Origin of the sequence: Aliigemmobacter aestuarii (assembly GCF_004799285.1) — a bacterium.
Classification (GTDB): Bacteria; Pseudomonadota; Alphaproteobacteria; order Rhodobacterales; family Rhodobacteraceae; genus Aliigemmobacter; species Aliigemmobacter aestuarii.
Map to the genome: position 1 here is coordinate 282,171 of NZ_SSND01000002.1, position 56,351 is coordinate 338,521.

Sequence of the window (56,351 nt, forward strand, 5' to 3'; positions counted from 1 at the left end):
CCTTGTCATCCTGACAGGAATCCTTGCATGAAATGCTAATTCCGCCAGTGCCATTTCGGGCTATTGGCCAATCAGGGCGAAATCATGGCGCGATATGGTCGCTTTCGCGGCCTTTATGCCACGGTCAGCGTGCAACCGGGCGTCAGCCCAGGGCGGCAAGCGCGCCCGCGTTCCACCACAGTGCAACCGACGCAAGCACGGCCACGGCCAGAAAACCGCCCAGATCATGCCGGGCGTCCCACGCGCCATGCCGCCGGGCCAGCCAGACGATCAACGGATGGACGACCAGCAGGGCAATCCCCTGCCCGGTCAGCGCGCCCTGAAGCCCCGCGATTTCCGCCCCGATCAGGAAGGCCAGCGTCTGCACGGCCGCACGCGCCGCGATGACAAGAAAATAGCTGCGGGAATCCCCCGCCGCCAATGCCGACTGGTCATAGGTCATGCCGATCACCGCAGGCATCTGCACGCAGGCGATTGCAACGACGATCGCCCCCGCCGCCGCGTAACGATCATCGTATAGCAGCCCCACCAGCGGAACCCCGGCAAGGGCCATCACCGCCAGAAGCGCCAGAATGAACGTCGTCACCCCGTTCCGCATCCGCCGCAGACGGGCGAAGTTGGCCGCGGACCCGGCGGGCGGATGATCGCGGTAAAGCGGGATCAGGATGCGCCCCGTCACAGCGCCCCCCAGAAGGATCGGAAACGACGCAAGGAAATAGCCGATGTTGTAGACGCCAAGCTGATCCAGCGGCAGGTAGGCGCCCAGAATGGCCTTGTCGCCCTGCGACAGCAGAAACCCGCAGGCGGTGGACAGGAAGATCCACTTGCCGAACCCGATCAGCTCGGTCGCGGCGGGCTTTTCCCAGCGGAAGCGGTTCGCCCGCCCCGGCAGGCCGACATGCATCAGCACGAGCTTTGCCGCCGATCCGATGATCGCGCCGATCACCAGCGCCCAGACCGACCGCATCGCCAGGGCAAGAAGGATCATCGCCACGATCCCGATCACCTGCGCGATCAGGTCCAGCGCCGTCACCCGCCCCAACAGAAGGTGGCGGTTCGCCGTGTCGATCCGGGTCGGGTTGAAGCCCGCAACCAGCAGTGTCAGACCCGCGGCCGGCAACAGCAGCGCCAATTCCGGCGCGCCATAAAGCGCCGCGGCGGGAAGTGCCAGCGCACAGGTCGCCAGCCACAGGAAAACCCCGCGCCCCACGTTAATCGTCCAGGCGGTGTCCAAAAAATCGGGATCGTCCCCGCGCCGGTTCTGCGCGATCGCCGGGCCGATACCCACATCGGAAAACATCGCCAATCCGACCAGAACGACCGAAACCAGCGCCATCAGGCCAAAGGCCTCGGGAAACAAGAGCCGCGTAAGGATCAGGTTCGATGCCAGCCGCAGGACCTGCGTGATCGCGTAGGACCCGGCCGTCAGCGCACCGCCGCGCAGGGCGCGGGCAAAAAGATTGGGACGGGCGGCGGCGGGTTCCATGGGCGCGACCCTAGGGGGGCGCCCGCCCCCGGTCAATCGCCCGCCATCTTGGCGCCTTATCTCTATGCAATCCGCAGCCTTGGGCCTATTCAGGGCCCTGACCCGAACGGATTGCCATCGGACCCCGTGCCAGTGAAGATCGCCTATCTTGTCAACACCTACCCGCGCGCCTCGCACAGTTTCATCCGGCGCGAGATCCGCGCGCTGGAACGTCGCGGGCTGTCCGTGCACCGGCTGGCGATGCGGTCTGACCGCGCGGCGCTGGTCGATACCGAGGATCTGGACGAGGACGCGCGCACCGAACATGTCCTGAAACTGGGGGCAGCGCGCCTTGCCGTTTCGGCGCTCGGCTGGATGAGTGCGCGCCCGGCAAAGGCTTGGACGGCCGCGCGGCTGGCCTGGCGGATGGGGGTACGGGCAAACCACCGCCTGCGCCACCTCATCTATCTGGCCGAGGCCGCCCATGTCGCAAAGCGCTGCGCCGATCTGGGGATCGACCATCTGCACGCGCATTTCGGCACCAATTCCGCGACCGTCGCGGCGCTTGCCCATGCGCTTGGCGGGTCGCAATTCAGCTTTACCGTCCATGGGCCCGAAGAATTCGACGCCCCCCTGGCCCTGTCCCTGGGCGACAAGATCGAACGCGCGGCCTTTGTCGTGGCGATTTCCTCGTTCGGGCGCAGCCAGCTTTGCCGCTGGGTGGCCTCGTCCCACTGGCCGCGGATCAGGGTTGTTCACTGCGGCATCGAACCGGCCCGGTTTCCGGAACCGGCCCAGATGCCGCAGACGCCGCGCCTTGTGGCGATCGGGCGGTTTTCCGAACAGAAGGGGTTTCCGCTGCTGGTGGCCGCGATGGCCGAGGCCGCGCCACGCCTGCCGGGCCTGCACCTGACATTGGTGGGCGACGGCCCTCTGCGCGAAACCATCGGGCGGGCGATCGCCGATCAGGGCCTGACCGACCGGATCACCCTGACCGGCTGGCTGGACGAGGCGGGCGTGCGCGATCAGCTTGCGCGCGCGCAGGCGCTGATCCTGCCCTCTTTCGCCGAAGGCCTGCCCGTGGTGGTGATGGAGGCGCTGGCCGCCGGTCGTCCCGTGATCGCGACCGCCATCGCCGGTGTGCCCGAGCTGGTCACGCCCGGCTGTGGCTGGCTGGTCCCGGCGGGGGATGCCCATGCGCTGGCCACGGCGATCCGCGAATTTGCCGCCACACCGGCGGCGCGACTGGCGGAGATGGGCCGCCACGGGCGCGAACGCGTCTTTGCCCGCCACGACATCGACCACGAGGCCGCCCGGCTTGCCCGGCTGTTCGAGGGGACAGAATGACCCGTATCGCCATCGCCGCCGCCAGCCACAACCCGGCCATCCTGAAGGCCAACCTTGCGCTGTCGCCCTGCATCGCCTCCGGTGCGGTGCCGCTGCATGTGGTGGAAAACGCCCCGTCGGCCGCCATCGCCTACAACCGGGCGCTGGATGCCGCCGGGCCGGACGCGGCGGATGTGGTGGTCCTTGCCCATCACGACGTCTTTCTGCCGCAGGGTTGGGAAAGGCTTCTGGCGGCGCGCATCGCCGAGGTCGGCGCGACCCATCCCAACTGGGCGCTGATCGGCGCCTTCGGAATCGGGCTGGACGGGGCGCATCTGGGCCCGGTCTGGTCATCCTCGCTGGGGATGATCGTGGGGCGGGTGCCGATGCATCCCGTGCCGGTGCAGGGGTTCGACGAACTTCTGATCGTCCTGCGCCGCAGCAGCGGTCTGAGGTTCGACGAGGCGCTGCCGGGCTGGCACCTTTACGGCACCGACATCGTCCAGACCGCCCGCGCCGCCGGGCGCGGTGCCTTCGCCGTGGGCCTTCCCTGCATCCACAACGACGCCTATCACGAGGCCTTGGGGGCGGACTTTGCCGAATGCTACCGCTTCATGCAGCGGAAATGGTCTGCCGTGCTGCCGATCCGGACGCCGATCACCAAGATCAGCCGTTCGGGGCTGCACCTTCTGCGCGACAACTGGCGCAACCGCAAGACGGCCGCCTTCCGCGCCGGTGTGGCCATCGGCACCGCCGAAGACCCCCGGATGCTGGCGGCGCGCTGTGGCTGGGCGGACCTGACCGCAAGCGCCTAGCGGCCCCGCGTCCAGCCGCCGTCGCCGCCCCCGGCACGCACGGCCAGCGATACGGCGGCATAGACCGCAAAGCCCACCGGATCGGCCAGCGCCAGCCGCACCAGACCTGCCGCGCCAAGGGGCGCCTTTGCCTCGCGGTCCGGAAGGCCGGGATAGAGGGCGGCAATCTCCGCCACACCGCGATCCTGCCTGCGCCGCACCCGGACCAGCGCGGCAAAGCCCTCGATCATCGGCCAGTCATAGCTGGCCCTGCATTGCACCCGTTCTTCCGGGGTGAACTGCAGCCGCACGAATGTGTCGTCCGAAATCAGCCGCGGAAAGCAGCCCCATCGCGCCCGGCCCGACGCATTGACCGCGAAAAGCCCGTAACCGGGCGCCACGGAGCGTGCGAAAGGAAGGCGCTGCCAGAACCGCGCATAGGCCCGCGTGACCCGCGACCGGGCGGGCGGAATGTGTGCCGTTCCGGTGGCATAGCGCGGGGGGTCTTCCCCAAGGGCCGCGGCGAGTTCCGCCATCAGCGGGGCCGACACGATGACATCGGCATCCAGATAGGCGCGCAAGTTTCCCCCGGCGGCGGCATCGCCCGCATCCAGCGCGGCGGGCTTGCCCCCTTCGGCCCGTTCGATCACCGTCAGGCCCCAGCCTGCCGCGGCGGCCTGGTCGGACATCGCGCGCGCCCGATCGGCCGTCCGGTCGCGGCAACCGTTGGCCACCACCACCGCCTCGGCCCCGCCCGGCACCGGGTATGACGCGAAAAGCGCCGCCAGACAGGGGCCGATATAGGCCTCTTCGTTCGAGGCCGGGATGATCACGCTCAGCACGCGCCGCAACCTTCGGCGAGCGCCCGCCAGCGCGGATTGTCATCGGTCAGATGGCGCAGCGCCCCCCAGCTTCCCCATTTCGTCGGTGCATAGACATCGACAAAGGCGTTGAACGGCGTGTCCGACACTTTCGCCCATTCGGCCATCAGATCGCGGTAAAGGTCGCCCATGGCCTCGCTGTAATTCAGGTGATGGAAGAAGGCGGTCAGTTCGGCATCATCCACCGCCGCACCATAGCCCACGACATGGGTTCCGCCTTCATACATCATCAGTTTCAGCCCGAATTCCTGCGCCACGGCGGCGTGATAGGGCCAGACCCGGCCAGACAGCGCGGCCAGCGTGTCGGCGTCCGATCCGCTGACCGACCCGTCGCGCAGTTCGCGCGCCGCGATCTCGACCGCGTGGTCGAAACGGTGGCGCGCGACGTATTCGGCATGTGCCGCGCCTTCCAGCCCTTCGGCGGTGGCGGCGGCTTCGGCCGTCAGGCGGCTTTCGTCCAGCCATGCGGTGACCAGGGCGCGCTTTTCCTCGGCCCCGAGCAGAGCGGCGACATAGCCCGTGACCGCCAGCACATCGAAGCTGTCATGCGGGGGCGGCAAGCCCTCTTCGATCACAAGCGGGGCGGTCAGGATCGTGCGGTCAAGCCCTTCGATGCTGGTCTGGGTACCCACGATTCGCACCAGCCGCGCCTCGGCCTGATCGCCGAAGGCCTCGGACCAGATCGCCATCACCTCGGCCGCACGCATCGCGTAGAACTGCACCCAGGTCGCCTCGCGCCCCCAGAAGGCCTTGCCCTGCGTCTCGGCCCATTTCGCCTGCGCGAACTGCCAGTTCCAGACCTCGTTGGACAACTCCACATGCGCGACCAGCCCTTCGGCAAGACCATCCCGCACCGTTTCGGCGTAGAGGCGGACAAGGTCATCCTCGGCCAGATGCGGCAGGGTGAACCAGGGATCGGCGCGCAACTCGTTCGCAAGGGCGACCATCACCTCAACCGGCACGCCATGCACAGCCCACGAAAAGTCATCGGGCCGGGGCCGGTCCTCGACAGCGGCAAGACGGGAATCGTTGGTGGCCATCCAGTCCATGAACCGGATCAGCCGCACGCCCCGGATGCGTGCCAGCCAGTCGGGGTTGAAAATCGCACCGCCCTGCAACGCGGCCTGCCGGTCCTCGCGCACGACGCGGATGTTGCGGATCGGATCACCGGCATCGGTTTCCTCGATGGTCAGGACGACACCGCCGGGGCCGGGGGCGAAATCGAATACCCGGCGCCGTTCCGCGTCATCCACGACCGTCGCGCGGCCTTCCAGCTTCAGCCTGCCCCTGCCCTCCCATTCCACCACATAGCGGCCCGCGATCCCGCCTGCGTCCTGGGGCAGTTCGGTCAGGATCAGGGTGGAAAGCCCGGTCACCTCGGGCGGAACGCCGATAGGCCAGCCCTGATCGTCCAGCCAGCCTTCGGCGCGCAGGCGATCATGTTCGAACCCGCCCCACTGGCCCGGCAGATGACCGACCCAGGGCCGGGCCGTTTTTATCACGTCCAGAAACGGCTGCTGCACGGCCCAGTCATGCACGCCGGCCAGGCCAAGGCCAAGGTTCGGGTTCCGCACGCCGGGGCCGTCGGCCCCGACAGCGGGCACATCGCCCCCGGCCGAAGCCGCCGATGCATCATCGGTCGATGCCGGGGGCATCACGGGGCCTGCGGCCTCGCGCGCCGTCTGGGCCTGAACGGCGGCCCAGGCGATGCGCTGCAAGGCCAGCGCCTGTTCGTCGGTCAGGATCGAGGCGCGATCCTGCCAGACACGGGTCAGCTTTGCGGGAAGACCTTCGGGCGATGTTCCGGTGATCGTCGCCAGATGCGTCATCGCGACAAGGTAGAAGCCCCGCCCGTTGGGATGGATGTCATCGCTGAACAGATCGCGGATGTCGGCCAGGCCCGGCACCTCGCCCCGCGCGATGGCATCGGCGGCCAGCCCCATCGCCTGCCCCGCCGGGATCAGCCGCACCGCATCCGCCGCACCAAGCCGCGCGTTGACCTGATCCACCACGCCCTGCCACAGCGCCAGATCCGAATCGATCCGTTCCCGCCATGGCACGCCGCCGCCCGGATCATCCGGGATCACCGCGCCGGGCGCCGAGGCCAGCGAATGCCATGTTTCATAAAGATAGATGCGGGTATCGGGCCGGGCCTCGCGCGCCAGGCCGGCGAAGGCCGCCACCTGGCCTGCGGTGTCATTCCATTCGATGTGCCCGGCCAGCGGGATCGCCTCGGTCAGGATCAGGATATCGGTGCCACCGCGCCGCAGATGGGCACGGGCATCCAGCGTGTCGTTGCTGGCCGAGTTGTCCCAGTTGTATTTCAGCGGCGCGCCGTTGATGATCTGCGCCTCGACGGTCACGGGTTCCCCCATCGCGCGGAACCCGCCATCGACAAGCGGCGGCAGGCCCGTGCCGATCAGCGAATGGCCGACAAAGACGATTTCGGTCAGAAGGGCGAACAGCGACATGGGCACACCGGAACAACCGCCCCCTAAGGGGCCACACCGGTGGCAGCATAGCCCGACACGGTCTGCCACGCCACCTGCGCCATGATCCGGGCCGCCTCGGGCGAAGGCGCGTCCGCCGGCCTTCCATCGGCCCGGATGAGGGCGTGCGGCATCCCTTCGGGCGACCGGTGATAGAGCGTGGCGTAATGCACAAGCGCCACGAAATAGGCGCCCAGATCATTCGGGTGGATCATGTCCTGCGTGCCATCAGGGTTCTTGCCGAACAGGTCCTCGCGCCGGGCCAGGCCCGGCACCTCGCCCGCCTCGATCCGCGCGACAAGCGCCGCCATCGCCGTGCCCGCCGGGATCAGGTGGATCGTCCCGGTGCCCTCCTGCGCCATCGCCTTGCGCATGATGGCCTCCCATTGCCCCGGCAGATCGTCGCGGATGCGATCTGTCCAGCCTGCGGGATCGTCCAGACGGTGCCAGGTTTCGTAAAGATAGATCCGCACATCCGGGTTTGCGGCCCGCGCCGCGCGCGCCCATTCGGCCAGGCAGCGACCGGAATCGTGATAGCGGATCGCGTCGCGGATCTCGACCATCTCGGTCAGGATAACGGCATCATACCCGCCCGAGGCAATGGCCTCGCGCGCCGGTCGGTGGGCGGGATGGGCATTCTCGGTATCGAAGCCGGGCACGGGTTCGTCCGGTTCCCAATGCTGTTTCAGCGAGGCGCCCCAGCCAAGCTGGCTGTGATGGGTGTGACCGGCCAGTTGCGCCAGCATCGCGGGCATGTCGCGCCCGACCAGCGAATGACCAAGGTGATAGACCGTCATCGGCCCCGCAGGCGGCGGCAGGGGTTCGGCATGACGGGCGCTGAATTCCTCGGCCGACAGAAAGGCCGAAAGCTCTGCCCGTCTGCGCCACCACAGCAAACCACCGCCAAGGGCCGCCAGCGCCGCAGCCCCGGCCAACAGCATCCGTCGATCCATTCGCGATCCTCCTTCCGGCCAATCTGGTATCTCGCTCGCAAATTCGCCAGACTGGATTGCGAAACGAACCGGTGACAGGGCGGAACCATGGTGCATCTCTGGGTCAGGGCGGAACAGCGCGCGAACGAGGAACGGGTGGGCCTGACGCCCGAGGGCGCGGCGCGCCTGATCGCGGCGGGTGTTCGCGTGACCGTGGAAGACAGCCACTGCCGCGCGATCGGGATCGACGGCTATCGCGCGGCGGGCTGCACCATCGCGCCGGAAAACAGCTGGCCGGACGCTCCCGCCGAGGCGATCATCTTTGGCCTTAAGGAACTGCCCGAGGATGGCACGCCGCTCACCCATCGTCACATCCTGTTCGGCCATGCCTACAAGGGCCAGCCTGCGGGGCAGGTTCTGCTGCGCCGCTTCAAGGCGGGCGGGGGCGTGCTTTACGATCTGGAATCGCTTGTCGACGACAGCGGGCGCAGGGTCGCGGCCTTCGGCTATTGGGCGGGCTATGCGGGCGCGGCGGTGGCCGTGAAATGCCTTGCCGCGCAGATGCGGGGGGGCATCTGCGGCCCCCTGACCAGATATGCCGACCGCGACGCGCTGCTGGCCGACCTGCGCGCCGACCTGGACGGCTTTGCCCCGCCAAGCGCCCTGATCATCGGCGCACTCGGTCGGGTGGGCACCGGCGCGGGAGACCTGATGGAAGCGGTGGGATCGAAGGTGACACGCTGGGACATGGCCGAAACCGCGCATGGCGGCCCCTTCCCCGAGGTTCTGGCGCATCAGATCTTTCTGAACTGCATCCTCGCCCGGCCGGGCTGCCCGGTCTTTGTCCCGGCCGATGCAGGCGAACGGCCACGCGCGCTGCGGGTGATCGGCGACATCGCCTGCGATCCGACATCGGATTTCTCGCCCATCAAGGTCTATGACCGGGCGACAGACTGGCAGGCCCCGGCCCTGCGCGTCTGGGACGATCCGCCGCTGGACGTCACCGCGATCGACAACCTTCCCTCGCTTCTGCCGGTCGAGGCCAGCGAGGATTACGCGGCACAGCTTTTGCCGTCGCTGCTGGCGCTTGGCGATCTGGAACGGGGTGTCTGGGGGCGCGCGCGGGCGGAATTCGACACCCATCTTGCGCGGGTCTGATCGCTTGTCCGGCGCGGCGCGGGGCCTGCCGCCCCGCCCGCGTCACTTTGCGCCGAAGAGGCGGAAGTAAAGCCGGTCGGGCATCAGGTTGCCCAGCCGGAACACCCAGGCGAAAGGGACCGGGAAGGACCGGGAAAAGCGGTTCCCCTCCATCAGGGTCATCACCTCGGCCGCGGCCTGATCCGGTTCCATCAGTTGCGGCATGGAAAAGTCGTTCTTGTCGGTCAGGCGTGTGCGGATGAACCCCGGATTGGCCAGTTGCACGCGAACCCCGGTGCGGTGCAGATCGGCCTGAAGGCTTTCGGCCAGAACCATCGTTCCCGCCTTTGAGGCGGCATAGCCGATCGCGCCGGGCAGGCCCCGGAACGCCGCCAGCGACCCCACGATCACCACATGGCCCGATCCACGCGCCGCCATTCCCGGCACCACCCGGCCCAGAACGCGGGCGCAACCTGTCAGGTTGATGTCGCACATCGCCTCGGCCTTGTCCGGGTCCCAGTCGGCCGCGGACATCGGCCAATAGACGCCGGCCAGCCAGACCACGCCATCCACCGGGCCGATCGCATCCGCCGCCGCCTGAACAGACGCCGCGCTGGCCACGTCGCAAGCCTGCACCTCATGCGTGCCGGGCAGCGACGCGGCCAGATCGGCCAGACGGTCGGCATTGCGGGCAGACAGGACCAGCCGCGCGCCGCGTTCGGCCATCGCCTGCGCCAGCGCCCGGCCAAGCCCTTCGCTTGCGCCCACAAGCCAGTAACGTTTGCCCGCGACGCGGCTCATGCCTCGATCCGGCGCATGGTGGCGACCAGTTCGGCCACCTTGATGCCGAACTTGCGGAACTGGCTGCGGTTCATCACCGTGCCGTTCTCGCAAAGATACATCCAGTCGGTCACATCCAGAACATGCCCGCCCGCGTCAGGCGTCAGGCGGATGCGATAGCACATCTGCACCGCCGACCCTTCCATCCGGCCGGTCCCCACGCCGACCACGTCATCGGCCTCGGCCCGGATCATGCCGTCATTTCCCAGGCTCAGCCGCCATTCGCGCAACTGTTCGGTGCCGCTGTCATAGCGGAAGCGTTCGCGGAGGATGCCGCGATTTCCGGTCCAGATGCCCTCCATCCGGGCAACGAAGCGCGAGGTGACGCGCCCCGTCGGCCCGTAGATCACCCCTTCACAGAGGATCGGGCCGGACAGGTGTTCGCGCAGGTCGAAGTGGGGGCCGCCCGTGGCATAGTCGGCGGGCCGCTGTGCCCGAAAGCCGGTCGCGCGGGCAATGGCCGCGAACAGCGCAAGGGTCAGGGCGACACCGGCCAGAAGGAACAGGATTTCGGACATCGTCATTCTCCGGGTAAGGGCATGGTCGCCAGCAGACCGATCGCCAGCAGCTTCAGGCCGCAGGGCAGGACGGCATAGGCCAGCGTCAGCGCCGACAGCGCCTGGGGCGTATTTTCGGTGCCAGGGGTGAAACCCTGCGCCTGAAGCGCGGGCAGAAGCAGGCCGGCCGCCAGTGCCAGCGAAAGTTTCGTCATGAAGGACCACAGGCCGAAGGCCACCGCCTCGCCCGCCGCACCCTCGGACCGCGCCAGATGGCGCGAGAAAAGCGCGGGCAAAAGCGTCATGTCCGCGCCGACCGCGGCGCCAGAGACAAGGCAGATCAACGCGAAGGCCCACAGATCGCCCGCGCCCAGTGTGGCGGCAAAGGCAAAGGACACCACCGCCAGCACCATCGCCACCAGAAGCACGCGCCGCAGCCCGAAGGCGGCAGCGAGGCGGCTCCAGACCGGCGCGGAAACGGCCGCCGCGAGGAAGAACAGCACCAGAAGCGGTCCCTCGCTGCCGGGGGCGGCAAGGCGGCTTTCGACGAAGAACAGAAACAGGGTCGAGGTCACGGCAACAGGCGCGGAATTTACCAGCGCCAGGATCAGAAGGCGGCGCGTGTCGCGATCGGCCAGCACCTGCCGCAGCGGGGTTGCAGGCATCGGCGCCGCAGCGCCCCGCCATTCGCGTCCCATCGCCCAGGCGACCACCAGTGCCAGCGCGCAAAAGCCCGCCGCGAAGGCCGCGAAGGGTCGGTCGGTCATGCCCGCCAGCGCCACGGGCGCCACCGCCGCCACCGTCACGCCCAGAAGCGCGCCGCTTTCGCGCCAGCCCGCAAGGCGTAGGTGGCCGGTGGGCCCAAGGCGCGCGCCCTTGGCGAGGCCCTCGGCATAGAAGGCGATGGTCAGGAAGGAAAACGCGCTGAACAAAAGCGCCAGCGACAGCGCGAACCACAACAGGGCCGGCCCCAGGGGCGGCAGGGCGAACAGCATGACCATCGCCCCCGCCATCACCGCCACCGCCATCGCCACCATCGCCCGGCGATGATCCCGCCCGCGTTCCGCAAGCCAGCCAAGCACCGGGTCCTGCACTACGTCCAGAAGCCTGAGCCCGAACAGCACGACACCCATCGTGGCCAGCGACACGCCGTAGCTGTCGACATAGAACTTGGGAGCATGGATGTAGATCGGCAGGCCCGCCGCCGCGATCAGCGCCGCAAACCCTGCCCAGGCGGGCAGTCGGTCACCCGCGACGGGCGACAGGGACTTGCGGCCAAGGGCCATCACCGCGACACCTCGTCGGCGGGGGCCTCGGGCCGGGGACGATAGCGCACGCCCTTCCACCACAGGCGCAGCGCCTGCCAGTGGATCAACGCCAGCACCCGGCGCGACCCGAACGGGCGCCGCAGGCAGGCGCGCAAGAGGCCAAGGTTCGTCAGCGGCCGGCGCGGGCCGATCAGGTTGGTGTAGATCCCGCCCTCGGCGTTGGAATGGTCGATCCAGATCCCGATCCGGTCGGGCCGGATGTCGAAACGGAAACGGTATTCCCCGCCGATCGGCTGGAACGGCGAGACGTGGAAGATCTTTTGCGCCACCAGCGTATCCTCGCGCCCGATCGGCGCCAGGTCGCCACGGTTGGCGATATAGGAATGGCGGTCGCCGAAGGTGTTCGTGACCTCGGCGATCACCGCACGCAGGCCGCCCTCACGGTCATGGGCCAGCCAGAAGCTGACCGGGTTGAACACATGGCCAAGGATGCGCGGCTGCGCCAGAAGCAGGATCTCGCCATCGGCCGGGATGCCCCATTCGGCCAGCACCTCGCGCGCCCAGTCCAGGCCCCGGCCCTGCCCCGGCGCGCCGCCGTGATCGCGATCATGGACCGAGGCAAGCGCCCCCCGGTTGCGGCCGAACAGGGCAGGCCCACGCGCCGTTTCCGGGTTCAGCAGGACGTAATCCACCCCGTAGCGAAAGCTGTTGGCCACGGCCCCCTTCCGCCCGTGAAAGGTTTCCCCGGCGATATGTTCGACCAGGCTCATTCCGCCGCCACCTGCACAAGCGGCCGCGCGCGGATGCCGTCGACCACATCGACCGCGCTGGCGAAGCCGTCCTCGTGAAAGCCGTTCTTCATCCAGGCGCCGCAGAACCAGGTGTTGCGCGCGCCGTTCCGCGCCCGGATCACCTGCCGCCCCTGTTCGGCGGCCAGATCATAGACGGGATGATGAAACGTCACGACATCGTGGATCAGGTCATCGCGGATCGGACGGTTGGAATTCAGCGTGACGAACAGCGGGTCGTCCTGCGGGATCGGTTGCAGGCTGTTCATCCAGTAGGTCAGGTCGATACGCTCCGGGCGCGGGCAATCGGCGGGCTCCACATAGACCCAGCTCGACCAGACCTTGCGGCGCTTCGGCATCAGCGAGACATCGGCATGCAGCACCGCTTCGTTCGGCTGATAGCGGATCTTCGACAGCGCGCCCTGTTCCTCGGCGTCGGCATCTTCCAGCATACGAAGCGCCTGATCGGAATGGGTGGCAAAGACGACCTCGTCGAACAGCTCCCACTCGCCGCCGACCGGGCGCACCATGACACCGGCACCAAGGCGGCGCACCGCAGCCACGGGGGCCGACAGGCGGATATCGACGCCCGCGCGATCCATCGCCGCGTGAAGCCTGCGCACATATTCGACCGAACCGCCCTTGACCGTGTACCATTGGTGCTGGCCCGAAAGGCTCATCAAGGCGTGGTTCTGGAAGAAATCGACCATAGCTTTGGCCGGGAAATCAAGGATGCCCTGCACCGGGGTGGACCAGATCGCACCCGAAAGCGGTGTGATGTAATAGTCGCGGAACCAGTCGCCTGTCCGCAGTTCGGCCAGCATATCGCCGATGGTCATCGACGGGTCGCGCGACACGGCAACGCCCTTGGCGTTGAAATGCAGGATGTCGCGCAGCATCCGCAGGTAACGCGGGTTCAGCATCATGCTGCGCGTGGCAAAGACCGAATCCAGCGTCTTCAGCGCGTATTCGAACCGCCCGCCACCGATCGAGGCGCCAAAGCTCATGTCGCTTTCCGTCACCGGCACATCCAGATCGTCGAACAGACGCACCAGATTGGGATAGTTCACCTTGTTGAACACGATGAAGCCGGTATCGACCGGCTGATCCTTCCGCTTCCCCGCGATCACGGTGCGCGCGTGGCCACCCAGCCGCCCTTCAGCCTCGAACAGGACAACCGCGTGATCGGATGACAAAAGATGCGCCGCGGCCATGCCAGAGATACCGCCGCCGATGACGGCAATGCGGCGGGGCGGAAGTTCGGGTCGTTCAAAGGGCATTCACTGTCACCTTGTTGCAGGGTTTTGACGACGATACGCGGTCTGAGCCTTTGCGGATCACAATCCGCCGCCAGTGCACCCGAAAGGACGCCGAAAAAACTGTCTGCGGGAAGGTGATCCGTTTGCGGAAGGCTTGCGTATCCCTTGCATGATGTTCGATGCACGGACCACGGAAAAACCGGGTGCAGAGGCGGCGGCGACCGCCTATGCTGCGCCTGCGCCATGGCGAGCGCAGCGGACGGATGGTGGCAAGGTGACGGCAGAAGACTCCGAGGGAAACTGGGTTCCGGCGATGCTGGCGATCCGGGACCGTCAGGACCGCGCGGCATTCGCCGATCTGTTTCGCCACTTTGCGCCAAGGGTCAAGGCGTTCCTGATCAAATCGGGAATGTCCCCGGCCCTAGCCGAGGAGTGCGCGCAGGACGTGATGGCCACGCTCTGGCAAAAGGCGCATCTCTTCGATCCCGAGCGGGCTTCGGTGGCGACCTGGGTCTTCACCATCGCCCGCAACAGACGCATCGACGCGCTGCGCCGCGCCAAACGGCCAGAGCCCGAAGATCTGCCCTGGGGTCCGGAACCGGAACCCGATCAGGCCGACGCCTTCGAGATGCAGCAGGAAACAGACAGGCTGGGCAAGGCATTGGCCCAGCTGCCCGAAAAGCAGCGCGCGCTGATCGAAAGGGCCTATTTCGGCGATCTTTCCCACACGGAGATCGCCGAGGAAACGGGCCTGCCGCTTGGCACGATCAAGTCGCGCATCCGGCTGGCGCTGGAAAAACTGCGCCACCATATGAGTTGATGACTGAAGGCAAGACGAAGATGACGATCCGCCACCATGTTTCCGATCAGCTGCTGATGGCCTATTCGGCCGGTCAGTTGCCCGAGGCCTTCGGGCTGGTCGTCGCGACACATCTGTCGATGTGCGACGAGTGCCGTGCCAGGGCCGGGGCGTTCGATGCCGTGGGCGGGTCGATGATCGAACGCTGCGGCACCATCGCGATGGACGATGGCAGCCTTGACGCGGTTCTGGCCCGTCTGTCGGGCGCACCCGAGCCGCGCCCGGAACCGCGCCGCCGCAAGGGCCTGTTCCCGACCCCGCTGGCCGATGTGATCGGCGGCGATCTCGACGCGGTGAAATGGCGGCCGATCGGCATGGGCGTTCGCCAGGCGATCCTGCCGATGGCAAAGGACGCCAGCGCACGGCTGCTGCATATTCCGGCCGGTCAGGCCGTGCCCGATCACGGGCACCGCGGGATGGAACTGACGCTGGTGCTGCAGGGCGCGTTCCGGGATGAATCAGACCGTTTCGGCCCCGGCGATCTGGAGATTGCCGACGAAGAGATGGAACATACCCCGGTGGCCGAGGCGGGCGCCGATTGCATCTGCCTTGCAGCGACCGATGCGCCGCTGCGCTTCAACAGCCTGATGCCGCGCCTGTTGCAGCCGATCTTCCGCATCTGACCGGACATTCAGGCGGCGGTCACTCTGCCGCCTGACCATCCACCAACGGCTTGACCGGATCAGGCGCCAGTTCCTCGAAATCGAAATTGTCCAGCCGCCGCGCGCGCCGCGACGCCTTGTCGGATGAAATGCGGATATCCTCGATATCCTTTGCGGCCTGCGCGAAATGGCGGTCGAGGTTGCCCACCCGTTCCGACAGGCGCGTGACGTCACCGTAAAGCAGCGCCAGTTCCTTGCGGATCGCCCCCGCCTGTTCGCGCATCCGCGCATCCTTCAGCACGGCGCGCATCGTGTTCAGCGTGGCCATGCAGGTGGTGGGCGACACGATCCAGACCCGCGCGGCAAAGCCCTCGCGCACGATATCGGCGAAATTGGCGTGGAGTTCGGCATAGACCGCTTCGGAGGGCAGGAACATCAGCGCGCCATCGGCGGTTTCCCCCTCGATGATGTATCGGTCGGATATGGCGCGGACATGCCCCCTGACGGCGGTGCGGAACTGCGCCGCCGCCTCTTGCGCGGCGCGCGGGGTTTCGGCACGGCGGATCGCCTCGTAGGCCTCAAGCGGGAATTTCGCATCGATCACGATCGGCCCCGGTGGATTGGGAAGATGCACAAGGCAATCCGCCCGCCGCCCGTTCGAAAGCGTCGCCTGCATCGCGTAGGCATCCGATGGCAGCGCCTTCTGCACGATGTCGTTCAACTGGATCTCGCCGAAGGCGCCGCGGGTCTGCTTGTTCGACAGGATATCCTGCAAGGACAGCACGTTGCCCGACAGCTTCTCGATATTGGCCTGCGCCTTGTCGATGGTTTCCAGCCGCTGGTGCAACTCGCCCAAAGACCGGGCGGTGCGCATCGCCGATCCCTGAAGGTTCTCGCCCATCTGGCGCGTCACCTCGGCCAGGCGAGCCTCCATCAGCTGGATCATCGAGGTCTGGCTGACGGCCTGCACCTCGGACACGTGATGCAGCCCGCCCGCCAGCCGTTCTTGCCCGTCCGACAGCATCTGCACGCGCTGGCCCAGCCAGCCAAGCTCGCGCAGCATCGGTTGCGCGGCGGCCCCGGCGCGCAGCGCGGCACGCAGGATCAGTGCCAGCAACAGTACCAGCATCAGAAGGACCCCGCCTGCGGCCAGGACCACCGGATCAGTCCACGCCAGTTCGATGTCTCCGATCCGGATCATCGCCGCCCGAACAGCCGTTCGATATCGGCCAGCTTGAGCTCCACATAGGTGGGCCTGCCGTGGTTGCACTGACCCGAAAGGGGCGTCGCCTCCATCTCGCGCAGAAGCGCGTTCATTTCCTCGGCCCGCATCTGGCGGCCGGACCGGACCGATCCGTGACAGGCCATGCGCGACAGGACCGCGTCGATCCGGCCCCGCAGCCTGTCGGACCGACCCAGATCGGCCAGATCGTCGAGGATGTCACGCAGAAGCCCCGCTGCGTCCACCTGCCCCAGGATCGCGGGCGTTTCGCGCACCGCCACGGCCCCCGCGCCGAAGGGTTCGATCACAAGGCCGAGGTCCGCCAGATCGTCGGCAAGTTCAAGCAGCCGCGCGGCATCCAGATCGGACAGTTGCACGATATCCGGGATCAGCAACGCCTGCGCCGGCACCCGGCCTTCGGCGCGCTGCGCCTTCAGCCGTTCATAGACCAGCCGTTCATGCGCGGCGTGCTGATCGACAATGACGATGCCGCCTTCGGTCTGGGCGATGATGTAATTCTCGTGTACCTGCGCGCGGGCAGCCCCCAGCGGGCGGCCTTCAGGCGCCGGTTCCGTCGGGGCGGGTTCCACCCGTGCCGACGGCGCCTCGGCAAAGCCCGGAGCGGTCCCGGCCTCGGGCGCCTGAAAGCGGAAGCTGCGGGCCAGCGCGGGCTGGCTGGCGCGGTCCATCTGATAGATGCGCGGCGGCGCGGCCACCGGCGCAAGGGGTTCGGCCCTGAAGGCGCCCAGGGTTTCTGCCCCGACCGTGGTCGAGGCGCGATGGCCCGCCCCCATCAGCGCCGCACGGATCGCCGTGACGATCAGCCCCCGCGCCAGGGCCGGTTCGCGAAACCGCACCTCTGATTTCGCGGGATGCACGTTCACGTCGACCCGTTCGGGATCGCAGGTCAGGTTCAGCACCGCCGCCGGATGCCGGTCGCGCGACAGCACATCCATATAGGCCGCGCGCAAGGCGCCAAACAGCATCCTGTCCAGCACCGGACGTCCGTTCACGAACAGGAACTGCGCAACCGCCGACCCGCGCGAATAGGTGGGCAGCGCGGCATATCCGGTCAGCCGCAACCCCTCGCGGTCAGCATCGACCGGCACTGCATTTTCCGCGAAATCCGCGCCCAGAACCTGCGCCAGACGCCCGTGCAGCGCGTCGAAGAAATCCCCGCTTTCAGGGTCCGCGCGGAACACCACGCGCCCTTCGCCGCCGCCTGACACATCGCGCAGCGTGAAGCCCACATTCGGCTCGGCCATGGCCAGACGCCGGACAACCTCGGCAATCGCCTGCGCCTCGGCCCGGTCTGTGCGCATGAACTTCAACCGGGCGGGCGTGGCGTAAAACAGATCGCGCAGTTCAACCACCGTGCCGCCCGTCAGCGCAGCCGGGCGCACCGGCCCCATGCGCCCGCCTTCGACCGACAGCGAAATACCCTCGCCCCCTGCAACGCGGCTGGTGATCGAAAGCCGCCCGACGGCGCCCAGAGACGGCAGCGCCTCGCCCCGGAAACCGAAGGACCGGATGTTCAGCAGATCGGACCCGTCGATCTTTGACGTCGCATGGCGCGCCAGCGCCAGCGGCAGGTCATCCCCCGTCATCCCGCAGCCGTCATCGGTCACGCGGATCAGCGTCTTGCCGCCGTCGGCATAATCCACGGTGATGCGCCGCGCGCCCGCGTCCAGCGCGTTCTCGACCAGTTCCTTCACGGCGCTGGCGGGCCGCTCCACAACCTCGCCGGCCGCGATCCGGTTGATCGCGGCTTCGTCCAGTTGCCGGATGACCGGGCGGCCGTTCGTGGATATCTTGGGGCTGGCAATCATCATGCCACCATCCCTAGCACGGCAGGAAAGATTCGACCACTGCCCTGAGGTGCCCCGCCGCGCCCGATCAGGGCGCGGCGCCGATGCCCTCGGGCTTGCCGACAACGACGAAATGCAGCGCGTCGGGCTGCAACAGACGCCCCGCCACACGGGCGATATCCTCGACCGTGACGGCGTTGATCTGGTCGTTGCGGGTTTCGACATAAGTGATCGGCAGCCCTTCCATCTGCATCCCGACAAGGATGTTGGCGATCGGCCTGTTGCCATCGAAGCGCAGCGGATAAGCCCCGGTCAGATAGGTCTGCGCCGCCGCCAGTTCCTCGGGCGAGACGCCGTTTTCCACGATCTTGCGCCACTCGGCCCGGATAAGGTCGATCACCTGACCGGCGGTTCGGTTGTCGGTGGAAAGCTGGCCCATCACCAGTTCGGCCTGATCCATCGCCGCAAGATAGCTGCCCACCCCATAGGTCAGGCCCCGCTTTTCGCGGATTTCCGTCATCAGGCGGCCGGTGAACCGCTGACCGCCAAGGATTTCGTTCAGGATGAACGCGGCAAAGAAATCGGGATCGTCCCGCTTGATCCCCTCGTGCCCGAACAGGATCAGCGACTGCGGCGATGGATAATCGACGACCGTGACGCCGCCCTTCAAGGCATAGTCCGCCCGGCCCGGCAGGGGCGCCCCGGTTTCGGGCAGATCGCCCAGCAGTCGGTCCATCAGCGCGCCCAGTTCCTCGGCCGTGATGTCGCCCACGGCGGCCACGTAGACGCGGTCACGGGCGATGGCGGCACGATGGGCGGCAAGGATATCGTCGCGCGTCAGGGCCGAGACGGTTTCGGCCGTGCCGTCGCCGGAACTGCCATAGGGGTGGGCGCCGAACGCCGCCCGGTCGAAGGCCCGGTTGGCAATGGCGCCGGGGTCGGTGTCATCGGACCGGATCATCGACAGGACCTGCCCGCGCACGCGGGTGATAGCCGCCTCGTCGAAGCGTGGCGAAACCAGCGCCTGCCGCAGAAGATCGACCGACTGATCACGATTTTCGGTCAGCATCCGGGCCGAGACGGAAAGCGAATCCTGCCCGACGTTGAACCGGAAATCGGCCGCCAGCGCATCGCGCGCCTCGGCAAAGCCCTGCGCGTCCAGATCGCCCGTGCCCTCTTCGATCAGCCCGGTCATCAGGTTGACGACCCCGCGTTTGCCCTCGGGGTCAAGCGATGTGCCGCCGCGAAAGCGGATTTCCAGCGCGACGAAGGGGATGGAATGTTCCTCGACCAGCCAGGCCTTGATACCGCCGGGGCTGACCACTTCCTTGATCGGCACGGCGGCCTGAACGGGCATCGCGAACAGAAACAGCGCGACCAGAAAACGCATCATCATCGGCTCAGCCCTCGGCCTTGGTCAGTAAGGTGGTGACGGCATTGCGACGGTCCAGAACCTCGCGCGCGGCCTCCATCACGGCTTCGGGGGTGACGGTTTGCAGGACATCGGGCCAGGATTTCACATCCTCGATCGAAAGGCCCACCGTCAGTGCCTCGCCATAGCGGCGGGCCAGACCATCCACATTGTCACGGGCATAGATTTCCGAGGCGCGCATCTGCGTCCTGATCCGTTCGAAGGCGGCCGGATCGGGGCCGGTTTGCAGGAAACTGGCGATGACCTTGTCCATCGCCGCCTCGGCCTCTTCCAGCGAGACGCCGGGCACGGGCACAACGACCAGGCTGAAGGTTCCCGAATCCAGCGCCAGCCCGTCATAATGGGCCGCCGAATAGACGGCCTTGGCGTCGTCGAACTGCAACGCGCGCGCCAGCACGCTGGTTGTGCCCGATCCGCCCAGCAATTCGGCCAGATAGGTCAGCGCCGCGGCCTTCGCCTGATCGCCCGGGTCCCGTTCCGGCGCAAGGTAAGTGCGTACCATGACGGGTTCGGACACCCGCGGATCGGCCATCGTCAGCCGCCGCTCCGACAGGTGCGGCGGTTCCGCCGGGCGAAGCCGTTCGGCCGTCAGGTCCGCCGATGGCTCAAGCGGGCCGTAATGTTCATCAGCCAGCGCCCTGACCTCGTCTGGCGTCACGTCGCCGGCCACGACCAGAACGGCGTTGTTCGGGGCATAGAAGCGCCGGTAGAAGGCTTCGGCATCGGCAAGGTTCAGCTGTTCTATCTCGTGCCGCCAGCCGATGATCGGAATTCCGTAAGGATGGTTCAGAAACAGCGCCGCCCGCGCCTGTTCCCGCAAAAGCGCGCCCGGATCGCTGTCCACGCGCTGCGCCCGCTCTTCCAGAATGACATTGCGTTCGGTGGCGACGACCTCGTCGTTCAGGATCAGGTCGCGCATCCTGTCGGCTTCAAGTTTCATCATCAGGCCAAGGCGATCGGCCGCGACACGCTGGAAATAGCCGGTGTAATCCCAGCTTGTGAAAGCGTTGTCATTGCCGCCCTGCGCCTCGACGATGGCCGAGAATTCGCCCGGCGCCAGTTCGTCGGTGCCCTTGAACATCAGGTGTTCGAAGAAATGCGCGATGCCGGACTTGCCCGGCGCCTCATCCGCGGCCCCGACGCGGTACCACACCATATGCGTGACCACGGGCGCCCGGTTGTCTTCGATCACCACCACCTGCATGCCGTTGTCGAGCGTGAAGCCCGAAACCGTTTCGGCCAGCGCGGGGACAGGCACAAGACTGGCGGAAAGACCGGCCAGAACCAGGCTGACGGCCCGTCCGTTGAGGGATTTCAGGCCGTTGAGGGATTTCAGGGGCATCGACAGACCTTTCATCGACAGACCTTTCATCAACCGCACCCCACATAGCTACGCAGCCTCGGGGGGCGTTCAAGACCGGCTGACAGGGATGTGAGCCTACTCGGTCAATTCCGGCGGTGGGGCCGAGGGGTTGCCCGCCCCGGCGCGGCGCCAGCGTTCCAGTTCGGCATATTGGTCAAGCGACATCGGCTCGTAGGCGCGGAAATAAACGTTCACGTCGAACAGGCGTTCCAGAAGCCGCCCGTCGTTCCGGCGCCGGAATTCCAGATCCTCGGCGGCCAGCGTCTGGCGGATGCCCGAAGTCACGCCATAGCGGCTTGCGTAGGAGATCAGGCCGCCATCGCCGGCCGTTCCGGTCCGCACCCGGCCACCCAGGGTGGCAATCGCCGCTTCGCGCGGCTTCTGGTCGGTCCGGTTTTCGCCGCCCGGCGTGGGCGGCGGCAGTTCGGCAAGGCTTTCAGGCATTTCCAGGGGCTTGGGCGGGATGATCGCAAACTCGTCAGGGCCTTCGCCCGACGCCTTGACATTCATCAGGCGGGGTTCGCCCGAAGAACAGGCCGCCACCGAAAGCACCAGCACGAACGCCAGTCCCGCCTTCGCCGCCGATCCCCGTCCTGCTGCCTTCATACCCCGTCTCCCACAGACCTCGCCTTCGTCTTAGCGCATTGATCGGCGCGCGTCACGGGGTCTTTCGCCCCGCCGAAGTCCTTGCCTTGTCATCCTTTCCCGCATCCCTTGCGAACAGGACAAGCCCGACGGCACCGACAAAGATCGCGATGTCGGCCACGTTGAAGGCATAGGGATTCTCGATCCCGCAGCAGGACATGTTCAGGAAATCGGCCACCGCGCCATAGGCGATGCGATCCACGACATTGCCGATCGCCCCGCCGACCAGGAAGCCCGCGCTGATCCGCGCAAGCGTCGGCTGTTCGCTGCGCATCATCCAGCGCAGGACCCACGCCGATACCGCCAGCGCCACCGCGATCAGCAGCCAGCGCACCTCTGATTGGTGGCTTGCGAAAAGGCCGAAATTGATCCCGCGATTCCAGGCCATTCGGAAGGTCAGGAACGGATGCCAGACCTCGATCACGCCGCGCTCGATCAGGTTCAGCCCGAACACCACGGCAAGTTTCGTGACCTGGTCGATCACGAACACCAGAACCGCCGTCACCCAGAACGCACGCATCGCCCCCCCCTCAGTGACGGAAATGCCGCTGGCCGGTGAACACCATCGCCAGCCCCGCCTCGTCGGCAGCGCGGATGACCTCGTCATCGCGCATGGATCCGCCCGGCTGGATGATGGCGGTGGCGCCCGCCTCGGCCGCAGTCAGAAGGCCGTCGGCAAAGGGAAAGAAGGCATCCGACGCAACGACCGATCCGCGCGTCAGGGGGGCCGAAAGCCCAAGCGCCTCGGCCATGTCCTGCGCCTTGCGCGCGGCGATGCGGGTGCTGTCCACGCGGCTCATCTGCCCCGCGCCCACGCCCACCGTCGCCTGATCCTTCACATAGACAATCGCGTTCGACTTCACATGCTTGGCCACGTTCCAGGCAAACAGCAGGTCGCGGATCTCGGCCTCGGACGGTGCGCGCTTTGTCACCACCTTCAGGTCGTCGCGGCCGATATGGCCGTTGTCGCGGTCCTGCACCAGAAACCCGCCCGCCACCTGACGGAAGGCAAGGCCTGCCGCGCGCGGATCGGGAAGCGCGCCGGTGGTCAGAAGGCGGAGGTTCTTCTTGGTGGCAAAGATCGCGCGGGCGTCCTCGTCGGCCTCGGGGGCGATCACGACTTCGGTGAAGATTTCGGTGATCTTCGCCGCCGTCGCCCCGTCAAGCGTCATGTTGAGCGCGATGATCCCGCCGAAGGCCGACGTGCGGTCGCAGTCGAAGGCGCGCTGATAGGCCTCGGCCAGCGAGGCGCCGCGCGCGACACCGCAGGGGTTGGCATGCTTGATGATCGCGCAGGCCGGGCCGTGCGCCGGATCGAATTCAGCCACCAGTTCGAAGGCCGCGTCGGTATCGTTGATGTTGTTGTAGGACAGTTCCTTGCCCTGATGCTGTTCGGCCGTCGCAACGCCGGGGCGGCGCGAGCCGTCGGTATAGAAGGCCGCCCCCTGATGGGGGTTCTCGCCATAGCGCAAGGACTGGGCCAGGGTTCCGGCGAAGGCGCGGCGGCGCGGGGTGGGTTCGCCCACCGCCCCTGCCATCCAGCCCGACACCGCCGCGTCATAGGCCGCGGTGCGGGAATAGGCGGTCAGCGCCAGCTTCTTGCGGAAGGCAAGCGTGGTCGCGCCATCATGCGCCTGAAGTTCGGCCATCAGGGCCGCGTAATCCTCGGGGTCGGTCACGACCGACACGAACTTGTGGTTCTTGGCCGCCGCGCGGATCATCGCCGGGCCGCCGATGTCGATGTTCTCGATGCAGGTCGCGTAATCCGCGCCCTTGGCCACCGTCGCTTCGAACGGGTAGAGGTTGACCACCAGAAGGTCGATCGGTTCGATCCCGTGGGCGGCCATCGCCAGCAGGTGTTCGTCGTCGTCGCGCAGCGCCAGAAGCGCGCCATGCACCATCGGGTGCAGCGTCTTGACCCGGCCATCCATCATTTCGGGAAAGCCTGTCACCTCGGACACGTCGCGCACCTTCAGCCCGGCGCCGCGCAGCGTCGCCGCCGTGCCCCCGGTCGAGATCAGCTCCACCCCCTGCGCGGCCAGCCCGCGGGCGAATTCGATCAGCCCGGTCTTGTCCGACACGCTGATCAGCGCGCGGCCGACCGGCACGAGGTTGGTTTCGGGGTGGAACATGGCGGCAGCCCTCCGTCAATCAGGCAGGGGACGGCAGATCGTCCCGGTCAAGGTCACGAATGGCCAGCGGAGTATCCTGTGCCTTCGCCAAGGTCCAGCCGATCCGGGTTTCATTTTCGCGCAAAATCCCGGCAAGAACGATCTGTTTTGTCGCACGCGGGCTCAAGCGGCCCTTTTCCAGATAGACCGACGGTTCCAGCGACAGGTCGAGCGCGCCATCGTGGCGGAAGACCCAGATCTCGCCCGAGCGCAGGCCGATCGACACAGCCGTGCCGCCAAGGTCCAGCGCGGCGTCGGCCTCTGGGTGCAGGTGAAACCGGACCGCAAAGCCGATCCCGCGGGATTTCGATCGTTCGATCGCCGCGGCAAGGCGGGCGATGGCCGGATCATCGGGCGCGATCAGGCTGTCCTGCCCGGCCAGCCGCCGCCCGTCGCCAGACAGCGACAGCCGCCGTGCGTGAAGAAGGCCGTGACTGCCCATCCAGCCGTTATGACGGGCCTCAAGTGTGGCGCCATCGGCATTCGCGGCAAGGTCAAGACCTTCGACATGGGCGCGCGCCTCAAGCACCTCGCGCCCGCCGCGCGCGAACCGGGACGAGGAAAAACCGTCCAGCGTCAGCGTGGAATGGCTGGCCGTGGCGCGGCCCGCGCGGTGCCAGTCCTGCCCGAAAGGCTGGCCCGATCCGCAGTTCACGATCAGGGGCCGTCGCCCCGAGGTCAGTTCGAATGCCAGGGTGGAGGCATGCGCCACCGCCCCCGCCGCCCCCGAGGGCGGGTCGGAGGCATCCACGATCACGCTGGTGCGCCCGTGCGAAAGCCGGGCAAAGCCCATTGCCAGACCGTCGGGCAGGCCGGGTTTCACCCCGGAATCGGCCAGCGCCTGATCCAGCCGGCCTTCAAGCCCGCGACCGCCGCCGTGAAACCGTGCCAGACCGCCATCGGCATGGCGCAAGAGCCGCAGCGTGGGGGCGATCCGTTCGATCGCGGCCAGATGCGCCTCGGGCACCGGGCGCCCGGCCTCGCCAAGGGCGCCGGCCGCCCAGATCAGCAGCGTGAAGACCTCAAGCAGTTCCTCTGGGTTCCGGGTGGGGATGCCGCCCGCGGCGTCGATCTCGCGCTCGCATTCCGCGGCCAGCGCCTCGGTCGCCGGGGCCACGCGATCTTCCATCCCGATCAGCGCGAATCCCGCATAGATCAGGCCGCACAGCGCCTCGAACCGGGGCAGGCCGGGGGCCGCCTTGCGCCAGTTGCGGTTCAGGTAATGCACCTGCGCCGAAAGCGAGTGGTAGAAGGCCAGCGCATCGTCGCGTTCGCGCCCGTTCAGCAGAAGCAGCGCATGGTTGATCCAGCGGATCAGCCGACGCCCGGTCAGGTCGGGCGACCATCCGGGCGCGCCGGGCCTGCGCCCCTGCCCGAAATCCGCGATCCAGGCCCAGGTCCAGTCCTGCGCCTTGGCGCGCGCGGCCCCGTCGCCGACGGCGGCCAGATCGTCAAGCCAGGCAAAGCCGTGCGCGGCCTCGGCAAATCCAGGATCGGGCACGGTGATGTCCCACAGCCGGACGCCGGGCGCCTCGACCAGATGGCCACCGAACAGGAAGTTGCCGGCGATCATCTGCCGGCCCCGGGCGAAAAGCCCGATGGTGCGGGGTTCGGGCTGCGAGACGAAGCCGTTCGCGGGCGGCGATTTCAGCGCACGACGGACCTCGCGGCGGTTCTGCACCGCCGCCCACCATGCCGAAAATCCGCTTTCCGGGTTTTCCCCGACCATTCCCCGCCTACCTGATGCGACTGCCCTCATCCGTCCGGGTTCGCCCCGGATCTTGGCCCGCACCATAGCGGCAAGCCCCCGCCCTGTCACCGCCAAAGCGGGCCGTCAGGGCGCCATCAGCGCACCATCATGCAGGCCATGAAGAAGCCGTCCATCCCGCCGGTTCGTTCCCAGTAGTCCGGCCTGAGCCGCAGCCCGCCCGCCCGCGTGATCCAGCGCGGATCGACCCCCGGCAGGTCGGGCCGCCGCACCGTCAGCCCCGGATGGCGCGACAGCGCCGCATCAAGCTGCGCCTCGCCCTCTTCCGGCAGAAGCGAACAGGTGCAATAGACCAGCCGCCCGCCGGGGGCGAGCCAGCCAAGGGCGCGGTCGATCAGCGCCGCCTGCAAGGCGGTCAGCGCGGCAAGGTCGCCACGGTCCTTGACGAAGGGCAGGTCAGGGTGGCGGCGGATCGTGCCGGTGGCCGAACAGGGCGCATCCAGAAGGATCGCGTCGAAGGGCGCATCAGGCACCCATTCCAGCGCATCGGCGACAACGACCTGCGCCTCAAGCCCCGTCCGCGCCAGGTTTTCCCGAAGCCGCGCCAGACGCGGCTCCGAAACATCGAGCGCTTTCACCCCGGCGCCTGCCGCGGCCAGTTGCAGCGTCTTGCCCCCCGGTGCGGCACACAGGTCCAGCACCCTTTCGCCCGGCTGCGGCGCCAGCAGCGGCACCGCCAGTGCCGCCGCGGCGTCCTGCACCCAGAACGCGCCTTCGTCATACCCCGGCAGCGCGGTGACCTGCGCGCCGGGGGGCAGGCGCAGGCTGCCCGTGGGCAACCGCTCGGCCCCCGCGGGGGCCGGGTCCACCGTCGCGCCCGGTCGCAATGTCAGGTCGATGACTGGCGCGCGGGATTGCACGCGTTCCATCCCGGCCACGGCCTGCGGGCCCCAGGCCGCGACCAGCGGCTTGCGCAGCCAGTCGGGCATCCGCTGCGGCGGCATCGCGTCCAGGTTGACCGACGCCTGCGCCAGCCGCCGCAAGACCGCGTTGACCATCCCGGCCATGCTTGCCGTGCGCTTGCCCTGTCGCGCCAGCGTCACCGCATCGTTGACCACGCCATGCGCAGCGGCACCTTCGGCCAGTTCCACCACTGCCAGCCGCAGGATGTTGCGCGCCGCCAGCGGCGGCGGGCGTTGCAAGAGGGGGGCAAGAACCCGGTCGGCCGCATCCAGATGGCGCAGCACGGTCAGCGCCAGACGCTGCGCCCGCGCCCGGTCCGCCGGGGCAAGCGCCGAGAGCGGGCCATCGGCGGCACCCGAAAGCGGGCCGATCATCCGCCCCTCGCCCAGCACCCCCGCCAGAAGCGCCAGCGCCGCCCGCCGTGCCGCCAATCCTTCGCCCGCCATTGCCCGCCTTGCCCCGTGATGCCCAGTGATGGTCCCGGCACTCGCCTTCCGGTGCGATCCGGCCTATATCACCCCTGCCAGCGACACAAGAAAGCCGAAAGCCGCGCCCATGTCCGAGGATACACCCGCTCCGCGCCCCGATCTGCGCCCCGATCTGCGCCCCGATCTGCGCCCCGACCTGTCGCCCGCCGCGCAGCGCGCGCTGGCCGAGGCCGAGGAACGCCGCCGGAAGGCCAGCGCCCTTGACCTGCCGCCCGAACTGGGCGGCCGCGACGGGCCGGAACCCGTGCGCTATGGCGACTGGGAAAAGAAGGGGCTGGCGATCGACTTCTGATCCCCGGCCGCCACCTTCAGCGGATCCGGAACACCGCCGACTGGCCCTGCCCCGCATCGGCGGTAAAGCGCAGCCGGTCCGGCCCGACGGCCTCGACCAGCTGGCAGTTGTAGGGGATAACCTTGCCGCTCCAGTCCATCTCGCGGCAGAACAGCCCGTCCTTCCAGCCCCAGTTGCCGGTGATGTCCCATCCAAGCGCCCGGCCCTCGATCTTGCCATCGCCCTTGACCTTCAGGGTCAGACGATAAAGGCCGATTTCCAGCGCGCGGCCATCGACCAGCTTGAGGAAGGTGGACTTGTCCCGCACGGCGGCGGGCGTGTCGGCCCTTGCGGGCAGGACGGCCAGGCCAAGAATGACGGCAAGGATTGAAAGGCGCAGCATGGCAAAATCCCCGGTGACGGTTCGGCATTGCCATGTCTACGCCGGAAAGGGCGGATTGGATCACTTGGACCGCAGGCGCGGGATCAAAGTCCCAGCACATCCATCATGTCGTATTCCCCCGGCGCCTTGCCCTGACCCCAAAGCGCGGCCTTCAACGCGCCGCGGGCAAAGATCGCCCGGTCGGTCGCGATGTGCCGGAGCACGATCCTTTCACCATCGGCGGCAAAGATCACGTCATGTTCGCCCACGATGTCGCCGCCCCGGATCGCGGAAAAGCCGATCGCGCCCCTGGCGCGCGCCCCGGTGATCCCGTCGCGGCCCGATTCGCGCACATCGTCCAGTACCACGCCGCGCCCGTCGGCCGCCGCCTGCCCCAGCATCAGCGCCGTGCCCGAGGGCGCGTCGACCTTCATGCGGTGATGCGCCTCGACCACCTCGATATCCCAATCGGCATCCAGCGCCGCGGCCACCTTTTGCGTCAGCCGGACCAGCAGGTTCACCCCCAGGCTCATGTTCCCGGCACGGATGATCACCGCATGGCGCGCAGCGGGGCCGAGTTTTTCAAGGTGATGCGCCTCCATCCCCGTGGTGCCGATCACATGCACCGCGCGGGCCTGCGCGGCCAGCGCGGCGAATTCCACCGTCGCGGCGGGCGCAGTGAAATCGATCACCGCCTGCGCCTTCGCGAAGGCCTCCAGCGGATCATCCGTCACCGTCACGCCAAGGGCCGCGCCGCCCATGCATTCGCCGATATCGCGACCGACCCAATGATGCCCGGCCCGTTCGACGCAGCCAACAAGCCGCGCTTTTTCGGATGCGGTCACGGTGCGCACCAGCATCTGCCCCATCCGGCCCGAAGCCCCGGTGACGACAATTCCCGGCAGAGCGGTCATGGCGGTTCCTCCTGTCTGTCGGCCCCCTTTAGCCGAGCCTGCGGCCCCTGGCAAAGCCCGCCGTTGCGGGCGGGGCGAAAAACCCCTATCTGCGGGACATGGCAAAGAACCGCTTTCATACGGGCGAAGGCCCCTCGCAGCGCCAGCTTCGCGTCGGCGAACTGATCCGGCGCACGCTGTCGGATGTGCTGAACCGGGCCGAGATCCACGATCCCGACCTCAACCGCATGTCGATCACGGTGGGGGAAGTGTCCTGTTCACCCGACCTGAAGGTGGCCACCGTCTATGTGATGCCGCTGATGGGGTCGGTGAAGGTCGAGGATGCGATCGCGGCGCTTGCCCGCAACAAGGCGGAACTGCGCCACCGCGTCGCCTCGGAACTGACGCTGAAATACGCGCCCGACCTGCGGTTCCGGGCCGACGAGACCTTCGACCGGCTGGACGAGACACGCAGGCTGTTTTCCGACGAACGGGTTCGGCGCGACATCGCCGGGGATGACGCAGCAGACGATGAAGGCTGAGATCGTCGGCCTGGCCTTCCTTGCCGCCCTGTCCGCCGCCGCCCTGTCCATCCCAGCCCTGTCCACCCCAGCCCGCGCCGACGAACCCGTTTGCCGGGACCTGATGCATGACGGGCGGGCCTTTACCGTCTGCACCGCAACGGCCCCCGCCGACATCCGCCTGTTCCAGACCGGCCCCGACGGTCAGCCCTTCGGCACCTTCGCCGCCGTCGATGCCGCGCTGGCCACCAGCGGCACACGGCTGGCCTTCGCCATGAACGGGGGGATGTATCATCCCGACCGCCGCCCGGTGGGCCTGCTGGTCGAAAACGGCACCGAACTTGCCCCGATCGTCACCCGCGAGGGGCCGGGAAACTTCGGCATGTTGCCCAACGGCGTCTTCTGCGTTGCGGGCGGCCGATTTTCCGTGATCGAAAGCCGCGCCTATGCCGCCGACCCGCCCGGCTGCCAGCACGCCAGCCAGTCCGGCCCGATGCTGGTGATCGGGGGCGCGCTGCATCCCCGCTTTCTGCCCGACAGCGACAGCCGCCATATCCGCAACGGCGTGGGCGTCTCGGCAGACGGCAACCGCGTGGCCTTTGCCATCTCGAACGAACGGGTGACGTTTCACGAATTCGCCCGACTGTTCCGCGACGGGCTGGGGATGCCCGATGCGCTTTATTTCGATGGCAGCATCTCGCGCCTTCATGCCCCCGGTCTCGGGCGCGAGGATGCGGGCTTTCCGATGGGGCCGATCGTCGGCCTCGTCGTTCCGGAAGGTTGACGGGCAGGCGGCCTTTGGCTAGCAGGCGGGACTTCGGATCAGGGGGGCCATCGGATGGCGCGCAAGAGGAAAGGCCGGGCGGTTTCCGGCTGGCTGGTGGTGGACAAGCCTGCGGGCGTGACCTCGACCGCGGTCGTGAACAAGGTCAAATGGGCGCTGGAGGCGCAGAAGGCGGGCCACGCCGGCACGCTTGACCCGGCCGCGACCGGCGTTCTGGCCGTGGCCCTGGGCGAGGCGACCAAGACCGTGCCCTATGTCACCGACTCGCTCAAATGCTATCGTTTCATGGTGCGGCTGGGGGCGGCGACCACCACCGACGACGCCGAGGGCGAGGTGATCGAAACCCGCGACACCCGACCCGCCGATGCGGAAATCGCCGCCGCCCTGCCCGCCTTCCGGGGCGAGATCATGCAGGTTCCGCCGCAGTTTTCCGCAGTGAAGGTCGAGGGCGAACGCGCCTATGACCTGGCCCGCGAGGGCGAGACGCTGGACCTTGCCGCGCGCCCGCTGTGGGTCGAGGGTCTTGAGATGATCGCCCGCCCCGATGCCGACCATGTCGAGCTGGAAATGATCTGCGGCAAGGGCGGCTATGTCCGCTCCATCGCGCGCGACCTTGGCCGCGTGCTTGGCTGTCTTGGCCATGTGGCCTGGCTGCGGCGCGTCTGGTCCGGCCCGTTCGACGCGGATCAGGGGATCGGGATGGACGAGATCGACCGCATGGCCCGCACGCCCGAACTGGATGCCCGTCTTTTGCCGCTGGAAACGGGGCTGGCCGATCTGCCACGGGTCGAGGCCACCGCCGAAGGGGCCGCGCGGCTGCGCAACGGCAACCCCGGAATGGTCATCGCCTCGGGCCTCGAATACGGCGAGGAATGCTGGGCCGCGCATCAGGGCCGGGCCGTTGCGGTCGGGCGCTACATGGGGGGCGAGCTGCACCCCTCGCGGGTCTTCGTGACCTGAGGCGGCAGGTGAGGCGACAGGCATGATCACGCGCGAACACCTGAAAGGCGATGCCCCCAGCGTAGCGGTCTATTCCGACTGCGAACGCTATCGCTATCTGCTGACACGGGTCTGGCACCCCGAGGGACGGCGCGCGCTGTTCATCATGCTGAACCCTTCGACCGCGACCGAGGTGCAGAACGACCCCACGGTCGAACGCTGCGAACGCCGGGCGCGCGCGTTGGGGTTCGGGGCCTTCCGCGTGACGAACATCTTCGCCTTCCGCGCCACGGACCCAAAGGTGATGCGCGCCGCCACCGATCCGGTCGGACCGGATAACGACGCGGCCATCCTGCAAAGCCTGCCCTGGGCCGATCAGGTGATCTGCGCCTGGGGCACCCATGGCGCGCATCTGGACCGCGGGCGGCAGGTGGAAGGATTGCTGCGCCAGGCCGGCGCGGCCCTGTGGCACCTCGGCCTGACCCAGGGCGGCGCGCCGAAGCATCCGCTGTACATCGGATACGACCGCCAGCCCGAACCCTGGCACGGCTGACCGCCCCGCTCTGAAGGCCCGGTCTCAAGGTCCAGTCTCAAGGCCCGGTCGCAAGGCCCGTGCGATGACCGGTCAGAGGATGTCGATCCGCGCGGCCAGCGTGGACAGGTCGCTGATCCCGTCAAGGACCAGGATATCCTCGCCGAAACGCAGCGCCTGCATCCCCCTGTAGGTGGCCCCGAACCGGTCGATGACTTGATCCGCCGTCAATTCGCCGGTCCAGAGCGCCGAGGAAAGTTCCAGCCTGTCGCCCTGTCCGACCGAGAAATCTGTGACCCGGTCGATGCCGTAACCCTTCTTGAAGACAAAGCTGTCCGCCCCCCGGCCACCGGCCAGAACGTCGTTGCCGCGACCGCCGTCCAGCCGGTCGCGCCCGGCGCCACCCAGCATCCGGTCGTTTCCCGCACCGCCGAGCAAGGTATCGGTCCCGCCCCCGCCGATCAGCCGGTCAATGCCGGCCCCGCCGCCCAGCCGGTCCGCGCCCGTGCCGCCGCGCAGCACATCGCCGCCTGCCCCGCCGCGCAACTGATCGTTGCCCGCCGCACCCAGCAATGTGTCATTGCCTCCGCGCCCGATCAGCGTGTCATTGCCGCCAAGCCCCCGGATCAGATCGGGGCGCGCGCCCCCCACCAGCCGGTCCGGCCCGGCCGTGCCCACGATCACCGAACGGTCGTCGGTCGTGTCGTTCAGGACGTTGATGGTCAGGTTGCGCTGCGAGGAGAGTTCGCCATCGCTGACCCTCACGGTCAGCGTGTGGCTGCGCGCCGTCTCGAAATCCAGCGCCGCATTGGTGCGCAGTTCGTTGCCCACGATGCGGAACAGGTTGCCGGGGTTCGACACCAGCGAATAGGTCAGCGCATCGCCGTCCTGATCCGTGGCTGACAGCCGCCCGACCACCGCACCCGCCGCGCGGTTCTCGCGTACCGAACCGCCCGAAAGGGTGATCTGGCCGGGGGTGTAGAAATTGATGTCGAGAAGGCCCATTGCCCTTGGCCAGGAAAAGTCGATCCCTGGCCAAAGGTCGGCTACCATCATCGTCCCTGAGGCGGTGCCATCAGATGTCCAGACCTCACGCCCACCTTCCGGGCCGTCGGCCGAAAAATAGATGCGGTCGCCCACGGCGATCAACGACTCTGGCGACGAACCGGACGAACCGGGGCGGATATCCCTGACCAGCGCGGTTCCCGTGGTGGTGCCATCGGTCACCCACAACTCGCGCCCGTGAGTGGATGATTCTGCAACGAAGAAGGCCCTGTCGCCGACAACCGTGAAAGATCGAGGGTTCGATCCCGTCGCGCCAGAATGGATGTCGGCCACAAGAACGGTGCCTGCATCCGTCCCGTCGGAAAACCACACCTCCCGCCCGGTTGTCGGGGCTGACGCCACGAACAGAACGCCATCGCCGAACGGTGTCACATCGTCGGGCGAGGAACTGGCTGCTGGCCCGCCGATATCCTTGGTCAACTGCGTGGTCCCCGCCACAGGATCATGGACCCACAGCTCGCGCCCGTAGGTGCCTTCTGTAACGGCAAAGAAAACCTTGCCGTCCGATACCGTCACATCCCGGATAGCGGCTGGCGGATCGGACGTGTTGGCGGGGAAGTTCTGCACAAGCTGCGTGCCCGCGATGGTGCCGTCCGTCCGGTAGAGGGCCATGCCGTTCGTGCTGGTCGAGGCGGCGAAATAGACATGATTGCCCAGAACACCGTTTTCGAAAAAGACTGGCCGTGATCCTGACGCCCCGCCAAGGATGTCGGCCAGCCGGAAGGTTCCGGCGATGGTGCCGTCGCTGACATAAGGTTCGGCGCCTGTCGCGGTTTCCGATCCCTGGAAGATCACCTTGTCACCCAGCACGACGATCTGGTTGTCACCGCCGGGCACGCCATTGCCCAGGCCCGGCAAAAGATCCCTGACCACGGTTACTGTATTGCCGTTCAGCACGTGAAGTTCCCGCCCCGCGGCGGGATTGTCGGCCACGAAGAACAGCTTGTTCCCGGCAAGGACCATGTTCTGCACGGCAGAGTTGGCGGGGCCGAAGTTGATCTCCGCCAGCAGGTTGAAGCCACCGCTTTGCCCGTCCACCCAGTAGATCTCGCCGCCATTCGCGGGCGTCCAGCCGGAAAAGACCAGACGATCGCCGATCGTGACGATCGGTTGCGGCAAAAGATACGAAAACTCGATATCCCCTTGCGGCACGAGGGACCTCGCTGTCCCATCAGGCATGATCGCGAAGATGCCCATTGTCGTGCTGGATGTCGTTGCGTAAAAAACGGGAACCGTAACCATGATCCATCCCACTCAATATGTTCGCGGGAAGGCCTCCCGCTGTAATTCCTGCAGGGTGCCAAGCGTTCCCCGGTCTGTCCACAGTTTTTCCCGGCCGCCCGATCACTTCTTGCCAGCCCATCACTTCCTGCCAGCCCGGACAGGGCGGCGGGCGGACCTGCGGCCTTCCGTTTCCCGCGCGGCTGTGGCTTCCTGACCCGAGGGAGGTGCCTGCCATGGCCGAGATCGAAGGTTTCACCCGCCGCCGCTTTGCCTGCGGCGAGGTCGCGCTTTCCGTGCAGGAGGCTGGCACCGGCCCGGCGCTGATCCTGCTGCACGGCTTTCCGCAGAACGGCCTTTGCTGGGCGCGCGTGGCCCCGGCCTTCGCCGCGCGGTTTAGGGTGATCGTGCCCGACCTGCGCGGCTATGGCCAATCCGACGCCCCGCCCGACGATGCCGGCCACGACGCCTATTCCAAGCGGCGGATGGCGGCCGATATCGTCGCGCTGATGGATGCGCTGGACCTGCCCCGCGCGGACGTCCTTGGCCACGACCGGGGGGCAAGGGTCGCCTACCGGCTGGCACTGGACCATCCCGACCGGGTGGACCGGCTTGGCATCATCGAGATCGCCCCCACCGCCGATTACTGGGCCAACTGGAGCGCCGAAATGGCAATGGCCGCCTATCACTGGACCTTCCTTGCCCAGCCGGCACCCCTGCCCGAACGGATGATCGGGGCCGATCCGGTGGCCTATGTCGATTGGACGCTGGCCAGCTGGACGCGGGCGAAATCGCTGGCCCCGTTTCCCGCCGCATCGCTGGAAAGCTACCGCAACCAGATCCGCGACCCGGCCCGCATCCACGCCATGTGTGCCGATTACCGCGCCGGGGCCACGACCGACCGGGCCCATGACGAGGCCGATCGCGCCGCCGGGCGCCGCATCCGCGCGCCGCTGCATTTCCTTTGGGGGCATCATGGATTTCCGGCCCGCACCGGCGACCCCAAGGGGATATGGCGGACATGGGCCGAAAGCGTGACCGGCGAACCCTGCGAAAGCGGCCATTTCGTGATGGAGGAAAACCCCGACGCCGTGACCGGCGCGTTCCTGCCGTTCTTCCGGGGCTGACCGCGTGGGCGCCGACCGGGCGGCAGCCGTCCGGGCCGGGGGGCAAGATCACCCGGTCGGGCGCAGATGAATACGGTCGGGCGTCAGCCCTTCGGCCCCGCCGATCAAATGGGCCAGCGGGATGCCGTCCAGCCGGATCGTCGCGTTCGCGCCGTCATGGTCCACCGTCACTTGCGGATCGGGATGGGCAGCAGGGTCATAGACCAGATGAAGTTCGTCCCGGTCCGGCTCGAACCCGGTGATCTGCGCGGCGCCCTCGCCAGCGGCCCAGTCGCCGGTCGTCAGCACATCCGCACCCTCGCCGCCGTTCAGCCAGTCACCCCAGCCTGCGATCAGCGTGTCGTTTCCGGCGCCGCCGTTCAGGTAATCCACGTCCTCGTCCCCTTCGGCCTGACCGTTCAGCAGGTCATCCCCGAAGTCGCCGTCCAGCGTGTCAGCGCCCGTGCCGCCTTCGATCAGGTCATTGCCGAAGCCGCCATTCAGCCAGTCGTTCCCCGCGCCGCCGATCAGCGTGTCATTGCCGGTGCCGCCCAGCACCTCGTCGTCCCCCTCGCCACCGGTCAGCCCGTCATCGCCAGCGCCGCCCCGGATCGTGTCATTTCCGGAACCGCCGTCGATCCGGTCCTGACCGGCCTCGCCGTGCAGCACATCGTCGCCGTCATCGCCGAAGATCAGGTCGCGGCCGTCCTCGCCCCAGATCACGTCGTTGCCACCGCCGCCGCTCAGCGAGTCGTCGCCGCCCCTGCCGATGATCTGGTCCAGACCGTCGCCGCCGAGGATCGTGTCGCCAAGGGTGCCGCCCGCCAGCTTGTCGGCACCGCCGGTGCCGTCGAGCCATTCGCCAATGTCGGGCAGATCGGCGTCATCCTCGCCGTTGCCCCCGTCCGGGGGTTCGGCCCGCGGCGCACCCGTTACGTCGCCGGGCGCGGCGGCATCGTCCAGAAGATTGCCCTGCCCGCTGTCGGCCAGGTCGTCGTCGGGCGGGGAATCGGTATCGTCCTCGCCCTCGGCCTTCGGCCCGGACATCATCGCATCCGCCAGAAATCCGGCGGCCAGCGCGCCGATCACACCCAGAAGCCCCAACATGGCCCACACCCCCGACCGTTTCCTGCGCCGTTAACCAGTTTTCCACCTAACCGGTTGCGCTACTTGGGAAAATCCCGGCCGAACATGGCATGAACACGGCGCAGGAACCACGAAGTTCTGACAACTTGGTAAAATTCGAAAGGTCGGCCCGCGTCGGGCGGCCCGCGCCCTGCCTGTACGGGCTTTTCTTTTATGTGATGATGGCATATACGCCCGCATCCCCGCATCGGCTCAGGCCGCGCCGGGGGCCAAGGGCCTTGCTGGACGACATCCCGGCTTGCGCCGTCACCCTGAACGAATGGAGACCCCGATGTCGATCACTGTCGAAGAAAAAGCCCGCCTGATCAAGGAATACGCGACCAAGGAAGGCGACACCGGTTCGCCCGAGGTCCAGGTCGCGCTGCTGTCGTCGCGCATCGCGACGCTGACCGAACACTTCAAGACCCACAAGAAGGACAACCACTCCCGCCGTGGCCTTCTGATGCTGGTCGCCCAGCGCCGCAAACTGCTGGACTACCTCAAGGGCAAGGACGAAGGCCGCTACAACGCGCTGATCCAGCGCCTTGGCCTGCGCCGCTGATCTATCCCAAGGGATGACGGGGAAACGCCCGTGCCGGAAGGCGCGGGCGTTTTTCGTTCTGCAGGCCATCGCCAACGCCCGCCGCGGAACTGACCCTTTCCAAACCGCGTCTTTTCCTGTATGCGCCGCGCATCTGTGACGTGACGCCCACGGCCCCCGGGCACATGCGAAGGATTGGGGGCGGCGGCAATGGGGCCGCCAGATGCGGAAGACACGGGCAAGGGGCCCGCCGGTCTTCCATGAGGAAAACGGATGTTCAATATCACCAAGAAGTCGATCCAGTGGGGCCAGGAAACGCTCACTCTGGAAACGGGCAAGATTGCCCGCCAGGCCGACGGGTCGGTCATCGCGACGCTGGGCGAAACCAGCGTCATGGCCAACGTGACCTTCGCCAAGCAGGCGAAGCCGGGGCAGGATTTCTTCCCGCTGACCGTGCATTACCAGGAAAAATACTATGCCGCGGGCAAGATCCCCGGCGGCTTTTTCAAGCGCGAGGCCCGGCCGAGCGAAAAGGAAACGCTGACCTCGCGCCTGATCGACCGTCCCTGCCGTCCGTTGTTCGTGGACGGGTTCAAGAACGAGGTTCTGGTCATGGCCACCGTGCTGTCGCATGATCTGGTCAATGAACCCGACATCGTGGCGATGATCGCCGCCTCGGCCGCGCTGACGATCTCGGGCGTGCCCTTCATGGGTCCGATCGGCGCGGCCCGTGTGGGCTTTGTCGATGGCGAGTATGTCCTCAATCCCACCGTGGATGACCTGCAGAACCTGCGCAACAACCCCGAACAGCGTCTGGACCTTGTCATCGCCGGCACCAAGGATGCCGTGATGATGGTGGAATCCGAAGCCTACGAGCTGACCGAGGCCGAAATGCTTGGCGCGGTGAAGTTCGGGCACGAGGCAATGCAGCCGGTGATCGACCTGATCGTGGACTTCGCCGAGGAATGCGCCAAGGAACCCTTCGATTTCGCCCCGCCGGATTATTCGGCACTCTATGAAAAGGTGAAGGCGGCGGGCGAGGCGCAGATGCGCGCGGCCTTCGCAATCAAGGACAAGCAGGACCGCAGCAACGCGATCTCGGCGGCTGTCGACGCGATCAAGGCGGCGCTGTCGGAAGAAGACCAGGCCGATATCAACCTTGGTTCGGCGATCAAGAAGCTGGAATCGTCGATCCTGCGCGGCGACATCATCAACGGGGGTGCGCGCATCGACGGCCGCGACACCCGCACCGTCCGCCCGATCGTCTGCGAAACCGGCATCCTGCCGCGCACCCACGGGTCGGCCCTGTTCACCCGCGGTGAAACGCAGGGTCTGGTCGTGACCACCCTGGGCACCGGCGAGGATGAGCAGATCATCGACGCCCTGCACGGCAACAGCCGGTCGAACTTCCTGCTGCACTACAACTTCCCGCCCTATTCGGTGGGGGAAGTGGGCCGCGTGGGTTCGCCCGGACGGCGCGAGATCGGCCACGGCAAGCTGGCCTGGCGCGCGCTTCAGGCCGTTCTGCCCGCTCCGACCGATTTCCCCTACACGATCCGCGTCGTGTCCGAGATCACGGAATCGAACGGGTCGTCCTCGATGGCCTCGGTCTGCGGCGGTTCGCTGTCGATGATGGATGCGGGCGTTCCGCTCAAGGCTCCGGTGGCCGGTGTGGCCATGGGTCTTATCCTTGAGGACGATGGCCGTTGGGCCGTGCTGACCGACATCCTGGGCGACGAGGATCACCTCGGCGACATGGATTTCAAGGTGGCGGGCACCGACAAGGGCATCACCAGCCTGCAGATGGACATCAAGGTTGCCGGGATCACCCCGGCGATCATGGAACAGGCGCTGGCACAGGCCAAGGACGGCCGGATGCACATCCTGGGCGAAATGGCCAAGGCGATCTCGGCTCCGCAGGGCTTCAGCGAATACGCCCCCAAGATCGAGACGATGACCATCCCCACCGACAAGATTCGCGAAGTGATCGGTTCGGGCGGCAAGGTCATCCGCGAGATCGTGGAAACCTCGGGCGCCAAGGTCGACATCAACGACGACGGCGTGATCAAGATCGCGTCGAGCTCGGCCGATGCGATCAAGAAGGCCTATGACATGATCTGGTCGATCGTGGCAGAGCCGGAAGAAGGCCAGATCTACACCGGCAAGGTGGTGAAGCTGGTCGATTTCGGCGCCTTCGTGAACTTCTTCGGCAAGCGCGACGGTCTGGTGCACGTGTCCCAGATCGCCAACAAGCGCCTGAACCACCCGAACGAGATCCTGAAGGAAGGCCAGGAAGTGAAGGTCAAGCTTCTGGGCTTCGACGATCGCGGCAAGGTGCGCCTTGGCATGAAGATGGTCGACCAGGAAACCGGGCAGGAAATCGCGCCCGAGAAGAAGGAAAAGGAAGAAGCCAGCGAAAGCTGATCCTTCCGTAAACGCCATGCGAAGGCCCCGGTGGAAACGCCGGGGCCTTTTCCTTTCGCCCGCACCCTTGCATGGGAAAATGGGACCCGGTAAGTGTTATTTTATAACATTACAGGAACGAGTCCCATGCCCGATCCCCGCCTTCCCGTCACGGTCCTTTCCGGCTTTCTCGGGGCCGGAAAGACCACGCTTCTGAACCATGTGCTGAACAACCGCGAAGGCCGTCGGGTGGCGGTGATCGTCAATGACATGTCCGAGGTGAACATCGACGCCGACCTGATCCGCGAAGGGGCCGAGTTGAGCCGCGCCGAGGAAAAGCTGGTCGAGATGACGAACGGATGCATCTGCTGCACCCTGCGCGACGATCTTCTGTCCGAAGTGCGCCGCCTCGCGGGCGAAGGGCGGTTCGACTATCTGCTGATCGAATCGACCGGCATCGCCGAACCCCTTCCGGTCGCGGCCACCTTCGATTTCCGTGACGAGGACGGTGACAGCCTGTCTGACGTGGCGCGGCTTGACACGATGGTGACGGTGGTGGATGCGGCAAACCTCCTGCGCGATTTTTCCAGCCACGACTTTCTCGCGGACCGTGGCGCATCCCTTGGCGCAGAGGACGGGCGCAGCCTCGTGAACCTTCTGACCGACCAGATGGAATTCGCGGACGTGATCGTGCTGAACAAGGCGTCCGATGCCACACCCGCACAACGCGATGCGGCCCGCAGGATCATCCGTGCGCTGAACCCCGATGCACGGCTGATCGAGACCGATCACGCCAGCGTCCCGCCAGCCGCCATCTTCGACACCGGCCTGTTCGATTTCGACCGCGCGCAGGAACACCCCCTTTGGGCAAAGGAACTGTACGGGTTTGAAAACCACACCCCGGAAACCGAGGAATACGGCATCTCATCCTTTGTCTATCGCTCCCGTCGGCCGTTTCATCCCGCGCGGGTCCATGCGGTGCTGAACGGCGATCTTGCGGGCGTGATCCGCGCCAAGGGGCATTTCTGGATCGCCACAAGGCCCGAGTGGGTCGCGGAATTCAGCCTTGCCGGGGCCATGTCTTCGGTCAGTCCGCTTGGCCGCTGGTGGGCCTCGGTTCCGGCGGAACGTCTTCCGATGCATCCCGACGCACGGGCCGAAATCGCCCGCCACTGGATCGACCCCTGGGGCGACCGCCGACAGGAGCTCGTCTTCATAGGGTCCGGAATGAATCGTGATGCGATCTGCGCCGCCCTCGATTCGGCGCTTGTGGAGGAAGAGGATTTCGTGCCCGACTCCTGGGCCATGCTGGACGATCCCTTCCCTCTGTGGGGGCAGCGGTCGGCGGCATGAAGCGCAACCTTGCCTCGACCCGCGCACGCTGGCGCGCCACCGATCCGATGGCGGAACATGACAGGCTGCCCCCGGATCTGCGCGCCTGGCTGATCCACGCCGCCCTTCCGTGGAGCGCATCTTCCGCCCGTCGCCTGTGGCAGCGGGCCATCGCCGAGGGAGGCGGACCCGATCAAGCGCGGGCGCTGCTTGAGAGCGCCGAAAGAAAGACCCTTCGGCGCGAGGCAGAGGCGATCTGGGGAAAGGACTATCCTCAGCCCCTTTCAGGAGAAGCCTCGCGGCCGCAACTTCTGCGGCCAGATTCGGGATGCAAGATGAAATCTTCGAATTTATGATCTAACGACAGAATATAATTTCGCAACGAAGCAAGTGCGCCGTGAATTTCACCAAGAAATTTCACGGAAACCGCCTATCCTTCTTTGCAAGCGCTGCGACAGGAGAATTTGGCATGCGGATCGTCGTTCTGGGGGCCGGGGTCATCGGGGTCACTTCGGCATGGTATCTGGCGCGTGCAGGCCATGACGTGACGGTGATCGACCGGCAGGCCGGTCCGGCACTGGAAACCAGCTTTGCCAACGCGGGCGAGATCAGCCCCGGCTATGCCAGCCCCTGGGCCGCGCCGGGCATCCCTCTGAAGGCGATGAAATGGTTGTTCCAGCGCCACGCGCCGCTGATCATCCAGCCGAACCCGGAACCGGCAAAGCTGCGCTGGATGGCGCAGATGCTGATGAACTGCACCTCCGATGCCTATGCCACCAACAAGGCGCGCATGGTGCGGCTGGCGGAATATTCCCGCGATTGCCTGATCGCCCTGCGCGAGGAAACCGGGATTTCCTATGACGAGCGCACCCAGGGCACGCTGCAACTGTTCCGCACGCAAAAGCAGGTCGATGCCGCCGCCAAGGACATCGCCGTGCTGTGCGAGGGCGGCGTGGCCTTCGAGGTGCTGGACCGCGCAGGCTGTATCGCGGCCGAACCCGGCCTTGCCGCATCCGCCGACCGGATCGCGGGCGGCCTGCGGCTGCCGGGCGATGAAACCGGCGACTGCTTCAAGTTCACCAACCGTCTGGCCGACATGACCGCGGCGGCGGGCGTGACCTTCCGCTATGGAGTGGGGATCGACGCGCTGGAAATGGACGGGGGCCGCGTCACCGCCGTGCAGACAAGCGAGGGCCGCGTGACGGCCGATGCCTTTGTCGTGGCCCTAGGCAGCCATTCGCCGCGCCTTGTAGCGCCCCTTGGCCTGCGCCTGCCGGTCTATCCGCTGAAGGGCTATTCGATCACCGTCCCGGTGACCGATGAAGGCCGCGCGCCCGTGTCCACCGTGATGGACGAAACCTACAAGATCGCGATCACCCGTCTGGGTGACCGGATCCGCGTGGGCGGCATGGCGGAACTCGCGGGCTTTGACACCAGCCTCAGCCCCCGCCGTCAGGCGACGCTGACGAAGTCGGTCGAGGAACTGTTCCCCGGCGCGGGCGATCAGGCGCGGGCCGAATTCTGGTGCGGCCACCGCCCGATGACACCCGACGGAACCCCGATCGTGGGCCGTACGCCGGTGGAGAACCTGTTCCTGAACACGGGCCACGGCACGCTTGGCTGGACGATGGCGGCGGGTTCGGGCCGTCTTCTGGCCGATCTGGTCAGCGGTCAGCGGGCCGAAATCGAAAGCGCCGATCTGGGCTATGCCCGTTACCTGCTGAAGCCGCGCGCCCTGCGCGCCGCCCGCCCCGCACCGGCTGCCATCCCGGCCGAGTGATCAGACCTCGGGCACCGGCGCCCAAAGCACATCGTCGATGCGCGGCGCGCCGGTGGCCAGCATGACCAGCCGGTCAAATCCAAGCGCGATCCCGCTTGCAGGCGGCATCTGTGCAAGGGCATCCAGAAAATCCGGGTCCACCGGATAGCGTTCGCCATAGACGCGTTCTTTCTCGTCCATCTCGGCGGCAAAGCGGCGGGCCTGTTCGGCTGCATTTGTCAACTCGCCAAAGCCGTTGGCCAGCTCCACGCCACAGGCGTAAAGCTCGAACCGTTCGGCCACGCGCGGATCATCGGGCGCAGGACGGGCCAGTGCGGCTTCGGCAACCGGATACCGGTCAAGGATCGTTGCCCGGCCGTGGCCCAGATGCGGTTCCACCCGTTCGACCAGAACCCGGCTCAGCATGTCCGACCAGGTGTCATCGGGCGCGCGGCGGATGCTGGCCCGGTCCATCTGCGCGCCAAGGGCCGCCGCGTCCGTCGCCCCGTCCGGCCCGATCGTGGCTAGAAGGTCGATACCTGCATGGGCCGCAAAGGCATCGGCCACCGAAACCCTTTCCGGTTCGGCGAAAGGGTCGCAGGTGGCCGCGCGAAAGCGCAGCACGTCGGCCCCCGCCATCTGCGCCGCCAGCCGCAGGAACGCGGCACAATCCTCCATCAGCGCCGTGTAATCCTGCCCCACGCGATACCATTCCAGCATGGTGAATTCCGGGCTGTGCAGCGCGCCGCGCTCGCGGTTGCGCCAGACATGGGCAAAGGACGCAATCCGGGTTTCTCCCGCCGCCAGCAGCTTTTTCATCGCAAACTCGGGCGAGGTGTGCAGGTACATGGGATGCCCCTGCCCGTCATTGCCGATGGCCTCGGTCGCAAAGCCGTGCAGATGCGCCTCGTTCCCCGGGCTGATGGCAAGCGCGGCGGGGTCCACCTCGGTAAAGCCCTGCTCTGCCAGCCAGCCGCGGATCGCCGCCTGAATCCGGTTGCGCGCCAGAAGGACCGGGCGGCGGTCGGCGTGGCGGGCGGGGCTCCACCAGGGCGTGCTTTGGGCGGACATGATCAAATCCTTCGGCTTTTGGCTGGAAATTGTCGCCGAACTGCGCTAACCGCACGGGCAATTCCGCGCGGCTTCTACAGCCCGCCCCCTGCAATCACAAGGAAAGACCCGTGGTCAAAGTCATCGCCTCCTCGCTGCGCAAGGGCAATGTCGTCGATATGGACGGCCGCCTTTACGTCATCCTCTCGGCCCAGAACATCCACCCCGGCAAGGGCACGCCCGTGACGCAGGTCGACATGCGCCGCATCTCGGACGGGACGAAGGTTTCGGAACGCTGGCGCACCACCGAACAGGTGGAAAAGGCCACGGTGGACGAACGCGAATATGATTTCCTCTACGAGGACGGCGAAGGCTTCCACTTCATGGAGCCGGAAACCTATGAACAGATCGCCGTGTCGCCCGACGTCATCGGCGATGGCAAGGTCTATCTGCAGGAAGGCATGCGCTGCTGGCTGAAGACCTTTGAAGGCGCCTGCATCGCCATCGAATTCCCGCAGAAGATCACCGTCGAGATCACCGAGACGGAACCCGTGGTAAAGGGCCAGACGGCCAGTTCGTCCTACAAGCCCGCGATGACGGACAGCGGGCTGCGCGTCATGGTGCCCCCGCACATTGGGCCGGGCACGCGGATCATCATCAACACCGAAGACAACACCTACGTGTCGCGCGCGCAGGACTGATACGCGAAGCGCGGGCAGATCAGGGGCGCGACCCGCGCGCAAAACGGTTCGGGGGCGGTTGCAGGCATGCAGCCGCCCTTTTTCCTTTCCCTCGCGTGGGGGGTCAGCCACCCCCGCCGTCAGGATAGGGTGGCTGTGCCTCTGCGCCCCGGCGCGGCCCGGAACGGCCGTACCGTTCGAAGGCCTTGTCGAGAAACCCGACGCATTCAACGCGCGGCGGGTGCTGATCGGACATCGCCGCCGTGGCCACGCGGGATAGCGTGCTGATCTGTGACATGAACCATGCCCAATCCACAGGCGAGGCGGCGAAGCAGATACAGCGCGCAGGTATCACGCAGGCGGAATCCTTCCTCCGCCGTTCCCGCCCCTGGGCCCATGACGAAACCCTGTCGCCGGGTCCGCGCCTTCAGGTCAAGGCGATCATGGTGGCACCGGGCGGCCGGCTTTCGCAGCAAAGCCATGTCCATCGCGCCGAACATTGGGGCGTGGTGGAAGGGACCGCGCCGGTCCAGGTCGGCAGAGATGAACCGCGGATCGCCGAGAATGAACCCGTTTGCATCCCCTGGGAGGGATGCATCGCCTGACCAATCCGGGCCATGTGCCCTGCGCCTGATCCAGGTGCAGACGTGGGCCAACTGGGCGAGGATGACAGAGCCCCTACGTGGACGTCGATCACAGCGTTCCGGCCTGCGAAAACCCACCGGCTGTAACCCGAATGCCCGCCGAATAACCCTTTCGGGTAGGTCCGGCGGAAAATTAGATAGCCGCAGAATCATTGGTCGCGGTTTCCGCCTGCCCCCTGCCATAATCAGGCAGGATTGGGCTGTCGCAAGCCCCTGCGTTCCGGTTGGCGAAATTTCCGCCACCGCACGGCGAGGGAGGAAGGGACACAACACCGGGACGATGAATGAGATTGCTGCTTGCCGATGACCAGGAACTGGTGCGCGACACGATCGCCGCCTTTCTGCGAACCTCCCCCGATCTGGTCGTGGATACCGCGTCGGACCTGCAAGGCGCGATTTGCGCCGTTCGCGAAAAAGGGCCCTACGATCTTGTCCTGCTGGATTTCATGATGCCCGGCATGAACGGCCTGAACGGCATTGCCCAGATGCGCGCAGAGCAAGGCAGCAAGCCGGTGGCCATCCTGTCGGGATTGTCGCAACGTTACGTCGCCGAACAGGCGCTTGCGATGGGGGCACAGGGATTCCTGTCCAAGACCATGTCGACCAAATCGCTGATCGCAGCGATCCGCTTCATGGTGGCGGGCGAGATCTATGCCCCGATCCTGATGGCCCCCGCCGCCAACACAGTTGAGACGCGCGGGCCCACGGGCGCCGCCCTGACCCCGCGCGAAACTGAAGTGCTGCGGCTGTTGTGCGCGGGCCAGTCCAACAAGGAAATCGCCCGCGAACTGCAACTTCAGGAAATGACGGTGAAGCTGCATGTCAAAGCGCTCTTCCGCAAGATCGAGGCGCGCAACCGAACCCATGCCGCGATGATCGCACGGGAAAACGGGCTGGTGTGACCGGCCCTGTCATTGAACGGTTCACGAGGAAACACCATGACGCTGATGAACGCGATCCGGAACGCCGCGCTTGCCGCGCTGCTTTCCGCCCTGCCCCTGCACGCGGCCGAGGCCGAGGCCCTTCCCGCACCTTCCGGTGATGTGATCCTGACCGTCAGCGGCAAGATCGGCGTGACGAACGGTCAGGAGGGCGCGGCGTTCGGCCTTGCGGATCTGGACCAGCTTCCCCAGACCGGCTTCGAGACGACGACGATCTGGACGGAAGGCGTTCAGTCCTTTTCCGGTGTCCGCCTGTCCGACATGCTGGCACACGTCGGGGCCGAAGCAGGCAGCCTGCTGATGACCGCCCTCAACGACTATCAGGTCGAGGTCGAAGCGGGCGATCCGCTTTTGAAGGATGCACTTCTCGCGACCCGCCAGAACGGCGCGCCGATGTCGATCCGTGATCATGGGCCGATCTGGCTTGTGTTTCCTTATGACGCCGATACGAACCTGCGCAGCGAGATCGTCTATTCCAAGTCGATCTGGCAGCTGACCCGCATCGAGGTACGCAACTAACCGAAGGCAGGCAGGCTTCCCGAGGTCCCGCATGATGCCCCGCGCCAAGTCGCCCGCGTTCTCGACAAGCCAGTGGTTTCGCTGGATGGTGCTGACGCTGGTCTGCATTTCGCTGGGAACCCTGATCATCATGGCGCAGGAGGTTTCGCAGGAATTGCAGAACCTGCGCGAAGAGCTGCATGAAAACATCCAGTGGAACCTGACGCAGATCGAGGTCGACCTTCTGCAATTCGAAAACGAAGCGCGTCTGGCCGGGCTTGACCCGGCGGCGGACCTTGCGCAGTTGCGGCTGCGCTATGACCTGTTCTACAGCCGCGCCCGGATCGCCATGGGCAGCCGGTGCTTGAGTGACGCCGCAATAGACAGCGGCGCGTCCGAACTGGTGGGGATGCTGCGCGACTATCTTGACAAGACGACGCCCCTGATCGACGCCGGCGATGACCGGCTTCGCCCGGACCTGACCAAGATCGCGGCCGATGCCCGCACGTACCGCCAGACCCTGCGCCGCACGATAACCCGGCTGATCCAGGATCACGCGGCGGCCACCGTCGCCTCGCGCGAACCCCTGACTTTGCTGATGCAGAAGCTGGGTTGGACCACGGCCTTTGTGCTGATCAGCCTGATCACGCTGCTTTACGCCACGCTGCTTTACGCCACGCTGATCCTGCGCCAGCAGTCCGAGGCCTCGAAGAGGGAAAACGAACGGCTGACCTCGCGGCTTCAGGCCACCGTGGGGACCGCGCTCGATGCGGTGATCGTGGCCACGCGCGACGGGCGGATCCTGGATTTCAACCCCGCCGCCGAACGGATCTTCGGCTATTCGCGGTCCGAGGCACTGGACCGCCCGCCGGAAGACCTGATCCTTTCCGAACAGACCGTGGGCGAATACCGCCGCACCAAGGAGAAGATCGCCGACGGCGTGGCGGATGGAAGCCGGTTCACCGTGACCACCCGGCGCAAGTCGGGCGAGGAGTTTCCCGCCGAAATGTCCATCGCGTGGGATGTGTCGGCCGACGGCAGGATCTTCATCTCGTATCTGCGCGACGTGTCGGATCAGGTTGCGGCGGAACAGGGCCTGCGGCAGGCCCGCGACGACGCGGTGGCCGCCGAACAGGCAAAGACCAACTTCATCGCGGTCGTCAGCCACGAGATGCGCACGCCCCTGAACGGCCTTCTGGCCACGCTGGACTTCGCCACCGAAGAGGCCGCGAACGCCAGCCAGAAACGGTTCCTCGATCTGGCCCGGGCATCGGCGGATCAACTTCTGCGGCATGTCGACGATGTGCTGGAACTCTCGAAGGCCGAAACCGGGCAACTGGCGATCGTGCAGGAAACCTTCGACCTGCGCGCCTTGCTTGACAGCGTGGTGGAGCCCGCCAAGGCAAAGGCGGACCAGATGGCCACGTCCCTGACGCTGGAAGCCCCCGACAAGCTTCCGACGATGATCGGCGATCCGTTCCGCATCGGCCAGATCCTGAACAATCTGGTGACGAACGCCCTTAAGTTCGCATCCGGAGGCGCGGTCGCAGTGGCGGCTCGGCTGGAACCCTTGCGACGCAAGCAGGTCCGGCTTGCTATCGACGTGACAGACACCGGGATCGGCATCAGCCCCGAGGATCAGGGGCGCATCTTCGATCCCTTCGTGATGCCGGATGCCTCATACGGCCGCAGCGCCGGTGGCACCGGCCTTGGGCTGGCGATCTCGCGCGGGTTGGCCGAACGGATGGGGGGAAGCCTTGTCGTCGAAAGCACGCCGGGAATCGGCAGCCGCTTTACCCTGTCCCTGCCGCTGGCCACCGGGCGGCGCACGCAAGACGGATCGGCGAATGCCACATCGGCCGCGCCGGTCGCCGGGCACAAGCTGGATGTCCTGATCGTAGAGGACAATCTGACCAACCGGATCGTGCTTGAGGAAATGGTGACGCGCCTTGGCCATGACGTGGCCTTGGCCGAAAACGGCCTGATCGGGGTGCGCATGGCGGCCGCCCGCCGGTTCGACGTGATCCTGATGGATGTCTCGATGCCGGAAATGGATGGCCCGACGGCCACCGGCGAAATTCGCCGCGCAGGCGCATCGCGGAAAAGCCGCGTGATCGCCGTCACCGCCCACAGCATGCCGGAGGAAATCGAACGGTTCCGCAAGGCCGGCATGCTGGACATCCTGACCAAGCCGATCGCGCGCGCGGCGCTTGAACGGCCTATCGGACGGGCCGCCACCGGCGAAGCAGAGGCGCAGGCCGCACCGGCAGAACAAGCGGCACGGCCAACCTTCGATCCCGAACGGATAGACGAAATTTCCGCGGCCCTCGGGCTGGATCGCACGATCAGCGCGTTGGAAAGGTTCTGCGCCGACATGCGGCGGATCGGGGCGCGGCTGGCCGCGGACGAGGCACTGACCGCCGAGGATCATGCCGCCCTGTTCCACGAGGCCAAGGGCTGCGCCGCCGTCATCGGCCACAGGCCGCTGACCCTTGTCGCCTAACGGGGCGAGACGGCGGCGCGGTCCGGCCATCCCGCCGAAACCCTCCGGTCCATCAGCGCAGAATTCTTCAGGTTTGTCGCCGCGCTGCCCGACGAATGCGAAACGATACGGTCGCCCCTGCGGCCCGCCAACGCCGCCTGAACCTATCCTTGAGGGGCACCAGATCGGGCACCTGCCCCCGAACATCCCGCCGCACCGCCCAAAGGTGCCGCGACTTCGGCCATGATCCGATGGAACGACTCAACCGCTTTCCAACCGGGCCATCACATGCGGCCTTTTCCACCACAAACCATCTGCGGCGCCTCTGCCGTGTCGCCGCCCTGGCGTTCGCCACTGCATCCGGTGCGGCAGCGACTGGCGTAAAGCTGCGCAGGCCTTTCGCCACGGGCAAGCGTTTCGCCGGGGCAAAGACCGAGGCCGATCATCGCCCCATCAAGGGGACCCTGCGAACGGGGACGATCGTCTTTGCCGGATGTTATCGTGGATAGCATTCGTTTGGAACCGGGGTGGGGGCATCCCGCCACCCGGACCCGCGCCACCATCCGGCAAGGCAAAGGGGCGCGGATTGCCGCGCCCCTTTGACATTTTCACAGAACGACACGCCCCGCGATCAGCCCGCGTGCCGGGCAAAGCGCAGATAGGGCAGCCGGATGTCGATCTGGCCGAATTTCTCTTTCGCCTGTTCATCGTTCAGCGACAGGGCCACGATCACATCCTGCCCCGGCACCCAGTTGGCAGGCGTCGCGACCGGCACGCCATCTGTGGCCCGCACCGCATCCAGCGCGCGGAGGATTTCCGCAAAGTTGCGGCCCACCGACATCGGATAGGACATCGTCAGCCGGACCTTCTTGTCCGGCCCGACGATATAGACGGTGCGCACCGTCGCCGTATTCGCGGGCGTACGCCCTTCCCCCGGCAGATAGTAGTCGGCCGGCAGCATGTCATACGCCTTCGAGACGGTCAGCGAGGTGTCGTCGATGATCGGGAAATCGGCGGGCGCGCCGGAAAACGCCTCGATGTCGCGTTTCCATTTCTGGTGTTCCTCGACCGAATCCACCGAGACGCCGATCACCTTCGTCCCGCGTTTCGCGAATTCACCCGCCAGCTGGGCCACGGCCCCGAACTCGGTGGTGCAGACGGGGGTGAAATCGCGCGGGTGCGAAAAGATGATGCCGTAGCTGTCGCCAAGCCATTCGTGAAAGCGGATCGTTCCCGCCGTGGAGTCGGCGGTGAAATCGGGCGCGGTGTCGTTGATGCGGATGGACATGGGTCCCCTCTCCTTTTCTTGCGTGCTGCGCCCTAGGTATGGGATCGAGGCACCGGTTTCAGCCCCCGGAACCGGAGCGAGGGCAGATAAGAACGCCGTCTTACCCTCAAAGCCAGTTCAGGTCGATCTTTCCGCCCAGACGCAGATCGGCGATACGTTGTCGCAGCGCGGCGTCCTTCGGACGCAGCGACGGAATCGAATGGGCGTGTGTTTCGACGAAGACCGCCTCAATCCGGTCCATCAGGCCACGGTCGATCAGCGCGTTCAGAATGTCATATTCCGCGCCCTCGACGTCGATCTTCAGCAGCTTGACCGGGCGGCCCAGCCCTTCGATGAAGGCGGGAAGGTCGATCACCGGCACCTTCACGCCCTTGCGGTCATCCACGTTGCGCTTTTCCCCGATCAGCGAGGACCGCGAGGAAAACCGTTCGGGGTTAAGGCCGTAGTTGACATGCAGGTAAAGCGTCATCTCGTCGTCGCGGTCCAGCACTGCCTTCTGATGGCGATGCACGTTCGGCAGATGCGCGGTGCGTTCGGTCAGCACGCGGAAGGCGTCCGGGTTCGGTTCGAACGCGTGCACCTCTGCCCCGTGGGCGGCCAGTATCGTGGTGATCACGCCCAGATTGGCGCCACAGTCGATGGCGACGTCACCGGGTCCAAGCGCATGGAACGCGGGGATATCCACGACGCGCGATTCCTCGGCCTTTCCGGGATACAGGCGATACTTCACCTCGCCGAACATCCGTTTCAGCCATTTCGTCAGGTCCATCCGGAAACCCCCTTGCGGTCCAGCCAGTCAAGCGCGCTGGTGTCTTCTATCTCATCCCGCTCGATGTTTTCCACCTTGCGCATGACGCGGCGCAGGTGGTCGGCATCCGGGGTCGTCAGGTTCGGCCCGCGCGCGATCTTCGCCCGCAGTTCGGCATCCGAACGGGTGTAGTAATGGTTCAGCTGGATCCGTTCGGCGCAATAGAACTCCCGCGTCTCGCGCGTCCTGTGGGTGAAGCGACGGCCCGCGTCGTTGCAGGTCGTCCCCGCCGCATCCGTCCATATCTGATGCACCCTGATCGACAGCACCTTGCAGGGATCGACGATCATCTTGAAATTGCGCAGCCCCTTGGCATCGCTCATCGGGTCGGGGTTGCGGCGGGTGTAGTTGCGCAGCACGCCGCCCTCGGGCGCCTCGATGTGACCGGAGCGGCCGAACATGTGCCAGGGCAGGCTGATGTTGTCACAGCCCTCAAGACCCGCAAGCGCCTCGTTCAGATCGCCCGCGCCTTTCGGAACAAGGAATTCGTCAAGATCGATCAACGTCATCCAGCGGAACGACGGGCCGAAGTTGCGCACCGCATGGGCGTAGGCCAGCACCTGGTTGTGGATCTCTAGCCCCCGGACGGCATCGCGCAACTTCTGGTCCCAGGGGATCAGCGTCAGAGCCTCGCCCAGTTCCGACCGCAGCACCTCTGCCGTGCCGTCGGTCGATCCGTTGTCGTAGACGATGAACTGCCGCACACCGGCCAGCCGGTGAAACCGCGCCCATTCAGCGGCATGGCGCGCCTCGTTCCGCACGATCAGCACCACGGCGATACCGTGCCGGTCGCCCTGCGGCACGGGCGGATCAAGCGCGATCCGCGTGATGCTTTTTCCTCGCGTCAGAAAGCCGAACATACCGCCTCCAGTCCTGTTCCGGCTTTAGCAGCCCGTCCACGACCGGACCAGCCCGCAAAATTTGATCAAATCTTTCCGCTGCCCCTTGCGCGCCTGCGCCAGTGATGACACGATCCGCGCCGCAGGACACGGAGGCTTCCATGATCGAAAGACGCGAATTCTATATCAACGGCCAGTGGGTCGCGCCGGCGAAAGCGCGTGACTGCCTGGTCATCGACCCGTCGACCGAGGAACCCTGTGCGGTGATCAGCCTGGGCGACAAGGCCGATACCGATGCCGCTGTGGCCGCCGCCAAGGCCGCCCTGCCCGGCTGGGCGGCGACGCCCCCCGCGGAACGCCGCGCCGCGGTCGTGCGCATCCTCGAACAGTACGAGGCCCGCAAGGAGGACCTGGCCAAGGCGATCAGCCTGGAAATGGGCGCGCCTATCGACATGGCACGCGACAGCCAGGCGCCCTGCCTGCCGTGGCACCTGAACAACTTCCTTGCAGCCTTCGACAAGATGGAATGGATCCGCCCCTTGGGTCCGCATGCGCCCAACGACCGGATCGCGCTGGAACCGATCGGCGTGGTGGGGTTGATCACGCCCTGGAACTGGCCGATGAACCAGATCGCGCTCAAGGCCATTCCGGCGATCCTGGCGGGCTGCACCTGTGTGCTGAAACCGTCCGAGGAATCGCCGCTGAACGCGATGATCTTTGCCGAATTCTGCCATGACGCGGGGCTGCCGCCGGGGGTGTTCAACCTGGTGAACGGCGACGGCGCGGGCGTGGGAAGCCAGCTTTCGACCCATCCGGACGTCGAGATGATCAGCTTCACCGGATCGACCCGCGCGGGCAAGGCCATCTCGGTCGCCGCAGCCGAGACGCTGAAGCGCGTGACACTGGAACTGGGCGGCAAGGGCGCCAACCTGATCTTTGCCGATGCCGATGACCGCGCCGTGGAACGCGGCGTCAGGCACATGATGAACAACTCGGGCCAGTCCTGCAACGCGCCCTCGCGGATGCTGGTGGAACGCGGCATCTATGACCGCGCGGTGGAAATCGCGGCCGAGGTGGCATCGTCGATCCGGGTCGCCCCGGCGTCCGAACCCGGCAATCACATCGGCCCCGTGGTGAACAAGCGCCAGTGGGACCAGATCCAGGGCTTCATCCAGAAAGGCATCGACGAAGGCGCGCGCCTCGTCGCGGGCGGGCTTGGCCTGCCCGAAGGCATGAACAAGGGCTATTATGTCCGCCCCACCGTGTTCGCCGACGTGAAGCCAGGCATGACCATCGAGCGCGAGGAAATCTTTGGCCCCGTCCTGTCGATGATCCCCTTCGACACCGAGGACGAGGCCGTGCGCATCGCCAACGACACGCCCTATGGCCTGACCAACTATGTCCAGAGCCAGGACGGCGCACGGCGCAACCGGCTGGCGCGGGTGCTGAAATCCGGCATGGTCGAGATGAACGGAAAATCCCGCGCAGCAGGCTCGCCCTTTGGCGGGGTGAAGGCCTCGGGCCGGGCGCGCGAGGGCGGCCACTGGGGGCTGGAAGAGTTCCTGGAGGTGAAGGCCATCTCGGGCTGGGACAGCGCGGCGGAGTAGGACGGCGGAGTAGGGCGGGCGAAGATTTTTCGTACGAAAAATCTTCGTCCCCGGCGGCGGCCGACGCGGGTTGACCAGGTCCCGGCGATCCGGCCGCAGGCCTGTGCGGATGGCGCGTTCGGGCCTTTTGATGTCGCGGATCGGGTTTACCGCCTCGGCGCTGGACGTCAGGATCAGGGCAAACAGCAAGGCCCGCCATGACCACCAGCAAGCACCCCCGTCTGATGTCGCCCGTCACCCTGCGCGGGCACAGGATTCGCAACCGCATCGTCTTTGGCGCGCATACGAACAACATGTCCGACATGGGCCTGCCCGGCCCGCGGATGGCGGCCTATCTGCTGGAACGGGCGCTGGGCGGGGCGGGGATGATCGTCTGCGAACCGGTGCCCGTGCATCGCACCGGCGTCCTGACGCGGGGCAACATGCTGCACGCATCGGACGACATCATCGCGCCGTTCCAGTCCGTCACCCGCCCGGTCAAGGAGGCCGGCGCCGTCATCATCCAGCAGCTTTACCATGTCGGCGCGCATGGCGATTCCGACCTCTCCTTCGCGCCGCACTGGTCCCCCTCGGGCGAGCCGTCCTACCACGACAGCGATGGCAGCCACGCCATGACCGTGGCCGAGATCGAGGAATTGCTGGAGGCCCATCTTCAGGCCGCGACCCGCGCTAGGGCCTGCGGTTTCCAGGGGGTGGAGGTCTGGGCCGCCTATCACTCGCTGATCGATCAGTTCTGGACGCCCTGGTCGAACCGCCGCACAGACGACTGGGGCGGCAGCCTTGAAAACCGCACCCGTTTCTCGCGCGAGCTCATCGCGCGAATTCGCGCCGCCTGCGGGCCGGATTTCATCATCGGCCTCGCGATCAGCTATTCGCCCACCTACAAGGTCAACCTTCAGGCGGATGAGCTGTGCGAGATCGTGGCGCTGCATGACGCGACGGGCGATGTCGATTACGTCACCGTGGGCTTCGGCAGCTATCTGGCGTTTGACGGCATCATCCCAGCCTTCACCCTGGGCGAAAAGCTGACGACACCGCTAACCCAACGGCTGAAGGCCGTGGTGAAGCACGCCCTCGTCACCTCCGAGGCCGGGGTGCGCACCCCCGAGAACGCGGAAACCATCATCGCCGGCGGCGAAGCGGATCTTGTCTCGATCGTCCGGGGTCAGATTGCCGATCCCCATCTTGCGCGGAAGACGGCCGAGGGGCGGGCAGAGGACATCCGCGGCTGCATTTCCTGCAACCAGATGTGCTGGGGCCGCCGCAGCCGCGATTACTGGATCTCCTGCCTGATCAACCCTTCGGCCGGGCGCGAATGGGAATGGGGCGGCGACCGGTTCACGCCCGCGCATGCGCCTAAGACGGTTCTGGTCGTGGGCGCGGGACCCGCCGGGCTGGAAGCCGCCCGCAGCGCCGCCGAACGCGGCCACCGGGTGGAGCTGGTCGAGGCGCTGCCGGTGATCGGCGGGCAGTTCCGGCTGGCGGGCATGCAGCCGCGGCGGGCACAGATCATCGACCTGATGGACTGGTACGAACGCCAGTTCGCGCGGCTTGGCGTGACGCTGCACCTCAACCGTTTCATGGACGAGGACGAGATCGCCGCCCACCCAGCCGATGTGGTGATCCTGGCCACAGGTTCGCTGCCCGATCCCGACGCGCGCCAGCGCTGGCTGCCCGATCTCGACCGCCTGCCGGGGCTGGACCTGGGCGGTGTCTGGTCGCCGGAAGAGGCGATGCGCCGCGAAGCCCGGCTGGGCGATGCGGTCATCGTCTATGACGAAGGTGGCAACTGGCGCGGCACCGGCACCGCCTGGGCGCTGGCCGACCGTGGGCACAAGGTGACGATCGTTACCCCCGCCGCCTTCGTCGGTCACGAACTGACGCGCACCGCCGCCGACGGGCAGGTGCGCCAGCGGCTTGCGCAGGCGGGTGTCCGCTTTGTCACCGAACATGGCGTGAAGGGCTGGCACGGCAACGGCGCGACGGTCGTCAGCTTCCTGACCGGCACGGAAGAGACGATCCCCGCCTCGGGCCTTGTCATGGCCACGACCAACCGCGCCTTCGACCCCTGGCCGGAAACCTTTGCCGGAAAAACCACGCTGCGCATCGGCGACTGTGCCGCGCCACGGCTTGCCGCCTATGCGTTCCATGAAGGCCGGAAGGCAGGGCTCGGGCTCTAGGCCGTTCGCGCCGCGCAACAAGGCCCGCGGCGATGCAGCGCCTTTGCAGCACCCCTCCGGCAGGGGGAATTTTGCGTGCCCGGTCCCGGTGCGGCATCAAATCAGTTGAAAACCTGCCACACAGGCCCTAACCCCGGGGGGGCCTGAATGGAACGTGCCCTAAGGGATGTCTGCCAAGGCTTGATCAAACCTGCCGGACCCAACCGGCACCAACCCACAGGCCTTGATGCCCGACCGCCTTACCACCCCCCGCAACGCGCGCGAATGGCTGAGCGTTCTTGCCCGCTATCGCGACCCGTCCACCCTGCGCAGCCTGTTCGAACTGGCAGCCACCCTGATCCCCTTTTTTGCACTCTGGGCACTTGCCTGGATGATGCTGTCGGTCAGCCCCTGGATTTCTCTGGCGATCTCGCTGGCCAATGGTGCGTTTCTGGTGCGCATCTTCATCATCCAGCACGATTGCGGGCACGGCGCCTTCCTGAAGAACCGCACGGCACAGGACTGGATCGGGCGGCTGCTGGGTGTCTTGACCCTGACGCCCTATGCCGTCTGGCGGCGGACACATTCGATCCACCATGCCCATCACGGCGATCTTGACCATCGTGGCATCGGTGATGTCACCACCCTGACGCTTGAGGAATATCGCGCGCGGTCGCCCTTCGGCCGGCTGATGTACCGGCTCTACCGGCACCCGATCGTCCTGTTCCTGATCGGGCCGGGGTATCTGTTCCTCATCCAGAACCGGCTTCCCATCGGTCTGATGTCATCGGGTTGGCGCTACTGGGCCTCGGCGATGGGGACCAATGCGATGATCGCCCTTGCCCTGGGCCTGATCGTCTGGTTCGGCGGCTGGATGCCCGTTCTTGTGATCTTCCTGCCGACCTCGCTGATGGCGGCCACCATCGGGGTCTGGCTGTTCTATGTGCAGCACCAGTTCGAGGATACGCACTGGTCGAAGGGCGAGGAATGGCAACTGCACGACGCGGCGCTGGAAGGCAGCTCGCACTATGTGCTGCCCCAGCCCTTGCGCTGGCTTTCGGGCAACATCGGCATCCACCATGTGCACCACCTCTATTCCCGCATCCCCTTCTACCGCCTGACCGAGGTGATCCGCGACCACCGCGACCTGGCCGAGGCGCAGCGCCTGACGATCCGCGAAAGCCTTGCCACGGTGCGCCTGCATCTCTGGGACGAGGCGCAGGGCAAGCTGATGTCCTTCGCCGAGGCGCGGGCGCGGTACGGGATAGCCTGACACACCGGCGGGCAACCGCCGCCGGGCGGCGCCTAGAACCCCACCTCTGACCGGAAGGTGACCCTTTCGCCGCCAACCGGGTGGCGGAAGGTCAGGCTTTCGGCATGCAGCATCAGGCGGGGGAAGTCACGGGCGGGGCCGCTGGCATAGATCGGATCACCCAGGATCGGGTGGCCCAGTTCGGCCATGTGGACGCGCAACTGATGGCTGCGACCGGTCAGCGGGTGCAGGCGCACGCGCGTCGTGTCGCCCTCGTAGCCGATCACCTGCC

51 protein-coding genes (1 of these 51 only partly in view) are annotated in these 56,351 nt (G+C 66.7%); 24 read left to right on the top strand and 27 right to left on the bottom strand.

Annotated features, from left to right (window positions below):
• Positions 1-142 precede the first annotated feature (142 nt).
• Positions 143-1,486 carry an oligosaccharide flippase family protein gene (locus E7811_RS10180; protein ID WP_136394528.1) on the bottom strand — a complete coding sequence of 448 codons (1,344 nt, stop codon included), beginning with the start codon at positions 1,484-1,486 and terminating at the stop codon, positions 143-145.
• A 132-nt stretch (positions 1,487-1,618) separates the two neighbouring features.
• Between E7811_RS10180 and E7811_RS10185 the strand changes: the two genes are divergently transcribed.
• The gene (locus E7811_RS10185; RefSeq protein WP_136394735.1) at positions 1,619-2,812 is read left to right on the top strand and encodes a glycosyltransferase; all 1,194 of its coding nucleotides are present in this window, start codon (positions 1,619-1,621) and stop codon (positions 2,810-2,812) included.
• The gene (locus tag E7811_RS10190; RefSeq protein WP_136394529.1) at positions 2,809-3,606 is read left to right on the top strand and encodes a hypothetical protein; all 798 of its coding nucleotides are present in this window, start codon (positions 2,809-2,811) and stop codon (positions 3,604-3,606) included. The genes E7811_RS10185 and E7811_RS10190 overlap by 4 nt, the downstream gene beginning before the upstream one ends.
• On the opposite strand, the gene E7811_RS10195 is transcribed toward E7811_RS10190, so the two are convergent.
• The 3 genes from E7811_RS10195 to E7811_RS10205 are packed head-to-tail and all read right to left on the bottom strand — an operon-like array spanning position 3,603 to position 7,908.
• Positions 3,603-4,436, bottom strand: a complete 834-nt coding sequence (locus E7811_RS10195) for a glycosyltransferase family 2 protein (RefSeq protein WP_136394530.1) — start codon at positions 4,434-4,436, stop codon at positions 3,603-3,605. The genes E7811_RS10190 and E7811_RS10195 overlap by 4 nt on opposite strands.
• Positions 4,421-6,937 (bottom strand): hypothetical protein, encoded by a 2,517-nt coding sequence (locus E7811_RS10200; RefSeq protein WP_136394531.1) that lies wholly within the window; start codon positions 6,935-6,937, stop codon positions 4,421-4,423. The genes E7811_RS10195 and E7811_RS10200 overlap by 16 nt, the downstream gene beginning before the upstream one ends.
• Before the next feature lie 23 nt (positions 6,938-6,960).
• Positions 6,961-7,908, bottom strand: a complete 948-nt coding sequence (locus E7811_RS10205; RefSeq protein ID WP_136394532.1) for an SGNH/GDSL hydrolase family protein — start codon at positions 7,906-7,908, stop codon at positions 6,961-6,963.
• An 87-nt stretch (positions 7,909-7,995) separates the two neighbouring features.
• Between E7811_RS10205 and E7811_RS10210 the strand changes: the two genes are divergently transcribed.
• A complete protein-coding gene (locus E7811_RS10210) occupies positions 7,996-9,045 on the top strand; it encodes a saccharopine dehydrogenase (RefSeq protein WP_136394533.1) in 1,050 nt (349 codons plus the stop codon).
• Between the two features lie 42 nt (positions 9,046-9,087).
• Here E7811_RS10210 and E7811_RS10215 read toward each other — a convergent pair whose 3' ends face one another.
• From E7811_RS10215 to E7811_RS10235, 5 genes are read right to left on the bottom strand one after another with little or no spacing between them, the layout of a single operon-like run.
• Positions 9,088-9,825 carry an SDR family NAD(P)-dependent oxidoreductase gene (locus E7811_RS10215; RefSeq protein ID WP_136394534.1) on the bottom strand — a complete coding sequence of 246 codons (738 nt, stop codon included), beginning with the start codon at positions 9,823-9,825 and terminating at the stop codon, positions 9,088-9,090.
• A complete protein-coding gene (locus E7811_RS10220) occupies positions 9,822-10,382 on the bottom strand; it encodes a DUF3833 domain-containing protein (protein WP_136394736.1) in 561 nt (186 codons plus the stop codon). Before E7811_RS10220 ends, E7811_RS10215 begins: the two co-directional genes overlap by 4 nt.
• A 2-nt stretch (positions 10,383-10,384) precedes the next feature.
• Positions 10,385-11,647, bottom strand: a complete 1,263-nt coding sequence (locus E7811_RS10225; RefSeq protein WP_136394535.1) for an MFS transporter — start codon at positions 11,645-11,647, stop codon at positions 10,385-10,387.
• On the bottom strand, positions 11,647-12,399 hold the full coding sequence (locus tag E7811_RS10230) for a DUF1365 domain-containing protein (protein ID WP_136394536.1): 753 nt from the start codon (positions 12,397-12,399) through the stop codon (positions 11,647-11,649). Before E7811_RS10230 ends, E7811_RS10225 begins: the two co-directional genes overlap by 1 nt.
• Entirely contained in the window at positions 12,396-13,697 is a 1,302-nt protein-coding gene (locus E7811_RS10235) for an NAD(P)/FAD-dependent oxidoreductase (RefSeq protein WP_136394537.1), read from the bottom strand. Before E7811_RS10235 ends, E7811_RS10230 begins: the two co-directional genes overlap by 4 nt.
• 292 nt (positions 13,698-13,989) lie before the next feature.
• Here E7811_RS10235 and E7811_RS10240 point away from each other — a divergent pair, with 292 nt between their 5' ends.
• Together E7811_RS10240 and E7811_RS10245 are read left to right on the top strand one after the other, a co-directional pair.
• A complete protein-coding gene (locus E7811_RS10240) occupies positions 13,990-14,496 on the top strand; it encodes a sigma-70 family RNA polymerase sigma factor (protein ID WP_136394737.1) in 507 nt (168 codons plus the stop codon).
• Between the two features lie 20 nt (positions 14,497-14,516).
• Positions 14,517-15,158, top strand: a complete 642-nt coding sequence (locus E7811_RS10245; RefSeq protein ID WP_136394738.1) for a ChrR family anti-sigma-E factor — start codon at positions 14,517-14,519, stop codon at positions 15,156-15,158.
• A gap of 19 nt (positions 15,159-15,177) precedes the next feature.
• Here the strand turns inward: E7811_RS10245 and E7811_RS10250 are convergent, their stop codons facing one another.
• From E7811_RS10250 to E7811_RS10290, 9 genes are all read right to left on the bottom strand, one after another.
• Positions 15,178-16,338: a DNA recombination protein RmuC gene (locus E7811_RS10250; protein ID WP_136394538.1), complete on the bottom strand. Its 1,161-nt coding sequence runs from the start codon at positions 16,336-16,338 to the stop codon at positions 15,178-15,180.
• Positions 16,335-18,191, bottom strand: coding sequence for a DNA mismatch repair endonuclease MutL (mutL, locus tag E7811_RS10255; protein WP_136394539.1), 1,857 nt, complete (start codon positions 18,189-18,191; stop codon positions 16,335-16,337). Before mutL ends, E7811_RS10250 begins: the two co-directional genes overlap by 4 nt.
• A gap of 64 nt (positions 18,192-18,255) precedes the next feature.
• Positions 18,256-19,563, bottom strand: coding sequence for a M16 family metallopeptidase (locus E7811_RS10260; protein ID WP_136394540.1), 1,308 nt, complete (start codon positions 19,561-19,563; stop codon positions 18,256-18,258).
• A 4-nt stretch (positions 19,564-19,567) separates the two neighbouring features.
• On the bottom strand, positions 19,568-20,941 hold the full coding sequence (locus tag E7811_RS10265) for a M16 family metallopeptidase (RefSeq protein WP_136394541.1): 1,374 nt from the start codon (positions 20,939-20,941) through the stop codon (positions 19,568-19,570).
• Positions 20,942-21,037: 96 nt separating this feature from the next.
• Positions 21,038-21,568: a DUF3035 domain-containing protein gene (locus tag E7811_RS10270; RefSeq protein WP_136394542.1), complete on the bottom strand. Its 531-nt coding sequence runs from the start codon at positions 21,566-21,568 to the stop codon at positions 21,038-21,040.
• Positions 21,569-21,620: 52 nt separating this feature from the next.
• Positions 21,621-22,127, bottom strand: a complete 507-nt coding sequence (gene lspA / locus E7811_RS10275) for a signal peptidase II (RefSeq protein ID WP_136394543.1) — start codon at positions 22,125-22,127, stop codon at positions 21,621-21,623.
• 10 nt (positions 22,128-22,137) lie between these two features.
• On the bottom strand, positions 22,138-23,739 hold the full coding sequence (gene purH / locus E7811_RS10280) for a bifunctional phosphoribosylaminoimidazolecarboxamide formyltransferase/IMP cyclohydrolase (protein WP_136394544.1): 1,602 nt from the start codon (positions 23,737-23,739) through the stop codon (positions 22,138-22,140).
• A 19-nt stretch (positions 23,740-23,758) separates the two neighbouring features.
• Positions 23,759-25,507 (bottom strand): heparinase II/III family protein, encoded by a 1,749-nt coding sequence (locus E7811_RS10285; RefSeq protein ID WP_136394545.1) that lies wholly within the window; start codon positions 25,505-25,507, stop codon positions 23,759-23,761.
• A gap of 116 nt (positions 25,508-25,623) precedes the next feature.
• Positions 25,624-26,895, bottom strand: coding sequence for an RsmB/NOP family class I SAM-dependent RNA methyltransferase (locus tag E7811_RS10290; RefSeq protein ID WP_136394546.1), 1,272 nt, complete (start codon positions 26,893-26,895; stop codon positions 25,624-25,626).
• 154 nt (positions 26,896-27,049) lie between these two features.
• Between E7811_RS10290 and E7811_RS10295 the strand changes: the two genes are divergently transcribed.
• On the top strand, positions 27,050-27,229 hold the full coding sequence (locus tag E7811_RS10295; protein WP_342773353.1) for a DUF1674 domain-containing protein: 180 nt from the start codon (positions 27,050-27,052) through the stop codon (positions 27,227-27,229).
• Between the two features lie 16 nt (positions 27,230-27,245).
• Here E7811_RS10295 and E7811_RS10300 read toward each other — a convergent pair whose 3' ends face one another.
• A complete protein-coding gene (locus tag E7811_RS10300) occupies positions 27,246-27,611 on the bottom strand; it encodes a dihydrodipicolinate reductase (RefSeq protein WP_246020351.1) in 366 nt (121 codons plus the stop codon).
• Between the two features lie 83 nt (positions 27,612-27,694).
• Complete coding sequence (gene dapB / locus E7811_RS10305; RefSeq protein ID WP_136394547.1) at positions 27,695-28,504, bottom strand: 4-hydroxy-tetrahydrodipicolinate reductase; 810 nt, start codon at positions 28,502-28,504, stop codon at positions 27,695-27,697.
• A gap of 98 nt (positions 28,505-28,602) precedes the next feature.
• On the opposite strand from dapB, the gene rbfA reads away from it, so the two are divergent.
• From rbfA to E7811_RS10325, 4 genes are all read left to right on the top strand, one after another.
• Entirely contained in the window at positions 28,603-29,025 is a 423-nt protein-coding gene (gene rbfA / locus E7811_RS10310) for a 30S ribosome-binding factor RbfA (RefSeq protein WP_136394548.1), read from the top strand.
• 103 nt (positions 29,026-29,128) lie between these two features.
• Positions 29,129-29,788 carry a phosphodiester glycosidase family protein gene (locus tag E7811_RS10315; RefSeq protein ID WP_246020384.1) on the top strand — a complete coding sequence of 220 codons (660 nt, stop codon included), beginning with the start codon at positions 29,129-29,131 and terminating at the stop codon, positions 29,786-29,788.
• 54 nt (positions 29,789-29,842) lie between these two features.
• A complete protein-coding gene (gene truB / locus E7811_RS10320) occupies positions 29,843-30,748 on the top strand; it encodes a tRNA pseudouridine(55) synthase TruB (RefSeq protein WP_136394549.1) in 906 nt (301 codons plus the stop codon).
• A 22-nt stretch (positions 30,749-30,770) separates the two neighbouring features.
• Complete coding sequence (locus E7811_RS10325) at positions 30,771-31,280, top strand: DUF1643 domain-containing protein (RefSeq protein ID WP_136394550.1); 510 nt, start codon at positions 30,771-30,773, stop codon at positions 31,278-31,280.
• A gap of 72 nt (positions 31,281-31,352) precedes the next feature.
• On the opposite strand, the gene E7811_RS10330 is transcribed toward E7811_RS10325, so the two are convergent.
• Positions 31,353-33,503: an ELWxxDGT repeat protein gene (locus tag E7811_RS10330; protein ID WP_168732989.1), complete on the bottom strand. Its 2,151-nt coding sequence runs from the start codon at positions 33,501-33,503 to the stop codon at positions 31,353-31,355.
• Positions 33,504-33,781: 278 nt separating this feature from the next.
• Between E7811_RS10330 and E7811_RS10335 the strand changes: the two genes are divergently transcribed.
• Positions 33,782-34,672, top strand: a complete 891-nt coding sequence (locus tag E7811_RS10335; RefSeq protein WP_136394552.1) for an alpha/beta fold hydrolase — start codon at positions 33,782-33,784, stop codon at positions 34,670-34,672.
• 48 nt (positions 34,673-34,720) lie between these two features.
• Here E7811_RS10335 and E7811_RS18340 read toward each other — a convergent pair whose 3' ends face one another.
• Positions 34,721-35,758, bottom strand: coding sequence for a calcium-binding protein (locus E7811_RS18340; RefSeq protein ID WP_136394553.1), 1,038 nt, complete (start codon positions 35,756-35,758; stop codon positions 34,721-34,723).
• Positions 35,759-36,068: 310 nt separating this feature from the next.
• Between E7811_RS18340 and rpsO the strand changes: the two genes are divergently transcribed.
• The 5 genes from rpsO to E7811_RS10365 all read left to right on the top strand — a co-directional run bounded on the left by rpsO (position 36,069) and on the right by E7811_RS10365 (position 41,832).
• Entirely contained in the window at positions 36,069-36,338 is a 270-nt protein-coding gene (gene rpsO, locus E7811_RS10345) for a 30S ribosomal protein S15 (RefSeq protein ID WP_136394554.1), read from the top strand.
• Positions 36,339-36,590: 252 nt separating this feature from the next.
• A complete protein-coding gene (gene pnp, locus E7811_RS10350) occupies positions 36,591-38,741 on the top strand; it encodes a polyribonucleotide nucleotidyltransferase (RefSeq protein ID WP_136394555.1) in 2,151 nt (716 codons plus the stop codon).
• Positions 38,742-38,867: 126 nt separating this feature from the next.
• Positions 38,868-40,073: a GTP-binding protein gene (locus E7811_RS10355; protein WP_136394556.1), complete on the top strand. Its 1,206-nt coding sequence runs from the start codon at positions 38,868-38,870 to the stop codon at positions 40,071-40,073.
• On the top strand, positions 40,070-40,408 hold the full coding sequence (locus tag E7811_RS18220) for a DUF6525 family protein (RefSeq protein ID WP_281277038.1): 339 nt from the start codon (positions 40,070-40,072) through the stop codon (positions 40,406-40,408). Before E7811_RS10355 ends, E7811_RS18220 begins: the two co-directional genes overlap by 4 nt.
• Positions 40,409-40,521: 113 nt before the next feature.
• Positions 40,522-41,832, top strand: coding sequence for a D-amino acid dehydrogenase (locus E7811_RS10365; RefSeq protein ID WP_136394557.1), 1,311 nt, complete (start codon positions 40,522-40,524; stop codon positions 41,830-41,832).
• On the opposite strand, the gene epmA is transcribed toward E7811_RS10365, so the two are convergent.
• Entirely contained in the window at positions 41,833-42,882 is a 1,050-nt protein-coding gene (gene epmA, locus E7811_RS10370; RefSeq protein ID WP_136394558.1) for an EF-P lysine aminoacylase EpmA, read from the bottom strand.
• A 110-nt stretch (positions 42,883-42,992) separates the two neighbouring features.
• Here epmA and efp point away from each other — a divergent pair, with 110 nt between their 5' ends.
• From efp to E7811_RS10395, 5 genes are all read left to right on the top strand, one after another.
• On the top strand, positions 42,993-43,562 hold the full coding sequence (gene efp / locus E7811_RS10375) for an elongation factor P (RefSeq protein ID WP_136394559.1): 570 nt from the start codon (positions 42,993-42,995) through the stop codon (positions 43,560-43,562).
• Between the two features lie 242 nt (positions 43,563-43,804).
• Positions 43,805-44,146, top strand: coding sequence for a glycosyltransferase family protein (locus tag E7811_RS10380; protein WP_136394560.1), 342 nt, complete (start codon positions 43,805-43,807; stop codon positions 44,144-44,146).
• 323 nt (positions 44,147-44,469) lie between these two features.
• Positions 44,470-45,087, top strand: a complete 618-nt coding sequence (locus E7811_RS10385; RefSeq protein WP_136394561.1) for a response regulator — start codon at positions 44,470-44,472, stop codon at positions 45,085-45,087.
• A 36-nt stretch (positions 45,088-45,123) separates the two neighbouring features.
• Positions 45,124-45,645, top strand: a complete 522-nt coding sequence (locus tag E7811_RS10390) for a molybdopterin-dependent oxidoreductase (RefSeq protein ID WP_136394562.1) — start codon at positions 45,124-45,126, stop codon at positions 45,643-45,645.
• 34 nt (positions 45,646-45,679) lie between these two features.
• The gene (locus E7811_RS10395) at positions 45,680-48,127 is read left to right on the top strand and encodes a hybrid sensor histidine kinase/response regulator (RefSeq protein WP_168732990.1); all 2,448 of its coding nucleotides are present in this window, start codon (positions 45,680-45,682) and stop codon (positions 48,125-48,127) included.
• A gap of 610 nt (positions 48,128-48,737) precedes the next feature.
• Here E7811_RS10395 and E7811_RS10400 read toward each other — a convergent pair.
• The 3 genes from E7811_RS10400 to E7811_RS10410 all read right to left on the bottom strand — a co-directional run bounded on the left by E7811_RS10400 (position 48,738) and on the right by E7811_RS10410 (position 51,062).
• Positions 48,738-49,394: a peroxiredoxin gene (locus E7811_RS10400; RefSeq protein ID WP_136394564.1), complete on the bottom strand. Its 657-nt coding sequence runs from the start codon at positions 49,392-49,394 to the stop codon at positions 48,738-48,740.
• A gap of 106 nt (positions 49,395-49,500) precedes the next feature.
• Positions 49,501-50,163 carry an FkbM family methyltransferase gene (locus tag E7811_RS10405; RefSeq protein WP_136394565.1) on the bottom strand — a complete coding sequence of 221 codons (663 nt, stop codon included), beginning with the start codon at positions 50,161-50,163 and terminating at the stop codon, positions 49,501-49,503.
• On the bottom strand, positions 50,154-51,062 hold the full coding sequence (locus E7811_RS10410; protein WP_136394566.1) for a glycosyltransferase family 92 protein: 909 nt from the start codon (positions 51,060-51,062) through the stop codon (positions 50,154-50,156). Before E7811_RS10410 ends, E7811_RS10405 begins: the two co-directional genes overlap by 10 nt.
• Before the next feature lie 140 nt (positions 51,063-51,202).
• Between E7811_RS10410 and E7811_RS10415 the strand changes: the two genes are divergently transcribed.
• From E7811_RS10415 to E7811_RS10425, 3 genes are all read left to right on the top strand, one after another.
• Positions 51,203-52,648, top strand: a complete 1,446-nt coding sequence (locus tag E7811_RS10415; protein ID WP_136394567.1) for an aldehyde dehydrogenase family protein — start codon at positions 51,203-51,205, stop codon at positions 52,646-52,648.
• Between the two features lie 197 nt (positions 52,649-52,845).
• Positions 52,846-54,828, top strand: coding sequence for an oxidoreductase (locus E7811_RS10420; RefSeq protein WP_136394568.1), 1,983 nt, complete (start codon positions 52,846-52,848; stop codon positions 54,826-54,828).
• 226 nt (positions 54,829-55,054) lie between these two features.
• A complete protein-coding gene (locus E7811_RS10425) occupies positions 55,055-56,080 on the top strand; it encodes a fatty acid desaturase (protein ID WP_136394569.1) in 1,026 nt (341 codons plus the stop codon).
• A 32-nt stretch (positions 56,081-56,112) separates the two neighbouring features.
• Here the strand turns inward: E7811_RS10425 and E7811_RS10430 are convergent, their stop codons facing one another.
• Positions 56,113-56,351, bottom strand: partial view of an RluA family pseudouridine synthase gene (locus tag E7811_RS10430; protein WP_136394742.1) — the final stretch only. The gene runs 409 nt beyond the window's last position; only the last 239 of its 648 coding nucleotides appear in the window; its start codon lies beyond the right edge, outside the window; it ends in the stop codon at positions 56,113-56,115.

Excerpts from the sequence above, each read along its gene's own strand:
- E7811_RS10180 (WP_136394528.1), bottom strand. The coding sequence starts at position 1,486 with ATGGAACCCGCCGCCGCCCGTCCCAATCTTTTTGCCCGCGCCCTGCGC.
- E7811_RS10190 (WP_136394529.1), top strand. The coding sequence starts at position 2,809 with ATGACCCGTATCGCCATCGCCGCCGCCAGCCACAACCCGGCCATCCTG.
- E7811_RS10200 (WP_136394531.1), bottom strand. The coding sequence starts at position 6,937 with ATGTCGCTGTTCGCCCTTCTGACCGAAATCGTCTTTGTCGGCCATTCG.
- E7811_RS10205 (WP_136394532.1), bottom strand. The coding sequence starts at position 7,908 with ATGGATCGACGGATGCTGTTGGCCGGGGCTGCGGCGCTGGCGGCCCTT.
- E7811_RS10210 (WP_136394533.1), top strand. The coding sequence starts at position 7,996 with ATGGTGCATCTCTGGGTCAGGGCGGAACAGCGCGCGAACGAGGAACGG.
- E7811_RS10215 (WP_136394534.1), bottom strand. The coding sequence starts at position 9,825 with ATGAGCCGCGTCGCGGGCAAACGTTACTGGCTTGTGGGCGCAAGCGAA.
- E7811_RS10220 (WP_136394736.1), bottom strand. The coding sequence starts at position 10,382 with ATGTCCGAAATCCTGTTCCTTCTGGCCGGTGTCGCCCTGACCCTTGCG.
- E7811_RS10225 (WP_136394535.1), bottom strand. The coding sequence starts at position 11,647 with ATGGCCCTTGGCCGCAAGTCCCTGTCGCCCGTCGCGGGTGACCGACTG.
- E7811_RS10230 (WP_136394536.1), bottom strand. The coding sequence starts at position 12,399 with ATGAGCCTGGTCGAACATATCGCCGGGGAAACCTTTCACGGGCGGAAG.
- E7811_RS10235 (WP_136394537.1), bottom strand. The coding sequence starts at position 13,697 with ATGCCCTTTGAACGACCCGAACTTCCGCCCCGCCGCATTGCCGTCATC.
- E7811_RS10240 (WP_136394737.1), top strand. The coding sequence starts at position 13,990 with ATGCTGGCGATCCGGGACCGTCAGGACCGCGCGGCATTCGCCGATCTG.
- E7811_RS10245 (WP_136394738.1), top strand. The coding sequence starts at position 14,517 with ATGACGATCCGCCACCATGTTTCCGATCAGCTGCTGATGGCCTATTCG.
- E7811_RS10250 (WP_136394538.1), bottom strand. The coding sequence starts at position 16,338 with ATGATCCGGATCGGAGACATCGAACTGGCGTGGACTGATCCGGTGGTC.
- mutL (WP_136394539.1), bottom strand. The coding sequence starts at position 18,191 with ATGATGATTGCCAGCCCCAAGATATCCACGAACGGCCGCCCGGTCATC.
- E7811_RS10260 (WP_136394540.1), bottom strand. The coding sequence starts at position 19,563 with ATGATGATGCGTTTTCTGGTCGCGCTGTTTCTGTTCGCGATGCCCGTT.
- E7811_RS10265 (WP_136394541.1), bottom strand. The coding sequence starts at position 20,941 with ATGCCCCTGAAATCCCTCAACGGCCTGAAATCCCTCAACGGACGGGCC.
- E7811_RS10270 (WP_136394542.1), bottom strand. The coding sequence starts at position 21,568 with ATGAAGGCAGCAGGACGGGGATCGGCGGCGAAGGCGGGACTGGCGTTC.
- lspA (WP_136394543.1), bottom strand. The coding sequence starts at position 22,127 with ATGCGTGCGTTCTGGGTGACGGCGGTTCTGGTGTTCGTGATCGACCAG.
- purH (WP_136394544.1), bottom strand. The coding sequence starts at position 23,739 with ATGTTCCACCCCGAAACCAACCTCGTGCCGGTCGGCCGCGCGCTGATC.
- E7811_RS10285 (WP_136394545.1), bottom strand. The coding sequence starts at position 25,507 with ATGGTCGGGGAAAACCCGGAAAGCGGATTTTCGGCATGGTGGGCGGCG.
- E7811_RS10290 (WP_136394546.1), bottom strand. The coding sequence starts at position 26,895 with ATGGCGGGCGAAGGATTGGCGGCACGGCGGGCGGCGCTGGCGCTTCTG.
- E7811_RS10300 (WP_246020351.1), bottom strand. The coding sequence starts at position 27,611 with ATGCTGCGCCTTTCAATCCTTGCCGTCATTCTTGGCCTGGCCGTCCTG.
- dapB (WP_136394547.1), bottom strand. The coding sequence starts at position 28,504 with ATGACCGCTCTGCCGGGAATTGTCGTCACCGGGGCTTCGGGCCGGATG.
- rbfA (WP_136394548.1), top strand. The coding sequence starts at position 28,603 with ATGGCAAAGAACCGCTTTCATACGGGCGAAGGCCCCTCGCAGCGCCAG.
- E7811_RS10315 (WP_246020384.1), top strand. The coding sequence starts at position 29,129 with ATGCATGACGGGCGGGCCTTTACCGTCTGCACCGCAACGGCCCCCGCC.
- truB (WP_136394549.1), top strand. The coding sequence starts at position 29,843 with ATGGCGCGCAAGAGGAAAGGCCGGGCGGTTTCCGGCTGGCTGGTGGTG.
- E7811_RS10325 (WP_136394550.1), top strand. The coding sequence starts at position 30,771 with ATGATCACGCGCGAACACCTGAAAGGCGATGCCCCCAGCGTAGCGGTC.
- E7811_RS10330 (WP_168732989.1), bottom strand. The coding sequence starts at position 33,503 with ATGCCTGATGGGACAGCGAGGTCCCTCGTGCCGCAAGGGGATATCGAG.
- E7811_RS10335 (WP_136394552.1), top strand. The coding sequence starts at position 33,782 with ATGGCCGAGATCGAAGGTTTCACCCGCCGCCGCTTTGCCTGCGGCGAG.
- E7811_RS18340 (WP_136394553.1), bottom strand. The coding sequence starts at position 35,758 with ATGTTGGGGCTTCTGGGTGTGATCGGCGCGCTGGCCGCCGGATTTCTG.
- rpsO (WP_136394554.1), top strand. The coding sequence starts at position 36,069 with ATGTCGATCACTGTCGAAGAAAAAGCCCGCCTGATCAAGGAATACGCG.
- pnp (WP_136394555.1), top strand. The coding sequence starts at position 36,591 with ATGTTCAATATCACCAAGAAGTCGATCCAGTGGGGCCAGGAAACGCTC.
- E7811_RS10355 (WP_136394556.1), top strand. The coding sequence starts at position 38,868 with ATGCCCGATCCCCGCCTTCCCGTCACGGTCCTTTCCGGCTTTCTCGGG.
- E7811_RS18220 (WP_281277038.1), top strand. The coding sequence starts at position 40,070 with ATGAAGCGCAACCTTGCCTCGACCCGCGCACGCTGGCGCGCCACCGAT.
- E7811_RS10365 (WP_136394557.1), top strand. The coding sequence starts at position 40,522 with ATGCGGATCGTCGTTCTGGGGGCCGGGGTCATCGGGGTCACTTCGGCA.
- epmA (WP_136394558.1), bottom strand. The coding sequence starts at position 42,882 with ATGTCCGCCCAAAGCACGCCCTGGTGGAGCCCCGCCCGCCACGCCGAC.
- E7811_RS10385 (WP_136394561.1), top strand. The coding sequence starts at position 44,470 with ATGAGATTGCTGCTTGCCGATGACCAGGAACTGGTGCGCGACACGATC.
- E7811_RS10390 (WP_136394562.1), top strand. The coding sequence starts at position 45,124 with ATGACGCTGATGAACGCGATCCGGAACGCCGCGCTTGCCGCGCTGCTT.
- E7811_RS10395 (WP_168732990.1), top strand. The coding sequence starts at position 45,680 with ATGCCCCGCGCCAAGTCGCCCGCGTTCTCGACAAGCCAGTGGTTTCGC.
- E7811_RS10400 (WP_136394564.1), bottom strand. The coding sequence starts at position 49,394 with ATGTCCATCCGCATCAACGACACCGCGCCCGATTTCACCGCCGACTCC.
- E7811_RS10405 (WP_136394565.1), bottom strand. The coding sequence starts at position 50,163 with ATGGACCTGACGAAATGGCTGAAACGGATGTTCGGCGAGGTGAAGTAT.
- E7811_RS10410 (WP_136394566.1), bottom strand. The coding sequence starts at position 51,062 with ATGTTCGGCTTTCTGACGCGAGGAAAAAGCATCACGCGGATCGCGCTT.
- E7811_RS10415 (WP_136394567.1), top strand. The coding sequence starts at position 51,203 with ATGATCGAAAGACGCGAATTCTATATCAACGGCCAGTGGGTCGCGCCG.
- E7811_RS10420 (WP_136394568.1), top strand. The coding sequence starts at position 52,846 with ATGACCACCAGCAAGCACCCCCGTCTGATGTCGCCCGTCACCCTGCGC.
- E7811_RS10425 (WP_136394569.1), top strand. The coding sequence starts at position 55,055 with ATGCCCGACCGCCTTACCACCCCCCGCAACGCGCGCGAATGGCTGAGC.